Annotated in this window: 62 protein-coding genes (1 of these 62 only partly in view); 45 read left to right on the forward strand and 17 right to left on the reverse strand. The window is 40.2% G+C overall.

The window, feature by feature from the left end; translation table 11 throughout:
* Positions 1-164: 164 nt before the first annotated feature.
* From BCM40_RS02410 to BCM40_RS02425, 4 genes are all read left to right on the forward strand, one after another.
* On the forward strand, positions 165-1091 hold the full coding sequence (locus tag BCM40_RS02410) for a manganese-dependent inorganic pyrophosphatase (protein ID WP_065527310.1): 927 nt from the start codon (positions 165-167) through the stop codon (positions 1089-1091).
* Between the two features lie 180 nt (positions 1092-1271).
* Positions 1272-1979: a DsbA family oxidoreductase gene (locus tag BCM40_RS02415; protein ID WP_065527309.1), complete on the forward strand. Its 708-nt coding sequence runs from the start codon at positions 1272-1274 to the stop codon at positions 1977-1979.
* A gap of 110 nt (positions 1980-2089) precedes the next feature.
* Positions 2090-2728: an FMN-dependent NADH-azoreductase gene (locus BCM40_RS02420; RefSeq protein ID WP_065527308.1), complete on the forward strand. Its 639-nt coding sequence runs from the start codon at positions 2090-2092 to the stop codon at positions 2726-2728.
* 419 nt (positions 2729-3147) lie between these two features.
* Positions 3148-4698 carry an FAD-dependent oxidoreductase gene (locus tag BCM40_RS02425; RefSeq protein WP_065527307.1) on the forward strand — a complete coding sequence of 517 codons (1551 nt, stop codon included), beginning with the start codon at positions 3148-3150 and terminating at the stop codon, positions 4696-4698.
* 44 nt (positions 4699-4742) lie between these two features.
* Here the strand turns inward: BCM40_RS02425 and BCM40_RS02430 are convergent, their stop codons facing one another.
* Entirely contained in the window at positions 4743-5267 is a 525-nt protein-coding gene (locus BCM40_RS02430) for a YceI family protein (protein WP_065527306.1), read from the reverse strand.
* Positions 5268-5467: 200 nt separating this feature from the next.
* On the opposite strand from BCM40_RS02430, the gene murB reads away from it, so the two are divergent.
* The 4 genes from murB to BCM40_RS02450 all read left to right on the forward strand — a co-directional run bounded on the left by murB (position 5468) and on the right by BCM40_RS02450 (position 9606).
* Positions 5468-6379, forward strand: a complete 912-nt coding sequence (gene murB, locus BCM40_RS02435) for a UDP-N-acetylmuramate dehydrogenase (RefSeq protein WP_065527305.1) — start codon at positions 5468-5470, stop codon at positions 6377-6379.
* Positions 6380-6520: 141 nt separating this feature from the next.
* Positions 6521-8887: a penicillin acylase family protein gene (locus BCM40_RS02440; protein ID WP_065527304.1), complete on the forward strand. Its 2367-nt coding sequence runs from the start codon at positions 6521-6523 to the stop codon at positions 8885-8887.
* Positions 8888-8923: 36 nt separating this feature from the next.
* The gene (locus BCM40_RS02445) at positions 8924-9274 is read left to right on the forward strand and encodes a fluoride efflux transporter FluC (protein WP_065527303.1); all 351 of its coding nucleotides are present in this window, start codon (positions 8924-8926) and stop codon (positions 9272-9274) included.
* Positions 9274-9606: a fluoride efflux transporter FluC gene (locus tag BCM40_RS02450; RefSeq protein ID WP_065527302.1), complete on the forward strand. Its 333-nt coding sequence runs from the start codon at positions 9274-9276 to the stop codon at positions 9604-9606. Before BCM40_RS02445 ends, BCM40_RS02450 begins: the two co-directional genes overlap by 1 nt.
* Before the next feature lie 176 nt (positions 9607-9782).
* On the opposite strand, the gene BCM40_RS02455 is transcribed toward BCM40_RS02450, so the two are convergent.
* Together BCM40_RS02455 and BCM40_RS02460 are read right to left on the reverse strand one after the other, a co-directional pair.
* Positions 9783-10202 (reverse strand): universal stress protein, encoded by a 420-nt coding sequence (locus BCM40_RS02455; RefSeq protein WP_008432341.1) that lies wholly within the window; start codon positions 10200-10202, stop codon positions 9783-9785.
* Positions 10203-10214: 12 nt separating this feature from the next.
* The gene (locus BCM40_RS02460; protein ID WP_065527301.1) at positions 10215-11681 is read right to left on the reverse strand and encodes a SulP family inorganic anion transporter; all 1467 of its coding nucleotides are present in this window, start codon (positions 11679-11681) and stop codon (positions 10215-10217) included.
* 270 nt (positions 11682-11951) lie between these two features.
* Here BCM40_RS02460 and BCM40_RS02465 point away from each other — a divergent pair, with 270 nt between their 5' ends.
* Genes BCM40_RS02465 through BCM40_RS02475 form a run of 3 tightly spaced genes read left to right on the forward strand, consistent with a single transcriptional unit; the run spans position 11952 to position 15513 of the window.
* A complete protein-coding gene (locus BCM40_RS02465) occupies positions 11952-12308 on the forward strand; it encodes an ArsR/SmtB family transcription factor (protein WP_065527300.1) in 357 nt (118 codons plus the stop codon).
* Positions 12274-14370: a heavy metal translocating P-type ATPase gene (locus BCM40_RS02470; protein ID WP_065527299.1), complete on the forward strand. Its 2097-nt coding sequence runs from the start codon at positions 12274-12276 to the stop codon at positions 14368-14370. Before BCM40_RS02465 ends, BCM40_RS02470 begins: the two co-directional genes overlap by 35 nt.
* 21 nt (positions 14371-14391) lie before the next feature.
* Entirely contained in the window at positions 14392-15513 is a 1122-nt protein-coding gene (locus tag BCM40_RS02475) for a GNAT family N-acetyltransferase (RefSeq protein WP_065527298.1), read from the forward strand.
* A gap of 140 nt (positions 15514-15653) precedes the next feature.
* On the opposite strand, the gene BCM40_RS16365 is transcribed toward BCM40_RS02475, so the two are convergent.
* A complete protein-coding gene (locus tag BCM40_RS16365; protein WP_008498786.1) occupies positions 15654-15809 on the reverse strand; it encodes a lmo0937 family membrane protein in 156 nt (51 codons plus the stop codon).
* Between the two features lie 174 nt (positions 15810-15983).
* Here BCM40_RS16365 and mntR point away from each other — a divergent pair, with 174 nt between their 5' ends.
* The 6 genes from mntR (at position 15984) to BCM40_RS02505 (ending at position 20531) form a co-directional block, all read left to right on the forward strand.
* Complete coding sequence (mntR, locus tag BCM40_RS02480; RefSeq protein WP_065527297.1) at positions 15984-16406, forward strand: transcriptional regulator MntR; 423 nt, start codon at positions 15984-15986, stop codon at positions 16404-16406.
* A gap of 21 nt (positions 16407-16427) precedes the next feature.
* Positions 16428-17288, forward strand: coding sequence for a CvfB family protein (locus BCM40_RS02485; RefSeq protein WP_065527296.1), 861 nt, complete (start codon positions 16428-16430; stop codon positions 17286-17288).
* A 53-nt stretch (positions 17289-17341) separates the two neighbouring features.
* The gene (locus BCM40_RS02490) at positions 17342-18229 is read left to right on the forward strand and encodes a DUF1002 domain-containing protein (protein WP_008432356.1); all 888 of its coding nucleotides are present in this window, start codon (positions 17342-17344) and stop codon (positions 18227-18229) included.
* A 130-nt stretch (positions 18230-18359) separates the two neighbouring features.
* Positions 18360-19325 (forward strand): ring-cleaving dioxygenase, encoded by a 966-nt coding sequence (locus BCM40_RS02495; RefSeq protein WP_065527295.1) that lies wholly within the window; start codon positions 18360-18362, stop codon positions 19323-19325.
* A gap of 18 nt (positions 19326-19343) precedes the next feature.
* A complete protein-coding gene (locus BCM40_RS02500) occupies positions 19344-19625 on the forward strand; it encodes a GNAT family N-acetyltransferase (RefSeq protein ID WP_065527294.1) in 282 nt (93 codons plus the stop codon).
* A gap of 351 nt (positions 19626-19976) precedes the next feature.
* A complete protein-coding gene (locus BCM40_RS02505; protein ID WP_065527293.1) occupies positions 19977-20531 on the forward strand; it encodes a DUF4064 domain-containing protein in 555 nt (184 codons plus the stop codon).
* 23 nt (positions 20532-20554) lie between these two features.
* Here BCM40_RS02505 and BCM40_RS02510 read toward each other — a convergent pair whose 3' ends face one another.
* On the reverse strand, positions 20555-21046 hold the full coding sequence (locus tag BCM40_RS02510; protein WP_065527292.1) for a GNAT family N-acetyltransferase: 492 nt from the start codon (positions 21044-21046) through the stop codon (positions 20555-20557).
* Positions 21047-21140: 94 nt separating this feature from the next.
* Between BCM40_RS02510 and BCM40_RS02515 the strand changes: the two genes are divergently transcribed.
* Both BCM40_RS02515 and BCM40_RS02520 read left to right on the forward strand, forming a co-directional pair.
* Complete coding sequence (locus BCM40_RS02515; protein WP_065527291.1) at positions 21141-21593, forward strand: GNAT family N-acetyltransferase; 453 nt, start codon at positions 21141-21143, stop codon at positions 21591-21593.
* Between the two features lie 94 nt (positions 21594-21687).
* A complete protein-coding gene (locus BCM40_RS02520) occupies positions 21688-22080 on the forward strand; it encodes a hypothetical protein (protein ID WP_065527290.1) in 393 nt (130 codons plus the stop codon).
* 38 nt (positions 22081-22118) lie between these two features.
* On the opposite strand, the gene BCM40_RS02525 is transcribed toward BCM40_RS02520, so the two are convergent.
* On the reverse strand, positions 22119-23246 hold the full coding sequence (locus BCM40_RS02525) for an MFS transporter (protein ID WP_065527289.1): 1128 nt from the start codon (positions 23244-23246) through the stop codon (positions 22119-22121).
* A gap of 108 nt (positions 23247-23354) precedes the next feature.
* Here BCM40_RS02525 and BCM40_RS02530 point away from each other — a divergent pair, with 108 nt between their 5' ends.
* The 5 genes from BCM40_RS02530 (at position 23355) to BCM40_RS02550 (ending at position 28468) form a co-directional block, all read left to right on the forward strand.
* A complete protein-coding gene (locus tag BCM40_RS02530) occupies positions 23355-24251 on the forward strand; it encodes a diacylglycerol/lipid kinase family protein (protein WP_065527288.1) in 897 nt (298 codons plus the stop codon).
* Positions 24252-24570: 319 nt separating this feature from the next.
* A complete protein-coding gene (locus BCM40_RS02535; RefSeq protein WP_008432372.1) occupies positions 24571-25356 on the forward strand; it encodes an AraC family transcriptional regulator in 786 nt (261 codons plus the stop codon).
* 171 nt (positions 25357-25527) lie between these two features.
* Positions 25528-26310, forward strand: coding sequence for a membrane protein insertase YidC (yidC, locus tag BCM40_RS02540; protein WP_065527287.1), 783 nt, complete (start codon positions 25528-25530; stop codon positions 26308-26310).
* Between the two features lie 48 nt (positions 26311-26358).
* A complete protein-coding gene (locus BCM40_RS02545; protein ID WP_065527286.1) occupies positions 26359-26604 on the forward strand; it encodes a hypothetical protein in 246 nt (81 codons plus the stop codon).
* A gap of 1012 nt (positions 26605-27616) precedes the next feature.
* Positions 27617-28468, forward strand: coding sequence for a M15 family metallopeptidase (locus BCM40_RS02550; protein ID WP_065527285.1), 852 nt, complete (start codon positions 27617-27619; stop codon positions 28466-28468).
* A gap of 49 nt (positions 28469-28517) precedes the next feature.
* Here the strand turns inward: BCM40_RS02550 and cls are convergent, their stop codons facing one another.
* From cls to BCM40_RS02570, 4 genes are all read right to left on the reverse strand, one after another.
* Complete coding sequence (gene cls / locus BCM40_RS02555; protein WP_065527284.1) at positions 28518-29972, reverse strand: cardiolipin synthase; 1455 nt, start codon at positions 29970-29972, stop codon at positions 28518-28520.
* A 139-nt stretch (positions 29973-30111) separates the two neighbouring features.
* Positions 30112-30942, reverse strand: a complete 831-nt coding sequence (locus BCM40_RS02560) for a squalene/phytoene synthase family protein (protein ID WP_065527283.1) — start codon at positions 30940-30942, stop codon at positions 30112-30114.
* Positions 30943-31128: 186 nt separating this feature from the next.
* Positions 31129-31848 carry an HAD-IIB family hydrolase gene (locus BCM40_RS02565; protein ID WP_065527282.1) on the reverse strand — a complete coding sequence of 240 codons (720 nt, stop codon included), beginning with the start codon at positions 31846-31848 and terminating at the stop codon, positions 31129-31131.
* Positions 31790-33055, reverse strand: a complete 1266-nt coding sequence (locus tag BCM40_RS02570) for a glycosyltransferase (protein WP_065527281.1) — start codon at positions 33053-33055, stop codon at positions 31790-31792. The genes BCM40_RS02565 and BCM40_RS02570 overlap by 59 nt, the downstream gene beginning before the upstream one ends.
* A 261-nt stretch (positions 33056-33316) precedes the next feature.
* Here BCM40_RS02570 and BCM40_RS02575 point away from each other — a divergent pair, with 261 nt between their 5' ends.
* Together BCM40_RS02575 and BCM40_RS02580 are read left to right on the forward strand one after the other, a co-directional pair.
* Positions 33317-34432 (forward strand): NAD(P)/FAD-dependent oxidoreductase, encoded by a 1116-nt coding sequence (locus BCM40_RS02575; RefSeq protein WP_065527280.1) that lies wholly within the window; start codon positions 33317-33319, stop codon positions 34430-34432.
* 16 nt (positions 34433-34448) lie between these two features.
* Positions 34449-36005 (forward strand): GNAT family N-acetyltransferase, encoded by a 1557-nt coding sequence (locus tag BCM40_RS02580; protein WP_065527279.1) that lies wholly within the window; start codon positions 34449-34451, stop codon positions 36003-36005.
* 677 nt (positions 36006-36682) lie between these two features.
* On the opposite strand, the gene BCM40_RS02585 is transcribed toward BCM40_RS02580, so the two are convergent.
* Positions 36683-37213 carry a tetratricopeptide repeat protein gene (locus BCM40_RS02585; RefSeq protein WP_238323744.1) on the reverse strand — a complete coding sequence of 177 codons (531 nt, stop codon included), beginning with the start codon at positions 37211-37213 and terminating at the stop codon, positions 36683-36685.
* 18 nt (positions 37214-37231) lie between these two features.
* On the opposite strand from BCM40_RS02585, the gene BCM40_RS16555 reads away from it, so the two are divergent.
* A complete protein-coding gene (locus BCM40_RS16555) occupies positions 37232-37396 on the forward strand; it encodes a hypothetical protein (RefSeq protein ID WP_238323745.1) in 165 nt (54 codons plus the stop codon).
* A 325-nt stretch (positions 37397-37721) separates the two neighbouring features.
* Entirely contained in the window at positions 37722-38051 is a 330-nt protein-coding gene (locus BCM40_RS02590) for a DUF5658 family protein (protein WP_065527278.1), read from the forward strand.
* 51 nt (positions 38052-38102) lie between these two features.
* On the opposite strand, the gene BCM40_RS02595 is transcribed toward BCM40_RS02590, so the two are convergent.
* The 4 genes from BCM40_RS02595 to BCM40_RS02615 all read right to left on the reverse strand — a co-directional run bounded on the left by BCM40_RS02595 (position 38103) and on the right by BCM40_RS02615 (position 42875).
* Complete coding sequence (locus BCM40_RS02595) at positions 38103-39284, reverse strand: MFS transporter (protein ID WP_065527277.1); 1182 nt, start codon at positions 39282-39284, stop codon at positions 38103-38105.
* 563 nt (positions 39285-39847) lie between these two features.
* Positions 39848-42235, reverse strand: a complete 2388-nt coding sequence (locus tag BCM40_RS02605; RefSeq protein WP_065527275.1) for a heavy metal translocating P-type ATPase — start codon at positions 42233-42235, stop codon at positions 39848-39850.
* A gap of 78 nt (positions 42236-42313) precedes the next feature.
* The gene (copZ, locus tag BCM40_RS02610; protein ID WP_065527274.1) at positions 42314-42535 is read right to left on the reverse strand and encodes a copper chaperone CopZ; all 222 of its coding nucleotides are present in this window, start codon (positions 42533-42535) and stop codon (positions 42314-42316) included.
* 16 nt (positions 42536-42551) lie between these two features.
* Positions 42552-42875 carry a metal-sensitive transcriptional regulator gene (locus BCM40_RS02615; protein ID WP_065527273.1) on the reverse strand — a complete coding sequence of 108 codons (324 nt, stop codon included), beginning with the start codon at positions 42873-42875 and terminating at the stop codon, positions 42552-42554.
* A gap of 231 nt (positions 42876-43106) precedes the next feature.
* On the opposite strand from BCM40_RS02615, the gene BCM40_RS16430 reads away from it, so the two are divergent.
* On the forward strand, positions 43107-43247 hold the full coding sequence (locus BCM40_RS16430; protein WP_169818707.1) for an Lmo0850 family protein: 141 nt from the start codon (positions 43107-43109) through the stop codon (positions 43245-43247).
* A 29-nt stretch (positions 43248-43276) separates the two neighbouring features.
* On the opposite strand, the gene BCM40_RS02620 is transcribed toward BCM40_RS16430, so the two are convergent.
* The gene (locus tag BCM40_RS02620; protein WP_065527272.1) at positions 43277-44458 is read right to left on the reverse strand and encodes an FtsW/RodA/SpoVE family cell cycle protein; all 1182 of its coding nucleotides are present in this window, start codon (positions 44456-44458) and stop codon (positions 43277-43279) included.
* Positions 44459-44617: 159 nt separating this feature from the next.
* Here BCM40_RS02620 and BCM40_RS02625 point away from each other — a divergent pair, with 159 nt between their 5' ends.
* From BCM40_RS02625 to BCM40_RS02665, 9 genes are all read left to right on the forward strand, one after another.
* Complete coding sequence (locus BCM40_RS02625) at positions 44618-45388, forward strand: hypothetical protein (protein ID WP_065527271.1); 771 nt, start codon at positions 44618-44620, stop codon at positions 45386-45388.
* An 87-nt stretch (positions 45389-45475) separates the two neighbouring features.
* Positions 45476-45823, forward strand: coding sequence for a quaternary ammonium compound efflux SMR transporter SugE (sugE, locus tag BCM40_RS02630; RefSeq protein ID WP_065527270.1), 348 nt, complete (start codon positions 45476-45478; stop codon positions 45821-45823).
* Positions 45823-46140 carry a DMT family transporter gene (locus BCM40_RS02635; protein WP_065527760.1) on the forward strand — a complete coding sequence of 106 codons (318 nt, stop codon included), beginning with the start codon at positions 45823-45825 and terminating at the stop codon, positions 46138-46140. Before sugE ends, BCM40_RS02635 begins: the two co-directional genes overlap by 1 nt.
* A 73-nt stretch (positions 46141-46213) precedes the next feature.
* Positions 46214-47284, forward strand: a complete 1071-nt coding sequence (locus BCM40_RS02640; RefSeq protein ID WP_065527269.1) for a D-alanine--D-alanine ligase — start codon at positions 46214-46216, stop codon at positions 47282-47284.
* 13 nt (positions 47285-47297) lie between these two features.
* On the forward strand, positions 47298-48656 hold the full coding sequence (locus BCM40_RS02645; protein WP_065527268.1) for a UDP-N-acetylmuramoyl-tripeptide--D-alanyl-D-alanine ligase: 1359 nt from the start codon (positions 47298-47300) through the stop codon (positions 48654-48656).
* Between the two features lie 39 nt (positions 48657-48695).
* Entirely contained in the window at positions 48696-49394 is a 699-nt protein-coding gene (locus BCM40_RS02650; RefSeq protein WP_065527267.1) for an alpha/beta hydrolase, read from the forward strand.
* Positions 49395-49728: 334 nt separating this feature from the next.
* A complete protein-coding gene (cshA, locus tag BCM40_RS02655) occupies positions 49729-51249 on the forward strand; it encodes a degradosome RNA helicase CshA (protein ID WP_008432406.1) in 1521 nt (506 codons plus the stop codon).
* Between the two features lie 145 nt (positions 51250-51394).
* Entirely contained in the window at positions 51395-51874 is a 480-nt protein-coding gene (locus BCM40_RS02660) for a PH domain-containing protein (protein WP_065527266.1), read from the forward strand.
* Complete coding sequence (locus tag BCM40_RS02665) at positions 51867-53378, forward strand: PH domain-containing protein (protein WP_065527759.1); 1512 nt, start codon at positions 51867-51869, stop codon at positions 53376-53378. The genes BCM40_RS02660 and BCM40_RS02665 overlap by 8 nt, the downstream gene beginning before the upstream one ends.
* A 47-nt stretch (positions 53379-53425) precedes the next feature.
* Here BCM40_RS02665 and BCM40_RS02670 read toward each other — a convergent pair whose 3' ends face one another.
* Positions 53426-54034 carry a rhomboid family intramembrane serine protease gene (locus tag BCM40_RS02670; RefSeq protein ID WP_065527265.1) on the reverse strand — a complete coding sequence of 203 codons (609 nt, stop codon included), beginning with the start codon at positions 54032-54034 and terminating at the stop codon, positions 53426-53428.
* Positions 54035-54102: 68 nt separating this feature from the next.
* Between BCM40_RS02670 and acpS the strand changes: the two genes are divergently transcribed.
* From acpS to BCM40_RS02705, 7 genes are all read left to right on the forward strand, one after another.
* Positions 54103-54456: a holo-ACP synthase gene (acpS, locus tag BCM40_RS02675; RefSeq protein ID WP_065527264.1), complete on the forward strand. Its 354-nt coding sequence runs from the start codon at positions 54103-54105 to the stop codon at positions 54454-54456.
* 15 nt (positions 54457-54471) lie between these two features.
* Positions 54472-55629, forward strand: coding sequence for an alanine racemase (gene alr / locus BCM40_RS02680; RefSeq protein ID WP_065527263.1), 1158 nt, complete (start codon positions 54472-54474; stop codon positions 55627-55629).
* 43 nt (positions 55630-55672) lie between these two features.
* Entirely contained in the window at positions 55673-55957 is a 285-nt protein-coding gene (locus BCM40_RS02685; protein ID WP_008432414.1) for a hypothetical protein, read from the forward strand.
* Between the two features lie 4 nt (positions 55958-55961).
* Positions 55962-56312, forward strand: coding sequence for a type II toxin-antitoxin system PemK/MazF family toxin (locus tag BCM40_RS02690; RefSeq protein WP_008432415.1), 351 nt, complete (start codon positions 55962-55964; stop codon positions 56310-56312).
* A gap of 165 nt (positions 56313-56477) precedes the next feature.
* A complete protein-coding gene (locus tag BCM40_RS02695) occupies positions 56478-57305 on the forward strand; it encodes an RsbT co-antagonist protein RsbRA (RefSeq protein WP_065527262.1) in 828 nt (275 codons plus the stop codon).
* Entirely contained in the window at positions 57305-57667 is a 363-nt protein-coding gene (locus BCM40_RS02700; protein ID WP_008432419.1) for an STAS domain-containing protein, read from the forward strand. Before BCM40_RS02695 ends, BCM40_RS02700 begins: the two co-directional genes overlap by 1 nt.
* Before the next feature lie 2 nt (positions 57668-57669).
* Positions 57670-57671: a 2-nt sliver of an anti-sigma regulatory factor gene (locus tag BCM40_RS02705; RefSeq protein WP_008432420.1), read on the forward strand. Its footprint extends 400 nt past the window's final position; just 2 of its 402 coding nucleotides fall inside the window; its start codon straddles the right edge of the window (only 2 of its three bases are visible, at positions 57670-57671); the stop codon falls past the right edge of the window.

A 57671-nucleotide genomic window follows, 5' to 3' on the forward strand; every position in this document is an offset into this window, starting at 1 on the left:
ATTGAACTATGCTAAAGTACACAATAAATTTTAAATATACAGATAATTCTATAAACTTAGCCCTTTTTTATATTTGTTAACAATTTATAGGGTGTAATTTTTTCAAATGCTTATATTATGATAGAATAAGCACAGAAACTAAGTTTTTCAGGAGGCTATTATTCATGTCAAAAGTTTTAGTATTAGGTCATAAAAATCCGGACACCGATTCTATTTGTTCGGCTATTTCATACGCATATTTAAAAAATGAAATGGGCATGGTCGCGGAACCAATCCGTTTAGGGGAAGTTAATAACGAAACTTTATTTGCGTTAGATACTTTTAAATTCGATCAACCGAGACTTGTGACACAAGTTGCAAAAGAAGCGACTCAAGTAATTTTAGTAGATCACAACGAGCGCCAGCAAAGTGCTGACGATATTGAAGAAGTTCAAGTGATTGAAGTAGTAGACCACCACCGTATTGCAAATTTTGAAACGACCGATCCGTTGTATTTCCGTGCTGAGCCGGTGGGTTGCACGACGACAATCCTTCTTAAACTATTTAAAGAAAACGGTGTAGAAGTTCCCTCTAATATTGCCGGCTTAATGTTATCAGCAATTATTTCAGATTCACTTCTTTTTAAATCACCGACATGCACGCAGCAAGATATTGATGCTGCAGCTGAACTAGCAAAAATTGCGAATGTGGATGCAGATAGTTATGGTTTGGACTTATTAAAAGCTGGAGCTGATTTAAGCAACAAAACATTAGTAGACTTAATTTCATTAGATGCAAAAGAATTCGAAGCAGGCGATCATCGATTTGAAGTGGCGCAAGTAAATGCGATTGATGTCGAAGAAGTTATGGCTCGCCAAAAAGAACTTGAAGTTTTAATGGCTAATGCCATTTCAACTAAAGGATTAGGTCTCTTTATGTTTGTGGTTACAGATATACTTAATAACAATTCAGTGGCTATCGTGCTTGGGGAAAAAGCAAGCATTGTAGAAGCTGCCTTTAATTCAAGTGTGCTTGATAACCGTGTTTTGTTACCAGGCGTTGTATCACGGAAAAAACAAATCGTCCCTGTTATTACAGAAGCATTAAGCTGATTCCCTTTTGGGAGTCAGTTTTTTTTTTTTTGTGCAATAGAGCCGGAGGGTATAATATTCCCTTGTTGGAGTTTTGTAAACCCGCTGTATATAGGGATGTCGTTATAGGTTTCTTTTTTATAGGCAAAAAAATTGAGCGCTGTTGTTTTCGTTGCTATAGTTAATGGCGAGGTGGAATATATGAAAATTGAAGTTTGGTCAGATTACGTGTGCCCATTCTGTTATATAGGCAAGCGAACATTAGAAAAAGCATTAGTCCAAGCTGGATTTGCCAGTCAGGCAGAAGTGTCTTTCAAGGCATATCAGTTAAATCCGAATACGCCTGTCGATTCAGCTGTGCCAACATATGAAAGCTTAGCGAAAAAATTTGGGCAGACTGTTGAACAAGCAAAAGAAATGACCAGAGGCGTAGCAGATCATGCTCGCACGGTCGGTTTAGAATATAATTTTGATAATATGGTAGAAGCGAATACATTAGCAGCTCATCGTTTAGTAAAGTGGGCGGAAACGCATGGCAAAGACGGAGAACTTACAGAAAAGCTGATGGATGAATACTTTATCCAGGCGAAAAATATAGGCAATCATGAAGTCTTGGCTTTGATTGCGGAATCGGTTGGCTTATCAAAAGATGAAGCGATAAATGTACTTGAATCCGATCAGTTTATGGCTCAAGTTCAAGTAGACATTGCTGAAGCGGGTCAAATGGGTGTTCAAGGTGTACCATTTTTTGTGGTTAATCGAAAATACGCGATTTCAGGTGCTCAGCCGGTAGAGGCTTTTGTGGAAGCATTAGAGCAGATTGCCGAAGAAGAAGGCATTCGTCCGAAATTAAAACCGATGGGCAAGAAAACGAGCTTTTGCACAGGTGATTCATGTGATGGGATTTAAAGGTTCAAAGCAGAGTAATTGACTTTTACTCTGCTTTTTCTTATGATAAGGAAGTGCTTTTAATTCGAGATAAATAGTTTTAGTGCAAATTCGAAAGGGGTTTTATAATAATGACAAATGTTTTAGTAGTAAAAGCAAATAACCGTCCAGCGTCTGAAGGAGTTTCAAGTAAAATGTACGAAGTGTTCATGGATGCAATCGGGTCGGGAACAGAACTGAACGTCAATACGTTCGATGTTTTCAAAGAAGACATGCCGTATTTTGGTCAAGATTTCTTTGACGCTATGCAAAAATCAGCACAGGCTGAACCGTTGAATGAGCTTGAGCAACGCATTTTGACTGCAGCAAACAAAGCGATGGATGCATTTATGGAAGCGGATGTTGTGGTTTTTGCATTCCCATTATGGAATAAAACAATTCCAGCGCCATTGCAAACATTTATTGATTATGTTTACCGTGCAGGTGTAACATTCAAATACACAGCAGAAGGCCCAGTTGGTCTTGTGCCAGAGAAAAAAGTCATCATTTTAAATGCACGCGGTGGCGTCTATTCAACACCTGAAATGGCACCAGCTGAAATGAGCGTTAACTATATTCGGTTGATTATGGATTTCTTCGGAATTACCGATATGGAAGAAGTCATCATTGAAGGGCATAATATGTACCCAGATCGTGCTGAAGAAATTAAAGCTGAAGGCATGAAACGTGTAGAACAAGCAGCAAGCTCGTTAGTTAAAGTGTACGCTTAATGACTGCGTGGAAGGACAACCTTAATTGGTTGTCCTTTTTTCGTTTGGACAGTAAATGTGGTGAATTGGCTAGTATTTCGTGGATTTGGACAGTATTTGAGTCGAATCGGACAGTATTCAACTCAAACTGGACAGTATGTACAATTTTTTCCTATCTAATCAACCGCCCTTTAATGCCCAAGACCGGGAAAGCGCGAAGTCGCGCTTTCCGCTAAACCTATGTGAATTTTTGATTTGGACAGTATTTTGTGTGATTTGGACAGTAAACCATCTGAAACGGACAGTATTTCAGAAATTTGGACAGTATTCAGCCTCAACTCGACAGTAAGTCCAAATAACTGGAAAAATCACCGGCTTTGGATTAGGAAATCCCAATCGGGGTAGATAGGTGATAAAAGCAATTGAGGAGGAATGATGAGGTGCAAAAAGAACGCGAGAGCCAAATTCCACAGGAACAGAAATCGTATTGGAGAGAATATAAGGACATTCCGAGCTACCCTGCTCTACAGGCAAACGAGTCGACTGATATCGCCGTGGTTGGTGGAGGAATGGTCGGTGTCATTAGTGCTTACTTATTAGCGAAAGCTGGCAAAAAAGTAACCTTAATTGAAGCAGGAAAGTTAGTGGATGGGGTAACGGGACGAACCACTGCAAAAATAACGGCGCAGCATGGCTTGTATTATGATTCTTTAATTCAAATAGCAGGAGAAGAACAAGCGAAACTGTACTACCAAGCCAATATGGATGGGTTGAAATTTATTGAAGACACCGCTAAAGAACTGTCAATCGATTGTGATTTTTCTCATCACAATGCGTTTGTTTATGCCAATACAGCTGCTGGAGCTAAGCAAATTGAAAAAGAAGCTGAAGCTTATAGGAAGTTAGGCATTGACGGTGAATTGGCAAAAGATGAAGTAGAATTGCCGTTTGCTGTGGAAGAAGCCATTGTCATGCGCAATCAAGCGCAATTTCACCCAGTGAAGTTTTTAGCAGGCTTAGTAAAAGAAATTGAACGGCTCGGCGGGAAGATTTATGAACAAACGCGAGCGATGAAAATTTTAAGCAAAAATGATCCGGTCATTCAAACGGAAAACCTGTCTCATTTATCGTGCAATAAAGTTATTGTCGCCAGTCATTATCCTTTTAATGATTTTGATGGCATGTACTTTTCGCGTTTAACGGTCAATCGTTCGTATGCGATTGCGGCTAAAGTGAGTGGGAAAGTTCCAAATGACATGTACATTAGTGGAGACATGCCTTCTCGATCTTTGCGTTACGCACCAGGTGAAAATGGCGAAAAGTTATTGTTAATTGGTGGCGATGGTCACGCTACGGGTAAAAGTTCGAGCGAAACGATCGAGCATTATTACAATCTTGAAAAATTCGGCCACGAACATTTTGGAATTGAGGAAATTCCATATCGCTGGTCATCACAAGATATGACCACACTTGATACAATTCCTTATATCGGGACGATTACAGCTGGATACAACAATATTTTAGTGGCTACTGGATTTCACAAATGGGGAATGTCAAACGGTGCATTAGCTGGAATGCTGCTGAGTGATCAAGTGCTTGGCAATGAAAATCGATACGCACCGGTGTTTGATCCGACGCGCACAAAAGTGAAAACCAAAGATGCGATGAGTTTTGCAAAAGACAATGCTTCAGTTGCGAAGTCATTAGTTACAGGGAAGCTAAAAAGGCCATCCAAAACAGTGGAAGACTTGGCTAAAGACGAGGGCTCGCTCGTTAAAGTTGGTAAGAAAAAAGCAGGAGGTTACCGCGATGAATACGGGCAAGTTCATCTAGTGGATACGGCGTGTACGCATATGGGGTGTGACGTTAAGTGGAATGATGCCGAACGTTCGTGGGATTGTCCTTGCCACGGCTCGCGTTTTTCGTATACAGGAGATGTGTTAAATGGACCAGCTGTAAAACCTCTTAAAAAAATAGAAACAGAACTATAGAAAAAAGGCAGTGAGGAAAAATTTCCTCACTGCCTTTTTAAAATTTATTCAGCTGGGTTAGCTTGAATTTCTAAATGAATTTTAATGTCTTCGCCCACCATTACGCCGCCTGTTTCAAGCGCTTGGTTCCATGTAAGGCCGAAATCTTTGCGGTTTACTTTCCCATCTACATTGTATGCAACAACTTCAACGCCCCATGGGTTCGTGCCTTTCCCGTTATATTCTACATCGAAAGTTACTGGATGAGTTACACCTTTCATCGTAAGGTCGCCAGTCATTGTATATTCGTCGCCTTTTTTAACGATTTCATTTGCGTGAAACGTAATATACGGAAATTGCTCTGCATCAAAGAAATCTGCAGAACGCAAGTGAGCGTCACGATCTTTGTTTTTCGTGCTGATGCTTGCTACCTCGATTTTAAAATCGATCAATGCGCCTTGCAAATCTTCTGCGTCTGCTTCAATTGTTGCTTCGTAAGATGTAAAAGTACCTCTTACTTTTGAAATCATCATATGTTTTACTGAAAACCCAATTTCTGAGTGTGCTGTGTCTACTGTCCATTTTTTCATGTTGCATTCCTCCTAATTTTATTATCTAACGTAAATATAGCAAGTATATATCTTGAAGTCAATACTCTTTAATTAATAAATCTTTAATTTGAGATTAAATTAACTAGTCTTTTGTACTGAACTTTACTTTATTGCTTGTCAAATCAAGATGAAAATTAGATACTAATAGAAGCTATAAGTTAAGAAGGGATTTGCATTAAATGACGAAACAACAATGGTTGACGGATTTACGCAGTTTTTTAACAGACGATCACGTCAAAGTGGATGAGCCGCTACACCTTCATACACTAACTAAAATGGGTGGTCCTGCTGATATTTTTGTGGCACCAACAACTGAAGAAGAAACTGCTTTCACTGTAAAGTATGCATATAAAAATAACATACCTCTATTACTTCTTGGGAATGGCTCGAATATGGTCGTCCGAGATGGAGGGTTTCGTGGAATTGTTCTAACTTTAAAAGGGTTACAGACAATCCTTATAGAAGGTACGAAAGTGTACGCTCAAGGCGGAGCAAACATTAAAAAAGTATCAAAAGCCGCTGCAGCAAAACAATTAACGGGATTCGAGTTTGCTTGTGGAATTCCAGGTTCGATTGGTGGAGCGATGGCAATGAATGCCGGTGCTTACGGCGGAGAAATTAAAGACGTCATTAAACAAGCGACGGTGCTTTCCAAAGAAGGAGACTTGGTCGTTTTATCTAAGGAAGATTTAGGGCTTGGTTACCGGAAAAGTATTATTACTAAAAAAGGCTTTTATGTATTATCTGCCGAGTTCGACTTAGAAGTTGGCAATCCAATGGTCATTGATGCCAAAATGAGTGAATTGACGTATCAGCGAGAATCAAAACAACCATTGGAATTTCCTTCTGCAGGAAGTGTCTTTAAACGACCACCAGGTAATTTTGCTGGAAAGTTGATACAAGATAGTGGCTTGCAAGGAAAAGGATATGGCGGTGCAGAAGTTTCTACAAAACACGCTGGATTTATCGTGAATAAAAACAATGCGACAGCTAACGATTATATTAAGACGATTGAAATGGTCAAAGAAACGGTATTCAAAAATTTCGGTATTGATTTAGAGCTTGAAGTGAAGATCGTCGGAGAAGATTGAAATTGAGTGAAAAAGATGTCCTTTAATGGGGCATCTTTTTTTGTGGAAAAATAGGGGCTTTTGGGTGGGCTATCCTTTTTTATTAAAAGGGATTTATCCTTCGGTAGTCGAATAAAGCACTAAAGAAAAGGGGGAAGATTCATGAGGGGGAAAGTGAAAAACAAAAGATGGCTTAAATGGTTATTTGGCGCGTTAGGAGTACTTGTCATTATAATAGTAGCGCTACTAATTTTTATAAACGTCTTCCTAAACAAGTCGAAGCCACTTATTGAAGGAGAAGTAGCAGTGGAGATTTTAGATAAGGATGCAACAGTTATTCGCGATGATATAGGAGTTCCACATATTAAGGCGGACACGGATGCTGATTTATACCGTGCACAAGGATACGTACAAGCACAAGATCGCATGTTCCAAATGGATCTTTCCCGTAGACAAGCAAGCGGTCAATTAGCAGAAGTTATTGGAGCAGATGCGGTCGATACCGATAAGTTTTTTAGAACCTTTAGTTTACGTGATGCAGCTGAAAAATCTTGGGACGGATATGATGATGAAGCACAGGAAGTATTGGAATGGTATGCAGAAGGCGTTAATGCTTATATGGAGGAAGCAAAAGCAAACAACAGTTTAAGCTTTGAATTTTCTATTCTTGGATACGAACCAACTGAATGGACACCCGTTGACTCGCTGACAATTGGCAAGTTTATGGCTTATGACCTTGGCGGACATTGGAATACACTCGCCGTTCGTCATTGGGCGTTGAACGAGTTTCCAGAAGACAAGGCGCGTGAATTGTTTATAGAATATCCTGAAGATGCACCTGCAATTTTAGCGGCAAACAAACAGCAACAAGTTCAAGTAGCTGGTGAGTTTGATGCGTCGGTGATTCCGCCAGAATTTAACGGCAGCAATAACTGGGTGGTATCTGGTGATAAAACAGCAAGTGGCAAGCCTTTACTGGCGGACGATCCGCATCTTGGTCTGAGCACACCATCTATTTGGTACCAAATGCATTTAGAGTCGCCTGAACAAAACGTCAGTGGCGTTATTTTTGCTGGAATCCCGGGAATTATTTTAGGTCACAATGAAGAAATTGCTTGGGGAGTAACAAATGTTGGCCCCGATGTTCAAGACCTTTACATTGAAACGCCAAACCCCGAAGACCCTACACAATTCGAATACGAAGGACAGTGGGAGCAAGCAGAAGTACGAAAAGAACCTATTAAAATAAAAGACGGAGAAACAGAAGATTTCGAAGTGCTAGTCACAAGGCATGGACCTGTTGTTTCGAATATTCTTTATGATAAAGAACAACCAGGCGCGGTATTTTCAATGCAATGGACAGCATTAGAGCCGACGCTCGAACTGCAAGCAGTGTTGAATTTCAATAAAGCATCTAATTGGAAAGAGTTTGAACTAGCGCTCGAGGATTTTCAAGCGCCTGCGCAAAACTTTGTTTTTGCATCTACAGATGGCACCATTGCCTATAAAGCGAATGGACGCATTCCAATTCGCAAAACGGGAGATGGTCAATTGCCGGTTCCGGGAAATTCGGCAGACTATGGATGGGAAGGCTATGTGCCTTTTGATGAATTGCCGCGATCAGTAAATCCGGAAAATGGGTTTATTGCAACAGCAAACAATGAAGTCATTGATGATTCATATCCTTACCACATTACGGATTTTTGGGCACAACCTTATCGCTATGAACGAATTGCTGAGGTATTAGAAGCATCAGATAATCTGACGGCACAAGATATGATGAATTTGCAAATGGACCAAAAGAATTTATATGCAGCTGAATTTTTAGAAGATATGATCGCTGCTGTACGTGACAGTACAAAAGATTATGATGAAGTTCTGTCGATGCTAGAAGATTGGGATCAAATAGATAGCAAAGATCAAGGCGCGCCACTAATCTTCCATAAATGGATAAAGCAATTGCCTGAAACTTTACTAGCAGATGAATTTCCAAAAGACGTTTATAAAATGCTAGATGGAAAAAATCATATTACAGATGAAATGATGCGAGATGCTTTTGCTGGAAACGAAGGAGTATGGGTAAGTGAATACGGAGGCACAGCAAAATGGCTGGTGGATTCATTGGAAACAGTTGTCGCTGAAATTGAAGAAGAGCAAGGGAACGACTTGGCTGACTGGAGTTGGGGAGAACACCATCAATTAACCTTCCCGCATCCACTAGCAGGCGCATCTCCAATTTTCGCGGAGTTTCTAAATCCAGAGCCGGTACCAATCGGAGGTTCGAATATCACCGTTCAAGCAGCGGCTTTCACGCCAGATGGCGACGTCGACCACGGGGCATCTTGGCGATTTGTTGCAGACCTTTCTGATTTATCTAGCGCTTATCATATTGTAGGACCTGGATTAAGCGGTCATATGAAATCGGATTACTTCCATAACCAAGTAGACGATTGGGCGCAAGGTGATTTTCATAAAACAGAAATAGAAGACGACGTTAAAGGTTCGACATTAATATTAACTGCCGAATAAGTTATACTGGGGAAAAACGGATGTGAGGAATAACCAATGAAACAGATACTAGCGGTAGGACTTGGTGGAATGATCGGAGCGCTTTTGCGTTCTGGAATATACATGGTAGCTGCCGACGGTCTGGGGCTTTGGCTGGTGAACATGATCGGCAGTTTTTTAATCGGCGTGGCAGCCATTCGTTTGTCCCATAAATCGGGGGAACTGCGATTGTTGATTTCGACAGGTCTGCTAGGATCTTTCACAACGTTTTCAGCATTTTCTTCTGCGTGGTTCCATTACCTTGAATCTTCTATTTGGCTAGGTATCGCATTTGCTTTCAGCATGACACTGGCGTGCATTGCGGCAGCAGGTGCAGGGTTATGGGTAGATAGAAAAGAGGTGTCATGATGATTAGCATCGCACTCGGTGGATTTTTAGGAGCGATTACCCGTTATTTATTTTATGTATTTGTTGAAAGTCGTGCATGGCAACCAAAAGTTGCGACTTGGCTGGTGAACAGCTTGGGTTCGTTTGTGCTAGGTTTATTAATCGGAAGTGGAAGCTTATCGGTTTTCTGGATCACTGGATTTTTAGGTGCATTTACAACGTTCTCAACGATGGCTTTGGATGTTGTAAAAGATATTGAAGACAGCAAATGGCTAAAGGGTGGCTTCTATATTACGGCTACTTTAGTTTCCGGAATTGCGTTGTTCAGCTTAGGTTATATTTTATTGCAGTAAAAAACCTCATTATAATTGATGAGGGGCTAGGCAGACACTTCACTTAACTACTTAGTCAATTTGGATATTTATAATGAAGCGGAACGCGTCTGCCTGAAGCGAAATGGGAATTTGGATATTTCTTCGAAAACGTTAAAAGAGCCCTTTGCGAAAATCGCAAAGGGCTCTTCTTTAACTTATTTAACGATAATAACAGGCGATTGTACACGTTTCGCGACTTTATGGCTAACGCTACCAAGCACCATTTCTTGCAGTGAGTTTAATCCGCGGCTGCCGATTAGTACAACATCATAGCCAACTTCATTGGCATGCTTGACGATCGTAGGTCCTGGAATGCCGTGAAGTGTTTTGGTTTCAAAATTAATACCAGCTGAGCGGAAAATTTCTTCGAGCGGAACTAAATGCTTGCGACGTTCCAAATGAACTTCGTCGCTGCTTTGGCCATGAAGAATCTCAGTACGAGCTTTTTCATAATCAATCACATAAAGCAAAGTGACGAATGCTTGTGGATTGGCTTTTGCCATTCTTACTGCTTCATGAGCAGCGCGTTTAGAATGGTCAGAGCCATCTGCTGCAACTAAAATTTTCTCATACATAGAGCATCCTCCTTATGATGTACCTTTACCCGCATTGCTGTAAGTAGCTAACTTATCAACAAGCTTTTGGCTTGAAGAGTTCAACCCGACAATTGTAACAGTTTGCCCTTGAGCTTGTAGTTTGTTCATAACTCGGTCGATCGCACCGACACCAGAGTCGTCCCAAACAGTAGCATCTGTAAAGTCTAAAACAACTTCTTTCGAAACTTCTACGTTGTCGAATTCAGAGACAAAGTCTTGGGAAGAGGCGAAAAATAATTGTCCATGTATCGTATATCTATTCGACACATTGCTTTCCAATCCTTCTTTGCGCACTTCGACTTTGGAAATTTTAGCAGCAAACAGTACTGCACTTAAAATAACACCAGCGAATACACCTTTAGATAAATCATGTGTATAAACAACAACAACAACCGTTAACAACATAACAATTGCATCAGCTTTTGGAGCCGTCGCTAAATACTTGAAAGAACCCCAGTCAAAAGTACCGATACACACCATTACCATAATACCGGCTAAAACTGGCATTGGAATTTGAATAACCCAGTTGCCCAAAACAATAATTAAGAACATCAAAAACACACCTGCAACAAAACTCGACAATCGTCCACGGCCACCAGAACGAACATTAATGCCCGATTGTCCAATCATCGCACAACCTGCCATTCCGCCGAAGAATCCAGTGATGATGTTCGCGATCCCTTGTCCACGTGCTTCTTGGTTTTTATCTGATCCGGTTTCTGTTGCATCATCAATGATTGATGCTGTTAATAAAGACTCTAGTAAACCGATTACAGAAAGTGCCAATGCAGTCGGGAAAATGATTTGCAAAGTTTCAAAGTTAAACGGCACGCTTGGAATGAAGAAGCTTGGCAATGTTTGTGAAATCGTGCCAAGACTGCCGACATTTTGCATATCAATACCCGTGTAAATAACAACACCTGTTAATACGAGGATAGCAATTAATGGAGCCGGAATAGCAGTGAAAAAGCGAGGCAAAATATAAACAATCGCCAACGTAACACCGACAAAAACATAAGTAATCGTATTAATGCCGAAAATAAACGGCACTTGAGCCATGAAAATTAAAATCGCTAATGAGTTAACAAAACCAATCATAACTGCTCTAGGGATAAATTTCATAAAACGCGCAACCTTTAAAAGGCCGAAAATCAATTGCAGCACACCTGTTAAAACAGTAGCTGCGAGTAAATAATCCAATCCGTGATCGCGGACCAATAGCACCATTGCAAGTGCCATAGCACCTGTTGCGGCAGAAATCATACCCGGTCGACCACCGACAAAGGCGATAATCACAGAGATGGAAAACGATGCATACAAGCCAACCATCGGGTCAACCCCAGCGATGATAGAGAAAGCAATCGCTTCTGGTATAAGCGCAAGTGCGACAACAATTCCGGCTAAAATGTCTCCGCGAATGTTACCGAACCATTGCTCTTTGTAAGATAAAGTATTCAAAAATTCCCACTTCCTTCTATATTAATTTGTATTAATACCGTATCCAGTAAATCAGTATGCAGTTTGTTGAAAGTAGGCAATAAGAAAAATTTCTTCTTTTTTCCTTTTCCACAAGCGGAAAATGTTTTTTCAATTATAGGCTATAAAACTGTATCACCTTTTTTTTCAGATGTAAATACAATTCATTCAAACGCAGGTTTGACTGTGGAGGTTTGAGCGAATATACTGAAGAAAACAATCAAATTCTTATTTGAATGAAAGAGGTGTCCCATGAAAGAGTTATGTGAAGTGACCAACGTCAATTCTGAGCTTGTCGACCGAGTGAAAGAGAATATGGTTGATCTTGTGGATGTAGCAAATTTATTTAAGGCATTGGCGGATGAAACAAGACTAAAGATTGCTTATGCTTTAACAATAGAAGAAGAAATGTGTGTGTGTGACATTGCGGCCGTAATTGGCTCGTCCAATGCCACAGCTTCTCATCACCTGCGTTATTTACGTGACCGTGCATTAGCGAAATCAGAACGTAAAGGAAAGCAAATCTTTTACTCTTTATCAGATAACCATGTCCGCGAATTGGTAATGATTGCTCATGAACATACGAAAGAAGGTGTGGAAATTGGTTAAAACTTACCGGCTAGAAAATTTATCGTGTACAAGTTGTGCGGCCAAATTCGAAAAAAATGTTCGAGGGTTGCCTAATATAAAAAATGTCAATTTAAATTTTGGCGCTTCTAAACTAACAATTGATGGCGATGTATCAATTGAAGCACTTGAAAAGGCGGGGGCTTTTGATCATATTCGTGTTTATCCGGAAAAAGAAAAAATTAAGGTGGTTCCATTTTATCAACGAAGACAAACAGTAGAGACAGCTTTTTCTTTACTATTGTTAATCGCGGGGATTATTGTTTCGTTTCAAGCGAGTGAAACAAACCCTTGGGCCATCACATTATTTGCAGGTTCCATGGCAATTGGTGGGTACCATATGTTCTGGACTGGCTTAAAAAACTTACGTGAGTTTCAGTTTGATATGAAAACGTTAATGACTATCGCCATTATTGGTGCGGTCATTATTGGTGAATGGCGAGAAGGAGCAGTTGTTGTTTTTCTTTTTGCTGTTAGTGAAGCATTAGAGTCATTTTCGATGAACAAAGCGCGTCAGTCGATTCGCAGTTTAATGGATTTAGCACCAGCACGAGCGTTAATCCAACGTGCGGGTAAATTGATCGAGTTGGATACAGAAGATATTCGCATCGGAGACGTTTTAATCGTCAAGCCCGGACAGAAAATTGCGATGGACGGCACAGTTCTTCGCGGAGAGTCTGCTGTTAACCAAGCAGCGATTACTGGGGAATCGCTTCCCGCGGTTAAATCTGTGGGAGATGAAGTATTTGCCGGCACCATGAACGAAGAAGGTGCGTTAGAAGTCACTGTTACGAAACGAGTTGAAGATACGACAATTGCTAAAATTATTCATTTAGTCGAAGAAGCGCAAGCTGAAAAAGCACCAACTCAAAAGTTTATCGATCAATTTGCTAAATATTATACGCCTGCAATTATTGTCATTGCTTTTTTAGTAGCGCTAGTACCTGGCTTTATAACGGGTAACTGGGAGTTGTGGGTTTATCAAGGATTAGCAGTACTTGTTGTTGGCTGTCCATGTGCTTTAGTTGTTTCAACACCAGTAGCGATTGTAACGGCGATTGGTAATGCGGCACGACAAGGTGTCCTCATTAAAGGGGGCATCCATTTAGAAGAAACAGGGCAGATTAAGGCGATTGCTTTTGATAAAACTGGGACATTAACAAAAGGTTATCCCGAAGTAACAGACGTAATCGCACAAGGCACTATTCTAGAAGAAGAAGTGTTAAAGCTAGCAGCATCTGTAGAAACCATGTCACAGCATCCGTTAGCAAAAGCGATTTCTAAAAAAGCGGCAAGCACGTATCCTTCTGAGAACTTTAAGTCGGTTACAGGAAAAGGCGCCTATGCCACAGTCAATGATGAAAGCATTTACGTTGGCAGTTTAAATTGGGCAGAAGAAAAGGGCTTACGTATTCCTGAAAAAGCGCGTAAACTTCAAGAGAGTGGAAAATCTGTTACTGCCGTGTTTTCTGAAACCGTACTATTGGGCATTATCGCAATAGCAGATGCTATTCGCTTAGAAAGTCCATCTATTATTAAGCAGTTAAAAGCAATGGGAATCGAGCAAACCATCATGCTGACAGGAGATCATCCAACAACGGCAACCGCCATTGGTTCAGAAATCGGGGTCACAGATGTTCGAGCCGGTCTCATGCCAGAAGACAAATTAGCAGCGATAAAAGATCTTCAAAAACAATATGGGCGAGTCGCTATGGTTGGGGATGGCATTAATGACGCCCCTGCGTTAGCTGCTTCAAGTATTGGAATTGCAATGGGCGGAGCAGGGACAGATGCAGCGTTAGAAACAGCAGATATTGCGCTAATGGCGGATGATTTGGAAAAACTTCCATATACAATTCGACTCAGCCGAAAGACATTGCGTATAATAAAAGAAAACATCGTCTTTGCATTAGGGCTCAAGGTAATGGCATTGCTCTTAATCATTCCTGGCTGGTTAACTTTATGGATCGCAATCTTTGCGGATATGGGTGCCACGCTATTGGTGATTTTAAATGCGTTACGTCTTGTGAAAGTTCAGAAGTGAGGTACGTTTGGAGGTTATGTATTGAGATTAACAGAATGGACAATGGAAGAGCAGGAACAGCTAATTCATTTTATGACAACAAATTCTTGGCCTTTTCACGGGCATGAACACCCAGTCCGGGCTTTAATTGAGAAAACAATTGAAGAGGGCGGCTATAAATCAGACCAAGTCACAACGTTTTGGATTGAAAACGAAGATAAAAAACAAGTGGGCTTGGTACAAATATTTGATCTGCAAGACGACATTCCATTGTTTGACTTGAGAATTGCGGATCCTTATCGAAACAAAGGTTATGGACCTAAAGCTTTGAAAATGGTAGCGGATTATGTTTTTTCGCTACCAGAAAAGAAAATTCGTTTAGAAGGCAATACACGCCATGATAATTTTGCGATGCGTAAAGCGTTTGAACGAACGGGTTTTGTTAAAGAAGCTCATCTGCGACAAGCTTGGTTTTCGCCGCGAGAAAATCGGTATTACGATGCAGTAATTTATGGCATGACGCGTGAAGACTGGCAAGCAGGGATTACTACGCCGGTTCTATGGGATGATGCTGTACTTGAAACGAAAGCACCGCCATTCAATCCGGTCTTACTCGATTTTCCGGAAGAATTTGAATCAGAACGACTGCTGATTCGGGCACCAAAAAGAGAAGATGCAAAGGCTAATTATGAAGCAGTTATGCATTCACTAGAGTCGTTTCGACCTTGGTTACAGTTTGCGCAACAAAAGCCTGAACTTGCCAAAATTGAAGCAACATTAATTGAAGCAGAAGCAAATTTTAAATTGCGTAAAGATTTGCGTCTGCACTTTTTCTTAAAAGAAACCGGGCAATTTATCGGCTCTACGGGATTACATCGCATCGATTGGGAAGTGCGTAAATTTGAAATTGGTTATTGGGTAGACAGTCGCTTTGAAGGCAAAGGATTTGTTTCAGAAGCGGTCGACCGAATTACACGTTTTGCTTTTGAAGAGTTAGGGGCAAACCGTGTCGAAATTCGCTGCGACCCAGACAATGTCCGAAGCCGTGCAGTGGCGAACCGCCTGAATTTTGAATTGGAAGGTGTTTTACGTAACGATTCGATATCTCGAGTAGATAACAAACTTCGTGATACATGCGTATATGCCAAAATTCGAGAAGAATAGCATTTTGCAAACGCAAGATCGGGAAGTATGAAATTTCCTTTCCTGCCTTTGCTTAGAAACTGACTCAACAAAAAAGGTTGACCCTGAAGCCGTTTATCACGACTCTTGGGTCAACCTTTTATGTGTTTTTCATGCTATGGTTATAAACCTTTACGACCGGTAACCAAATTGATAACTAAAATGATTGCAGCAATAATTAATAAAATGTGTATTAGACCGCCTGCTACGTCCATTAAGAATCCGATAAGCCATACTACAATAACAACTGCAAGAATAATCCAAAGAATACGTGCCATGTTTTTCACCTAACCTTTCTGTAATCACTATTTTGATTATAGTAATACGTACCCCAGAGATAATTACCTTAAACCTTTCTGAAAAAGTGAATTGTTTTAGCTGAACTCAGTCCAGTTGTTTCAATGATGGTGGTATAGTAAACTGAACATAGCTAAGTGAGGGAGGAAAGAATTTTGCCTACTCCAAGTATGGAAGACCATATTGAAATCATCTATTCTTTAATTGAGCAAAAGGGCTATGCGCGTGTATCAGATATCGCGGAGGCCTTATCCGTGTTGCCTTCTTCTGTGACTAAAATGGTACAGAAGCTGGATAAAGACGGATACTTAATATACGAACGTTACAGAGGTCTCGTGTTGACGCCAAAAGGTCAAAAATTAGGCAAGCGGCTATTAGAACGACATGGCTTACTGGAACAGTTTCTACAGTTGATCGGTGTAGATGAAGAACGGATTTATGAAGATGTTGAAGGTATTGAACATCATTTGAGCTGGAATTCAATCGACCGGATTGCTGATTTGGTCCAACTACTGGAAGAAAGCCCGGATTTTACGGAAAAACTTAAGCAAATGAAAGCAACAGGAAAAGAAAGTTAAAGATAATAGGAGGAACTAATTATGGCTTTACACCCAGGGTTAAAAGCAACATTACAAGTAAAAGATCGTTCAACGTCACAATGGATCTTATCAGATGGTTCAGGCGATGAAGTAATGATGAATGCATCAGAAATAGAAGAAGGTCAGGAGATTGGAGAGGAAATTGAAGTTTTTCTTTACCGCAATCGCCAAGGGGGCGTTTCGGCAACACCAATGATTCCACATATTTTGCCAAGTGAATATGGCTGGGCAAAAGTCTTGAAAGTATCACAGCGTGAAGGAGCGGTAGTCGATATCGGTACAACACGCGAAGTTTATTTATTACCAGCAGATCTTCCGCAAATTTTGGAATTGTGGCCAAAACAAGGTGACCATATCTTTATGACGCTTCGTACAGATCGCCACGGTGATTTATATGGACGTTTAGCTACAGAAGAAAAGGTGTTGGAATTGATGGCGCCAGCTCCAGAAACTCTTTTCAACCAAAATGTACAAGCGCGTGCTTATCGTCTATTGCCGGTTGGGACATTTATGTTGTCAGTACCAGAGATGCACCGAATCTTTGTCCATGAAACAGAGCGGAGTGAAGAACCACGCTTAGGAGAAGAAAAAACAGTACGCATTATCGGCGTAAAAGATGATGGTACATTGAACGGTTCGTTACTTCCTAGAAAACAAGAACGGTTAGCAGACGATGCCGAAGAAATTATGCGTTATTTAGAAGAGTCAGGCGGAAAAATGCCATTTACGGATAAATCTTCACCAGACGAAATCCAAGAAATTTTCGGTATGAGTAAAGCTGCTTTTAAACGAGCACTCGGTAAGTTGTACAAAAACCGTCAAATCATCCAAGAAGAAGGATGGACAAAGTCGACGAAGTAAAGGAACCTTTTCAAGTTAATTTCGTATTAATTTGAAGAAAGGGGCAAGTTCAAATGAAAAAAATAATTACTGTTATAGCATTACTGTTTACACTATCAGTTGTACTACCTTCCTATAGTTCGGCAAATGTCGGCATCAATGAGAAGTTTGGTTTGCCAATCGTCGTTTACGGTGGCAATTTATCAGCTGATGAAAAAGCATCTGTAGCTGAGAGCTTAGATGTTGCAGGGGAAGTAGATGTAGAAGAAATTGAAGTAACGGGTCAAGATTTGATCAAGTACATTAAAGACGGTGATTCTCGTGCCAATATGTATTCATCAGCCAAAATCACACGTAAAGATGAAGGTGCGGGCTTGGTCATTGAAATCGTAACACCTGATAATATTACACAAGTAACAACAGAAATGTATGCCAATGCCATGTTGACTGCTGGCATTGAAAACGCAACAGTAGAAGTAGCGGCACCAAAAGCCGTTACAGGGCATTCAGCTCTGGTCGGAATTTATAAAGCTTACGAAGTAAATGGAGAAGCACTAGATCCAGAACGTACTGACGTAGCTAACGATGAATTGACAGTAGCTACGGAGCTTGTAGACGGTGGCGTTGGGGACGATGAAGTTAGCGAGTTGTTAACAGAAATTAAAAAGCAAATTGCTGAAAAAAATCCGGCTTCGCGTGAAGAAGTAGAACAAATTGTTGAAGAGCAATTAGATAAGCTTCAAATTGAGTTGAGTCCGGAGGATCGTCAGTTATTAGTGGATTTAATGGATCGCATTCGTCAACTAGATATCGATTTCTCAAAATGGTCTACACAACTGGAAGATTTGAGCAAAACCATTGAAGATAAAATCACTACGATCGTTAATGACGAAGGATTTTGGGCAAGTGTAAAAAAATTCTTTAAAAATATAGCGGATACAGTAAGTGGTTGGTTCAACTAAATGAAAACAGGCAAACCTTTAAAAAGGATTGCCTGTTTTTTTGTTAAAGCTCAATATCTTGAGGAGAACAAAAGTCAGTGATAGTATAAAGTTAATATCTTGAATTGGAGATAAATGGGGAGGGGTATGAATGAAGTTGGAAGGTATTCATCACGTTTCGGCGATAACAGCCAATGCTGTTGCCAACCATGATTTTTTTACTCGGATTCTTGGGTTGCGTTTAGTTAAAAAGACAGTCAATCAAGATAATCCTTCTTCTTATCACTTGTTTTATGCGGATGCTGTTGGGACGCCAGGTACGGATATGACGTATTTTGATATTCCTATGGCAGGACGTACTCATCCTGGTGTATCGAGTATTAGCAATACGGCATTTCGTGTGAAAAACGTTGAGGCATTAGATTATTGGGTAGACCGATTTGATCGATTTAACGTGCCTCACGGAAAAGTAGAGCAACGCTTCAATCGTTCGACTTTAACATTTCAAGATTTTGAAGGCTCTAGATTAATGTTAGTCGTTGACGATGGCAGTGGAATCGAATACGGCATTCCGTGGACAAAAAGTGGCGTGCCAGAAGAATTTGCGATTGTTGGATTAGGTCCTGTTCGATTAACGGTCCGAAAGGGCGATAAAACAGCAGCTGTCCTAACCACCATTATGGGATTTGAACAAATAGGAGAATATCCATCAACTGTAGAAGGTCAAAAAGATATTTTAGTCTTTTCAACAGGAGATGGCGGTCCTGCTGGCGAAATACATTTAGAAGAACGGTCGGACCTTCCGCCGGAACGTCCCGGAAGAGGAAGTGTCCATCATGTTGCGTTTCGCATCAAAACGGATGAAGACTATCACAAATGGAATGAGCATTTGCGGTCAAATGGTTTGATGACTTCAGGAGAAATTGACCGTTATTACTTTAAGGCTATATATTTTAGGGAACCTAATGGGATTCTCTTCGAATTATCGACAGATGGTCCAGGATTTGCAACTGATGAATCGATTGACAGTTTAGGAAATGGGCTTGCGTTACCGCCATTTCTAGAAGTTAAGCGGAGTCAAATCGAAGCGTCCTTAAAACCACTGGACACCGAGTAGAATAGGGGGAAAAAGGAAATGGATTTTAAATTAGTTGAATTAGGTAGTGATGAATTTGCTTATCGCCTTGAAGATGAAGGTGTAATGAAAGGTGAAATCGCTTGGACGCAATTGGCGGATGTGATGGTTATTGAGCATACGTTTGTTGACGAATCGCTTCGCCATCAAGGATTGGCTAAAAAACTTTTAGACCAAACCGCAAGCTTTGCTCGTGAACATGATTATAAGGTAGAACCTGTTTGTTCTTACGCAGTATCTGCTTTTGATCGTTACAACGACTATGACGATATTAAAATATAAAATAGACACACAAAAAGCAATCCGCTATCAATTGAGTGGATTGCTTTTGCTAATGCTCTACTATGTAGTTTTTCATTGGGTTCCTCCGTTTTAAATGCTTGTCATTAAGAAAACGATAGCTGTTAAAATTGAAGCTCCACCAACACCGTACATAAAATCAGCTTGACTAAAAATTAGATTTTTTTCCATTATTTAGCTCCCCTTTCAAATCTTTGTTATTCTTTGTTATTAGTAAACTACCCGTTTAAGAGCTCGTTAAACAGGTTTTATTAACTTTATTAAGGGAAAAGAAGACGAAAGGCATTAATTTTTGTTTTGTGAGTACAAAGCTAATTAGAAGGGGTGAAGAGAATGGTTCAGGAGACCGTAAATAGAGCAGGGGAAAAAGTTCTTGGTATTATCGGAATCGTATTTAATATTTTAGCAATGGCATTAATTGGGTTTGCGATGGCAAGTTACTCCAGTACACCAGAATTCCGACAATCTATCGAAGATGCAATGAGAGCAGATCCAACTATGACAAACCCTGAAGAAGTAGAAATGATGATGGACATGATGTCTTCAGGTTTTAATGTTATGGGGTGGGTTATGATCGCAGCGTTAGCACTCAGCACAGTACTAGCAATTATTGCTATTGTAAATCTTCGTAAAAAAGGGAACGCATCTGCAGCAGGTGTTTTATTTATCTTGGCAGGTTTGTTTGCAGGGTTGTTATCATTAACGTCTATTCTATTTTATATAGCAGCTATTATGTGCTTTGTTCGCAAACCGCGAGTGCAAAGTAAACAGAACTTGCGTGATGATGATTTCAAGTATCAAGAAGATGAGTTCCACCGTAAAGAAGATTCGTTTCATAACGAACATACAACGCATAAAGACGATGACACACCTTATCGTCCGTTATAAAGTTACGATTTAAAAGCCGCTACCTATAAGGTAGCGGCTTTTAAATCGTAAACATATTTAGCAGTTTGCAAAGGATGTCCTTCGAATAATTCTTCGAATTCTTCTAAAAACTGAAAGCCGTTTGCTTCATAGAAGTTACGGCCTTTCTTATTTTCGCTTTCAACATAAACGAATAGCTGGTTGCCATTAAGTAAATGGCTTAAGCCAGTCGTGAACAATTGTTTGCCATAACCAGAACGTTGAAATTCAGGTTTCATGTAAATAGCAATCAGTTCAGCATCGCCGTCTTCATCGACTTTCGTGAAATTGGCGAACCCGACAGGCTCTCCTTCGTGTTCTGCAAGTAATATAATGGTTCTCTTTAAACGCATCTCCATCATAGGAGTAGAATATGATTTATCTAGAAAACTTTCTTGGACTGTTGAGGGAATGATTCCAGCGTATGTGTCATTCCAACTAACTTTGGCAATTTCCTGAACAGATGTGATATCTGCGGATGTACCGGTGCGAATCATGCAATCACCTCTAAAATTCTTTATGCAATCATACCAAAAAAAGAGGGGAATAGCCACTAATGTAGAATAAGTAAAAACAAAGGGAGGGTGTTTTATGGAGTGGAAGATTTGTCAATTTGACGATTTAAGCGCAAGACAATTATACGACGTGCTTAAGTTGCGTGTTGATGTGTTTGTAGTGGAGCAAAACTGCCCCTACCCAGAGTTGGATGGTTTGGATCAGCAGTCGGTTCACCTTGTGTGTAGAGAAAAGGAAGATGTGTTAGCCTATGCTCGTTTAGTGCCAGCTGGTGCCAAATATGAAGTACCTTCTATAGGTCGCGTTATTGTACATAAAGATGCCAGAGGACGTGGTTTGGCAAAAGAGTTGCTAGAGCGCAGCATTGAATACATTTCAACTGAATGGCATGCTGAGGCGATTAAACTGCAAGGGCAAGTTTATTTGCAGGAGTTCTACGAATCTTTTGGATTCCAGCCAATATCAGAAAGCTATGACGAAGACGGCATTCCTCACGTAGACATGAAACGAACTCGTGTGGAAATGTAATGTTTTTGACATATAAAAAAGGGTTAACAGCATAAATATTAGGGTAAACATTGGTATTAGACAAATACGAAAAGAGAAAAAGGAGTGCTGCAAAATGGCAAGAGGAAGAGGTCTCCTAATGGCAGGTTTAGCTGCTGGAGCATATGCATATTTTAAAAATCCTGAAAACCGTGAAAAAGCCACAAAGGCTTTCAATGATGCGAAAGTGAAGGTGAACTCTTATATGGAATCACAAAACCTAGATAAGTCAGGAAACACAAATCCAAATCCCGATGAACCATCCGACACTTTAGAGGATCCACAAGAGGATATGGTTGCAGAAGGTGGAGCAACAACGACTATTCAGTATTATAATGAGCAACAACAAAAGAAAGAAGAAACAGATTCAGAAGATGTAAAGCTATCATCAAATGACGTAAGCGAAGAAAAGGCTGAAAATACAGATTCTGCTACTCCTGAAAACAAAGTAAATACGGATAACTTATAAAAAAAGGATGGTCTCTGACCATCCTTTTTTTATACTAATTATTTTTTGAAAGTCAGTCCATTTGTAATAGCGGCCATAAGCAATAAGGAACCACTAACAATAAATCCTTGATTTGGATTTAATGCTAGAGCGCCAGTGATACCAGAACCAACCACCACACCTGCAGAGAAAAACGCATAAAAATAACCGTAAGATCGTCCGCGGGAAGTGATATTAGTCGAATCAATCAAAATAGAATTGATAGAAGGGAATAATAAAGCAAAGCCTATGCCATAGGTACACATGCCGATATAGAGTAAAGGTTCAGTTGATACGGAGCTTATGTAAAACAAGGAAGTGCCCATGACCGTAAATCCTGCGATTAATGTGTAAATCGGTTTAACAAGGTCAAAAATTCGATTAACAGGAAGTAAGAATACCAATATAGCAGAAATTCCAAAGGCACTTAACAATAAACCACTGAGTTGAGAGTCTAAATCGAGCGCATTAACTTTAAGAGGAAGCATGTAAGCCAAAACCCCTTGTGAGAACATCAAGAAAAAAGCACCTGAAAAAGAACGGAGTAAGCCAGTATTTTTCAAAATATCTAATAGAGAAGAGGGATGTTTAGGTGTGTTTCCCTTTTTTATAAGCGTTTGACGCAATAATAAGAATGCAGCGATACCAATAGAGAAAAGTAGGATTCCGGTTAACAACATGGTATCTGGAACACTATTACGGCTTGTATAAATGGCGCCATACGCAGGACCGAGAATGGCTGCTAAACCAATAAATGCGCCGGATACTGCAGATTCTTTCCCACGCTTGTCCGAACTTGTTCGGTTAGCTAAGTAGGTGAAAGCGGCCGGAACTGTTAATCCAGCTGCAAGGCCGTGAAGAAATCGCACCGCTAACAAACTATAGGGATCATCGATTAACGAATAGCTAAATAGCGTAACACTTGTGGACAATAAGCCAATTACTAAAATGGCAAATGGTCCTTTGCGATCTGAGAAAATTCCAGAAATAATATTTCCGAAAGTATTAGATAACGAATACATGCCGACTGCTAATCCAGCGATAAAAGGACTTGCGCCTAACGATACCGCGTAAGGACTTATGATGGGAAGTTGAGCAAACAAGTCGAAGAAAGAAAAAAAGATAATAAGGTAAATAAAAATACGCAAGGCAGTTCCTACTTTCCTAAACAAATTGCAGTTATTTTGGTTTGTGCATCTTGATGTAAGGGGAAAGACAGCTATAGTTGCTTATATTATACCATCGGAGGTCATATGATGAAAAAAGCCATGTTTATATTAAATCCATCGTCGGGAAAAGAACGTGCTTCTGAGTACCGTGGACAAGTAGAAGAAACGCTTGCCTCAATGGGATACGAAGTAGATACAAGAGAAACAGAAAAAGAAAAAGATGCTACGAATTTCGCAAGAGAAGCTTGCGAAAAGGAATATGATTTCATCGTAGCAATGGGCGGCGATGGTACCATTAACGAAGCTGTCTCGGGAATAGCGGAACAGCCACATGAACCTTTGTTTTCATTAATCCCGCTGGGCACCGTTAATGATTTTGCGCGTGCTTTAGGAATTTCCTTAGATCCACCCGAAGCAATTGAAGCACTCAAAACAGGTCATGAGAAAAGAGTAGATATTGCTAAAGTTGGCGATCACTACTTTATGAATATATTAGCAATCGGAGATGTAGCAGAATCTACATACGACGTAGATCCTGAGAAAAAAACTAAATTAGGGGCGCTAGCTTACTTTATCGAAGGAGTAAAAGCAATCTCCGCTGATACGGAAACTTATTTTGAAGTCGAACATGATCATGGAACGTGGTCTGGTGAAGCAAAATTAATACTAGTTGCATTGACTAATTCAGTAGGCGGATTTGAAAAACTCGCACCAGAAGCTTTGACAGATGACGGGCTACTGCACCTTTATATCGTGAAAAATGCTGCGTTACCTGGATTTGTTCGTATTGCCACTTCTGTAATCAGGGGGAAATTGGAAGAGGACCCAGCTGTTGAAGTAGTTCAAACGACAAAGGTAGCTATTAAAACGAATGAACCGTTATCTAGTAACATTGATGGAGATGAAGGTTGTACAACTCCGTTTGTGATAGATATTTTACCCCGTCATATCCGTGCGCTCATTCCACCGGATAAAGACGAATAACTCTATTTCTTCACTATGTTTCTTTTAAAGCTTAATAAGAAGGCGTCACAAGCAAGCTATTTACTAGGGTTTGCTTTGTTTTCCTGTTAAAATTAAGTTTTGTAAAGTAATAATGAAACTTTTTTCCATTAAAAACGTTTTATATAGTATAAATTTTGTATTAAAACATTACTGAAGACATATGGTAAAAAATGATTGCATAGAGCAAATGACACAAAAAAAATACAAAAATAGCAGTTTTACTCTATTATTTTGACTTATTTCAGTATATAGTTGAGATAATGTCGGAAAAACTTGTACAAAGAAAGACGGGGAAACCATGAATATTATCACTGCACCAACTATTCAAGAAACTATTTCAAAAATTTTCATGAATGAAACAGAAAATTTAAACCAAATTGATGGGTTGGATAAATTTTTTGAAGTTGAGACACAATTAATGTATGAAATTCATCACTTGGAAAAAGAGCGTGCGAAAGAAACATTGAGAGAGTTAATCGATATGCTTTCACTTCGTTCAGAAAAAAACATTATCCGATCAATCCGTAACTATTACATCATCTTGTCTTCTGTTATGGCGAGAAAACTTTACGAAATGCGTGTGCCGCCTAAAAAAGCGTTTGCTTTTAATGCAGCCTGTGTAGAGTTAGTGGATAAGCATATGAATGATTCGGAATTCATGTTTGTTGCAGACGAGTTGATAGAGTTTTTCGTATCGATTATTTCCGAACGCAAGCAACCTTCTTTTGGTCACCAAACGGTCAATAAAGTTGTTATTTACATCAATGATGAAGTAGAGCGTGATTTGTCGGTCGAAGAAATTGCTAAACATTTCAATATCTCGACAAGTCATTTATCACGTATCTTTAGAGAACACGCTGGTATTACACTTGTTGAATACTTAAATGTTCGCCGCGTAGAAGAATCCCAATACTACCTTCGTCACTCAGACAAAGGGATTTCAGAAATTTCCAAGCAATTTCATTTCTGTAACCAAAGTTACTTTACGCGAATCTTTAAAAAATATACGGAAGTTACACCAAAGCAATTCCGTGATAGTCAGCATATTCCGTATTTCCGTTATACATTACCGAACGCTAAGTAAGGAGAAGAAATTCTCCTTTTTTTTTCGGCTTTTTTTAATACAGTCTCGTTTTGAAGTGCCGTAATTCTGTCACAAAAATGAAAAACTTTAATCGTGTTCTTTCCATGGATTGAATTTTGTTCGGCTTATCGTTATACTTCATAGTAGCTAAAAAAGGTGAAGGTGACTAAATTGAAAAAGAAAATTACATTATTAATGATGATGGCATTCGCTGTTGTTTTGTTGAGTGGCTGTTCGGCAGTAGAAAACAAAGAGGGTATGTTTTATACTGTTTTTGTTAAGCCGTTTGACGTGTCATTGAATTATTTGGGTGACTTGTTTGGCGGTAGTTATGGTTTGGCTATTGTAGTTATTACCATTATTATTCGTTTAGTATTAATGCCGTTTATGCTACGTACATATAAACGTCAACAAGGGATGAAAGTCAAAATGGATGCGATGCGTCCTGAAATGGAAGACATCCAAAAGCGTTTGAAAGAAACAAAAGACAAAGAAGAACAAATGAAATTGCAACAAGAGATGATGGGTCTTTACAAAAAACATGAAGTAAACCCATTGAACATGGGATGCTTGCCTGTTGTTATCCAAATGCCGATTATTATGGGTCTGTATTTTGCCATTCTGCATTCACCGGATGTTCAAGCACACGAATTCTTGTGGTTTAGCTTAGGTTCACCGGATATCATTATGACTTTGATTGCAGGTGCGGTTTATTTCTTCCAGGCAAAAGTATCGTTATGGACGATGCCAGAACAGCAGCAAAAGCAGATGAAGTTGTTTATTTACATTTCACCGATTATGATTATGTTCATTTCATTTACATCAATGGCGGCTTTACCAGTTTACTGGACAGTCGGAGGGATTTTGTTGATCATCCAAACCTTTATCGGTCGTAAATTCTATTCGAATCATCCAGAAAAAGCACTTGAGTCAGTAGAAGAGAAAAAAGAATAACAGGAAGCCGGCAATGATTGCCGGCTTTCTTTTATGGGGGATGCTTATATGAATATGAAATTAGTGCAAGGTGTAATAATCGCTCTTTTGAGCGTGACGTCACTTACTTTTTTAATATTTGGCTATTTAGAAGTGGCTGTACTGTTTATGACTGTGCTTTTCGCTATGACAAATAGCTTTCGTTATCGTCAGATGAAAGCGCAAGGAATGCATAGAGAAGCTAAATGGATGCTTGGGATGTCCGTCACTTTTGGCGTATTGTTTTTCGTTGTATTAGCAACTATTTTATTTTAAAAAGAACAAAAGCACGATCTCTTTTATAGAGATCGTGCTTTCAGGTCGCAGACAAAAGAATTGTTATGTTTGTTAACGAATAAATATTCATCTTATCCTATATACTGGATCCTTCGCTCCATGCGGACGCTTTCCGCGGACGAAGTGCTGAGCCTCCTCGTCGCAAGCTCCTGCGGGGTCTCATCACTCCGTTTTTCCGCAGGAAAGTCAGTGACCAAAGGGACTTCGGGCAATGGCTTTGCGACGAAGCTAGCGCAGCGATGCAGGAGCATATCTTTGCCCTTCGCCGCATTGCGCTTCGGATCCTTGTATGATTACTCATTAATTCTCTTGAAAAGTGGAATCACTGGTTACTCTCTCTAATTAGAGCTATATGCTAACAACCGTTCTGGCCACGAAGACTCCTATGGGACAGCGAAAGCTGAAGACCCCGCAGGAATAGCATTGGCCGAAGCCTGCGAGGACAAGCTTTTGCGACGAAGCTAGCGCAGCGATGCAGGAGCATGGGTTTTCAGTGACGAGGAGGCTGAAGCTGAGCCCATGGAAAGCGCAGTGGCCAGAACGGTTGTGGTTATACACAACTATACATTTTCAATAGACTTTGTCTACAGTCTGAAAGCACGATCTCTTTTATAGAGATCGTGCTTTTTGTGTATATTCATATTTTTCTTTCATGCGCTCTTCAAGTAAGGTATCCAATTGATTCATTAATGTTTGAATATCATTTTCTGATATTTGGTTCACTATCGACAGCTCCTTAGGTGTTTATACATAGTTATTCGTAGAAAAAATGCATTTATGGGGGTATATAGTTGAGGTAACGAAATTTTATTTTTGTGCAGTTTATAGGATTAAAAATCCATTTTAAATATATGTTTTCTAAGTTAAATGATTTTCTACAAATACTTAGATAGTTGTCGTAACTATTACAGGAAAATGCTATAGGTTAACAAAGAATTTCGTCGAAATAAATGGTAGAATAAGAAAGATATCGATAGAAGGAAGGCTTATTATGAAGTTTTTAGATCAATTAAAACAAAAGAATAAAAAGTTTTATATAAAATGGACGATGATTGGTGTATCAGCAATTATGGCGGCGTTAGCGGCAATGTGGTTATATATCCATAATTGGGATGCTCAACAAAGCATGAATGCATTAATGGATGTCGTAACAATTGAGGAGCCGGCTACACCAGCGACACAAGAGCAAATTGTAGAGGTTCCCGAAATAGAAGAACCAGTAGAAGAAGAACCTGTAGAAGAAAAACCAGTAATAGAAGAGCCTAAAGAAGAAACAGTGACGGATGCTACTGTCTATTCGGAAAACAATGCATTGCCAAAAGAGCCAACGATTATTAACGGTATATTGTTAGTGAACAAACAACATCCGCTACCCGAAAATTATGCTCCTGGAGAAGTACCGGAAGCGCGAGCAGCTTTTGAAACCATGAAAGCAGCAGCTGCTGAAGCAGGGATTAACTTGCATGCATTTAGTACGTATCGCAATTTCACGCGGCAAAAGCAATTATACGAACAGTATGTAGCGAAAGACGGTCAAAAAGCGGCTGATCGCTATAGCGCGCGACCTGGTTATTCTGAGCATCAAACAGGACTGACGTTTGATATTGGCGAAGCTGGAAAAGAGCAGCATTGGGCGGCTGCTTCATTTGGTGATACTGAAGGTGGTAAGTGGTTAGCGGCGAATGCTCATAAATATGGATTTATCCTTCGATATCTTGAGGGGAAAGAAAAAGTTACAGGGTATATGTACGAATCTTGGCATTTCCGTTATGTCGGAAATGATGTTGCGACCGAAATTTATGAAAAAGGGATTACCCTAGAAGAGTATTTAGAGGTAAATTAAAAAAGCGTCTTCGTGAATTTTACGAAGACGCTTTTTTTTTTAGAGAAAACTATAAAATCGGTGCCAATAAGCGAGCAATAGACTCTTTTGTTTTAATCATACTTGTACGATTCAAATACATTTCATATGTTAATTCAGTTGAAAGTTTCATGTCTTGATGGAAAAGTTCTGCAAGGTCAGTAGATACCTTCTCGTCGTAAATAAATGCATTTACTTCAAAGTTTAATTTGAAACTTCTTACATCGATATTAGCGGTACCAACAGTAGATGCTTTATTGTCTGTAACAATCATCTTTGTATGCAAAAAGCCGTTTTCGTAAGTAAATACACGTGCTCCCGCTCTTAACATTTGACCAATATAAGAATAAGTTGCCCAATAAACAAACGGGTGATCTGGTTTATTTGGGATCATAATTCGAACATCAATACCCGACAAAGCAGCGATGCGGATGGCATCATAAAAAGTGGCATCCGGAATAAAATAAGGTGTCTGAATATAAATATAATCTTTTGCTGAGTTGATGAGTTTTACATATCCGTCTTTGATTTGTTCCCAATCTTCATCAGGGCCGCTAGAAACGATTTGCATGGAAGTGTTTCCTTTAGCTTGTTTGGCTGGGAAGAAAAATTCATCATGTTCGATATCGTGGCGGGTGGACGCCTGATTCCAGTCACGGATAAAGCGAGTCTGCAAAGGGTGGAGAGCTCCCCCTTCAATGCGTAAGTGAGTATCTCGCCAATACCCAAACTTTCGACTTAACCCAATATATTCATCGCCGACATTAAAGCCGCCGATATAGCCAACATCTCCATCAATTACAACGATTTTACGGTGATTCCGATAATTTAGCCGGGGGTTGATAATCGGTAAAATAGAAGGGAAGAACGTTTCGACTTCTCCGCCTGCCGCTATTAACTCTTTAAAATGTCGCTTTCTCAAACTACGCGAACCCATATCATCATAAAGTAAACGGACTCTGACACCTTCTTTAGCTTTAGCAGTTAAAGCATCCACAATGCGAGTGCCGAGTTCATCCAAGCGGAAAATATAATATTGTACATGAATATGGTTGGTTGCATTTTCAATATCCGCAAGTAGAGCATCGAATTTCTTTCGCCCATCATTGAATATTTGAATACTATTATCTTCAGTGAGTAAAGCACCATTATTCCGCAAATGAAGATACACCAAATCGGCGTAGTCTTTCGTATTGGGATTCATAAATTCGAAGTTTTCATCATGCAATTCGTTCATTTGATGAGCAATCAAACTCTCAATCCCAACTCGTTTTGTCCCTTCCCATTTGAAAAGCGTTTTTTTACGCAATCTTCTACCTAGAAATAAGTAAATGAAGAAACCGAAAATAGGGATAAAGAATAACACCAATAGCCAAGCCCACGTGCTTGAAGCATCGCGTCTTTCAAGGAATACGAGAGCGGCAGCAAGAAGAACGTTTAAGATGAAAATCAATGCAGTAAAGACACTGAGAATAGTTACGGTCATTAGAATTCTCCTAACTTGAAATTCATGTATAAAAAAACTGGCTTTTGGTTTGTTTCGAACCAGTGGAAACTAGCTGTTCACGAATCATAATCAAACGATTCAAAAAAACCAGCCTTTCAAAAGATAAGGCTGGAGACAGTTAGCTTAATCGTTCTTCTTGTTTTAATTGCTCCACAATGCCTTCAACTTCTACACGACTCATCTTTTCTTTGCCTGATTTTAATGCTTTGAGCGTACTATGAGCCAATGCTAAAGGAACTTTACAAAACATTAAAATTCGCTTGTTTTTAATAGGTTGTACATAAAGATCCGCTTTTGCCAAATTATTTTTCGCGTAGTTGAACATGTCTTCACGTGTCCAACCTTCAGGTACAAAAGTGACGCCGCGCTCAAAATCTTCATCGTAATTGCGTAGCATATTGACTGCTTGCAATCCACGGCCAAAAGCAATCGCATGGTCGGGGTCTGTGACCGTTCCGTCATGCCAATGCCAAATGTCTGACAGCATGGTGCCAACAAGACCAGCTACGTAATACGTATATTCATCTAAATCATCTTGTGTTTGAATAACCCAATTCTTTTCTACCCACTTGGACATTCCGCCGGCCATAATTGCCGTGGATTCCATTACTTTCCCTCTAATTTCTTCAGGACAAACATGGAGCCAGTCCGCTAAACGCATAGTAACAGGTGGTAGAAACTCTTTATAAGGAGTAACGAGTTCCAAGTAAGCATGCTCATTAAAATCCGTTTCCAGCATTTGTTGAATCGTACTCAACAGTTTAATCTTAGCTTGGTCTTCCAGTTCTGGATGGTCTTCAATTTCATCAATCGCTCGCATACAAAGATAAGCCGAGCCGACAGTTTTCTTTAAAGTAGAGTCTAAAAAGCTGATTGGGATGAAAAAGGTCCGGCTAGTTTCTTTTAGCATGATTAAGGACTCTTTTTGTAGATTCGAAACTTTGCTCATCTCAATTTCCTCCTGTTAAGTGTATTGATAGTACATAAATTTATGTATGATAAAGCATCTGATTACAAAATGGCTTCCTACTAAATATAAACCATCTAGGTGAAAAAACAAACAAATACCCCGTAAGCTAGTACTTTATACAAGAAAAGCCCCTTTAAACAAACTTTATTGCTTAAAGGGGAAGGGTTATTTTGTATAAAAGTAGCGCCACGCTTCATGGATTCCACCGGCATAGCTATTTGTAGCTCGGTATATGGAAGGGTGCTTTTGTTGTTCTAGCAGTTCAGGTTGTGCATTTCCAACAATAACGGATGGAAAGCCCAACGTTAACATTTCTGTATCATTTCCAGAATCACCAGCTACCAGAAGTTTAGCTTCATCCAGCTGGTATTTATTTAATATATATTGAAGCGCTTGTCCTTTCCCGCTACCAGCTGGGAGTATATCGACATCACGTCCACCGCTATAAATCAATTTATACGAAATCTCCGCTTGATCAAGTGCTGTACGGAAAGCTTCTACAACAGTTTCATCAGTCGCATAATACGAACAGCGATTTGTAATCGGAAGCTCTTGAGAAACCAATCCTGGAATTTGACGAGCGACAGTATCTATTTTTTGAGGCAGCCACGATTGTTCCAAGTGCTGCGACCATGCTAAGTCTTGTTCCAATGAATCGCCAATATAAATAGCGGTTCCTACGTCTGTAATAAGGACGTCAGGAACCGGTAAATTTTCTTCGGTAATAAGTGACAAAGCAGATTGATAATGCCTTCCTGTAATATAAATCAGTGACACTTCGTATGTTTGGTTATCATAAAAATTGAACAGTGCCTGCAAACTATACTTATCCCCGACGAGCGTCCCGTCCAGGTCGGTTGCTAACAAATGCGTTGCTGCGTCCATGAATAATCACCTCATATAATGAATTGATGCGAGAAGAAATAGAATCCCAATTGAAATCTTTGCGAGCGATCTTATCAGCTTGACGACTTAATCGCTCTGTCAGTAATGCATTGGCAGATAAAATGTCCATTGCGATGGCTAGGTCGATATGGTTTTTCGTCTCAACTAACAATCCAGAAATGCCATCTTGAACGACATTTTTTAACCCTCCTACATTCGAAGCGATAACGGGACTTCCGCAAGCTTGGGCTTCTGCTGCAACCATTCCGAAAGATTCATAAAAACTTGGCACGATTGTAGCGGTAGCGGAATTGAATAATAGCGCCAATTCTTCCTGCGTTTGAGGACCTAAAAACGTTACTTGATTTTCAATGCCTTTAATGGCTTTACGAAGTTTTTTATCTTTCGGCAATCCAGTTTTCAAATCGAAATCTTCCGTATCTCCGCCTGCAATTACCAAGTGAGGAAGTTCTATGGATTTATTTTTTTCAACTAACAATTGAAAAGCTTTTAATAAAGTGAAGATTCCTTTTGTTACTTCTAATCTGCCGGCAAAAACAAAGAGTGGGCTGCTATAACCGAGTTTCTTCCGTAAGTGTGTGCGGTTACCTCGCACTTTAAATGCTTCATCAACTCCAATTGGTACAACTTGAATAGGTGAAGGTGAATTTATGTGAGATTTAATCAATTGTTTTTCATTTTGAGTAGTAGCTACTACTAAGTCTGTATTCTTTAAAATTGCTTTTTCCGCGTTCGTCCGACGCTGGTCGTGAATGCCTGTTGCCCGTTCTTTTGCCCAGGCAAGTGAATGTGTTGTGTGAACATAAGGTAAGCCGAATTCTTTTTTTAATTTTTTTCCGATCAATCCCGATAACCAATAGTGGGTATGGACAATATCGTAAGATGCTAAATTTAAGGTAGTTTTCAGCTCTTTATAAAATGCTGGGAGCATAGAATACATTTCGTTTTTTGAAACAAACCCTTTATGTCCAGCTTCTAATCTTATTACGCGGCACATCGCTCCGAATGTTTCTATTTGAGGTGCTGAAGCATCGCACCAATGAGTAACGACATCAACTTGCCACCCTTTATTTTCTAATGCGAGTGCTAATTGTTTAACATAATTGTTTTGGCCGCCCGATTGTTTACCACCGAGCTTAGCTAAAGGATCGCCATGATCCGAAATAAATAATGCTTTCTTGTTCATCAAAGCTCAGCTCCTTTTTACTTTTTAAAAGAGGTCATCACGAATATTTACCCGCATTTCAGAATTTTTAAGCGGATATTTCGAAATTGGTGCTTTTTTACTGCTGTGAAGTTTTAGTTGGAGAAAAAACAGTAATATAGCTTTACCCCATTTATATGAAAAATAATCCACAATTTTCCACTTTATGCAAAAGTGAATTTGTGTCTATTGGCGAGCTGGATTAGAATGTAAACACAAGACTTTTGGAAACTGGGTGTTAATATGAAATCATTAATAATTATTGGTTCAGGAATTTTAGGGGCTTCTGCTGCATATCATGCAGCGAAAGCTGGAGCTGCAGTCGTTTTAATAGACCGTAGCGATAAAGGGCAAGCAACAGGAGCTGCAGCTGGGATCGTCTGTCCGTGGATCTCTCAACGCCGAAACAAAGCTTGGTATAACTTGGCAAAAAATGGAGCGAAATATTATCCAGAGTTGATTGGCGAGCTTGAAGCTTTGGGTGAAGAGGATACGGGCTACAAACAAGTAGGGATTGTCAGCATTCATGAAGCTAGTAAATTAGATAAAATGGAACAGAAAGCCTATGAGCGAAGAGTAGAAGCACCCGAAATGGGAGATATTAAAAGACTGTCTTCAGAAGAGACAAGAGAAATTTTTCCTTATGCAACTGAAGAGTATGGGGCGCTTTGGGTAAGTGGAGCGGCTCGAGTTGATGGGAGAGCTATCCGCGATGCGTTAATTTCAGGTGCGATGAAACTTGGAGCAGAGCGCATCATTGGGGATGCCAAGTTATTGGTTGAAGAAGAGCAAGTAGCAGGAGTTACGATAGACGGAAAAGAACTTATCGCAGACGTCGTTATTTCAACAGGAGGCGCATGGGCAGCGGAGTTGTTCAAACCATTAGGATTAGACTTGGATATTGTGCCTCAAAAAGCTCAAATTCTTCACTTGCATGCGGAATCCCGGAAGACAGAAGACTGGCCAGTTGCGATGGTTCCATACGGTCAATACATTGTTCCGTTTGCAGATGGCAAAATTGTTGCCGGTGCCACGCATGAAAATGGAGTAGGTTTTGATGATAAGCTGACTGCGGCTGGAATACACCACATTTTGGATAAAACTTTGGAAGCGGCACCGGGTCTCGGAGAAACAGCAGTTTCAGGAGCTGCAACTGGTTTTCGTCCTGCTACAACCAGTGCTTTGCCATTTATCGGTCAAGTTCCAGGCTATCCGACCTTTTTTGCGGCTAACGGACTTGGTGCTTCAGGTTTGACTGCTGGCCCGTATTTGGGTGGCCAATTAGCCAAACTTGCACTCGGGGAACTTGTTGATATCGATTTGAGTCTTTATCAGGTAGAAGATGCATTTAGAAGTTGAGAGGAGGCGAGCAAGTATGTATTGGTGCAAAATCGCCCGGACACCAGCTGAGTTTGAAGCAATTGCCCGTTTAAATTATGACACGTTTGTAGAAGAAATCCCTCAACACCAAGCAGATGACAGTGGGATGCGCATCGATCCATTTCATGAACAAAATACGTATTTAATTGTATTATCAGGAATGGAAGTGGTTGGAATGATTGCGTTGCGTTCTGAACGTCCATTTTCCTTGGATTTAAAGATAGGGAAAATCGAAGCGTTGTTGCCGGATGCCGGTAAAGTGTGTGAAATTCGTTTGTTGGCGATTCGTAAAGCGCATCGCAACGGACGTGTATTTTTTCTTCTAGCACGTGCACTATCGGATTTTTGTTTAGAGCAAGGGTTTGATTCGGCGGTTATTTCTGGCACGACCCGTCAAATGAAGCTATATGGGCAGCTCGGGTTTCGTGCATTTGCAGAACCAATGGGCACAGGAGAAGCTGTTTTTGTTCCGATGGTTACGACGCGTCGCCAATACATGGACTCTGTTGCTGCGAGGTTACAAGCAAAACGCAAGCTGTTTGTCCCAGGACCGGTTGCTTTGACTGAACAACTCGCCGATCCTTTCAAAGAAGCACCTATTTCACATCGATCAGCGGCTTTTCGCGAAGTGCGGCAAGAAGTAGATCGCTTACTTGAGGATATGACAGACATGACGCCTCATCTATTAGCAGGAAGTGGAACTTTAGCGAACGAAGCCATGCTCGCACAAATAAAGCGGCTAAATTTAAAAGGATTAATTTTAGTGAATGGTGAATTTGGTAGACGTTTAGTCCGACAAGCAGAGCGTGTGAACTTGGATTATGAAGTGGTGGAAGAAGCCTGGGGGAAAGCTTTCGATTTTGAAAAAGTAGTAGAGTGCCTAGAAACAGAAGACTTTCATTGGGTTCTTATGGTTCATGGCGAAACATCTACGGGGCAACTAAATAACTTTTATGAACTAACGGATATTTGTAAGGAGCGAAATATTAAGCTTTGCCTGGATTGCATTAGTAGTTTTGGGGCTGTGCCATTTTCGCTCGAAGAGGTTTGGCTCGCTACAGCGACAAGTGGCAAGGCCATCGGAACTTTGAGTGGTGTCGCCATCGTCTTTGCAAATCATAAAATAGAGCCAGACAAAACCGTGCCTAGCTATTTAGACCTCGGCCTTTATGCAACAGACATTCCGTTTACATTTTCTGCGAGTCTACTGGAAAGCTTACATCGTGCATTAAAGGCATATCCAGCTCGCTATGAACTATTAAATCAGCGATTCCATATGTTGCAAGAAGATACACAAGATTGGTCAACCTTAGCCACTGGTTACCCAACCGCTCGAACTTTCCAAACAGTAGAAGATATTCGTTTCCTTGTTGAAGATGCTCATCTTTCAGGTTTTGAATTGCATTCAGCAAGTGGTTATTTAAAAACACGGGAATTGTTTCAAGTTTCCTGCATTCAACCAGAGTTTGAAAAAGACTGGGAGCACTTCTTAGAATTCTATGAAGTTTACCAGCGCTATCATGTAAAAGAAAAAGCCCGTCACTCAATGTGAAGAGTTAAGAGTATAAAACAAATTTATTTCCCTTTTTGAAAAAGAGTACTTCACACTATCGAAGGTGTATCCGCGGGAGCCATCCCCAAAGCGACCGGAGCGACTTGTTGCTAATGCAAAAGCCCGTCACTCAATGTCACGGGCTCAGACTGTAGACAAAGTCTATTGAAAATGTATAGTTGTGTATAACCACAACCGTTCTGGCCACTGCGCTTTCCATGGGCTCAGCTTCAGCCTCCTCGTCACTTGCGTTCCTGCGGGGTCTTCAGCTTTCGCTGTCCCATAGGAGTCTTCGTGGCCAGAACGGTTGTTAGCATATTGCCCCAATTAGAGAGAGTAACCAGCGAATTTATTTTCAAGAGGATTAATGAGTAATCACACAAGGATCCGAAGCGCAATGCGGCGAAGGGCAAAGATATGCTCCTGCATCGCTGCGCTAGCTTCGTCGCAAAGCCACTGCCCGAAGTCCCTTCGGTCACTGACTTTCCTGCGGAAAAACGGAGTGATGAGACCCCGCAGGAGCTTGCGACGAGGAGGCTCAGCGCTTCGTCCGCGGAAAGCGTCCGCATGGAGCGAAGGATCCAGTATAGAGGATGAGATGAATACTCATTCGTTAACTAACATAATAATTCTTTTGTCTACAAGCTGAGCCTGTCACTCAATGTGACGGGCTTTTATTATGCCATTACTTTTTTGTACACCGCTAATATAAATGTCTTATAAGGAAAGTCGGACATAGGTTTGATCAAGTCTTTCGCAATCGAAGCGTGTTTTATTGCGAGTTCTTTGTCACCAAGCTCTAAGTAAATGAGTGCCATATAGGCATCTTTTTCATAATGCAACGACAAATCGTAAGGGTGGTGGAGAAATTCCCAAAGCTCGTGCTTTTTCAGCCACACCAACGCTTCTTCAAATTGTCCGAGACCATATAAAGCTTTTCCTTTTTCCAAAGTAAACATAAAGACTTTGTCATCTGGATATTTTTCTAAGTTCTCCTCAATCAATGCAAGAGCCGCTTGGTAATCGTGAGCAAAAGAATTTAAATAATGCACTTCAATCGCATCAGCGAATGCACTCACTTTGTCGTCCTCGGTAAAATTCGCAAACAAGTGAAGTTTGGAAATGTAATAATCTTTTCTTGTTGTATCCTCTTCCAACATGGCTTGAAAACTGGCCAGGCGATAAAGGGCGTCAATTCGATAAAACACGTGGTGCTCTTTGGAGTATTGAATAGCTTCTTCTTTTTGCTTATGTTGATATTTGGTATTAGCAATGCCTTTGTTAATACGCCAATTGGGATCATGATGCAAAAAGACGTAGCAGAAGAATGTCGAGGTCGCGTCTTTGGAATTTTGGAATCGATGGCAATGGCCATGATGCCACTTGGGTAGCTTCTGTTTGGTCTACTTTATGATTTAATGCCTGCAGAATATGTGGTCGGGGCAAGCAGTATTTGCTTACTTGTGTTAACAAACTATTTAATGCGCTCATCTGTTATGAAAGAGGCGATGCCTGCGCTTCAAAAAATATAATGCTTATATTAACTACTGAATAACTCTAAGTTGAGGATGTTCAGTAGTTTTTTATAAATGTTTTCTTTATTTATTGAAAATTAAAATAATTTATGTATAAATACCCTGTTTTCGTGTCTAACTTCTATATTTTAAGGGTAACCCATTACTAAGGACTTATACTTAGCGAATGGGAGTGTAAATTATGAGCTCAGAAAAAGCTGCTGCACCATTAAAAAAATATGTTTGGAGTTTAGTTGTCTTAAATTTCCTAGATGGTTTGCTAACATACATAGGGCTTTCAACTGGAGCGATAAACGAAGGCAATCCGCTCTTGGCATCGCTTTCTCCTTTCGCCCTTTTAGCAACAAAGCTTTTCTTATCCCTATGTCTCTTCGGCTTTCTCTTCACACCTTTCATCAAGATTCAATCCCGCATCTGGCGTGTTACGCTTGTTATGGTTAATATCTTGTACTCGGTTACATTATTGCTTCATTTGTATTGGCTAGTTATTTTAGTTGCGATTACGTATTAAAAAAAGCACCGCTAAAAGCGATGCCTGGGCTAGAACTCCTGCTATTACCTATTACGCAGAAGCGCTGGCTTTTTTTGTTGTTGCTAAAGTTTTGTTAGAAGCTTTAAACAATACGATTAATAATATACTCGCAATTGCCAGTGCTGCAGATAAATAATAAATGCTACCGGATTGAATAGTAAGGAGCCAAGTGAAAGCTAAAGGACCAATAATGCGTCCAAGATTATCCATAGAATAAGTTAACCCAGCGGCTGTACCATATTTGCCGCCTGATTCTTTAGATGTTAAAGATACTAAAGCTGTACGAGACAAAGCGTTTCCGGCAGTAAAGATGCTAAGTGCCACTCCTGCAAAAATCAAACTGTTTGTAAAAGGGAGGAGGAACAACCCAAGGGCGGTAACAAGTTGTGCGCCAATAATCCACTTTGTTTCGGCACCATCTTTAATGCGACGAACAACCCCGCCTTGAATGGCAGCATCGACAAACCCGCTCGCGATAAACAAGTAGCCAAGTTGTAGTGGGGTCATGCTAATTTGTTTGATTTGAAACAGCTGAAAAGTCGACTCCAATCCTGCTAGTAAAATAGTCACCATAAATGACATTAAAAACAAATAACGAATGCGGAACTGCCAAAGCATACTCGAGCCTTTTGGCAAAAGGGCGCGTTTTACGGCTTCGCCTTTACGAACAGGTTCTTTTAACACAAGACTCGCATAACCCATCAATAACAAAACGAGTACTGCAGAAGTTGTAAATGGCAACGACAAGGAAATCGATCCTAGCAAGCCACCAATGGCTGGTCCAAAAATAAACCCTAATCCAATTGACATGCCAAGAAAGCCCATGTATTTATTGCGATCTTCATTCGAAGTGATATCCGCTACATATCCCGTAACAGCTGTGTAAAGGGCGCCGGAAAATAGACCACCTACAATGCGTGAAAAATACAGTAGCATTAAATTATCGAGAAACAACGAAAACAAGAAGAAACTTAAACTAAAGCCAGCTAACCCGACGAGTATGAGTTTCTTGCGACCGGTGTTATCGGATAATCTTCCCCAGAGCGGCGCGGTAAAAAATGAAGACAAAGCATAAATGGTGATTAATCCGCCAACATGGATTTCTGAGTATCCTTGTTGCACAATCACTTCAGGTAAAATCGGTATAATAATGCCGAATCCTAAATACACAAAAAACTGAACGGACATCAGCAGTAAGATCGTTTTTTTCATAATGAAGAATTCCTACTTTCTGAAAAGACTATGTCCTCATTTTACCTTTGTTTCTTAAGGAGAACAATGACCAGAAAAAAGAGGACCATTTCTGGTCCTCTCAGTTTGCATACAAAAGAATATTTACTCATTTTTTTATATGCAGATGCAGATGGGATTCTCCGCCCCCAGTGGACGCTTTCCGCGGACTCCGCGCTGAGCCTCCTCGTCGCAAGCTCCTGCGGGGTCTCATCACTTCGTTTTTCCGCTGGAGTCGCCACTGGCTGCTCCGAATCCTTTAGTGAGTAGAGAAAAATCTTTCCATAAGTTACTTTTAATATGAAGCGTATTAAAGGATCTCACTTTATTTGTAGCAAGAAGCCTTCAACTGGGCTGGTCCACGAAGACTCCTGTGGGACAGCGAAAGCTGAAGACCCCGCAGGAACGTCAGTGACGAGGAGGCTGAAGCTGAGCCCACGGAAAGCGAAGTGGCCAGCCCAGTTGGAAATTATGCATCACTATTCAGTTTAATAAGACTTTGTCTACACTCTAAGAGGACCATTTCTGGTCCTCTTAAAAAATAATTATTTATTTAATTTAACACGTTGTAAACGTAAGGCGTTCATGACAACTGATACGGAACTAAAGGCCATGGCAGCTCCTGCAAGCCAAGGGGCTAACAACCCAACTGCCGCAATCGGAATCCCGATTGTGTTATAAGCTAGTGCCCAGAACAAGTTTTGTTTGATATTTCGAACGGTTAATCGACTCATTTGAACTGCATCGACGACTCTCATTAAGTCACCTTGCATCAGCGTAATATCAGCAGCTTCCATGGCGATAGCTGTACCAGTACCCATCGCCATGCCGACATCGGCGCTCGCTAAAGCTGGCGCATCGTTTAAGCCATCTCCCGCCATAGCGACGTGTCTGCCTTGTCCTTGAAGCTTAACAACAACATCTGCCTTTTCTGCAGGTAAGACACCAGCAAAGACTTCGTCGATACCGACTTGTTTCGCAATGGCCATCGCTGTACGTTCTTGATCTCCTGTTAGCATGACCACATGCAATCCCATATCTTTCATTTCTTGAATGGCTTGTTTCGCCGTTTCTTTCACGGTATCAGCAACAGCCACAAGTCCACTGTAACGGCCGTCAACCGCAATGAACATAACCGTTTTGCCATCTTGTTCTAAAGCGGTAGCTTGCGCTTCATCGATGGCGAGGTCAGCCATTAAACGACGGTTGCCCATCACGACTTGACGATTATCCACTGTGGCACGAATACCATGACCGGGAACAGCTTCAAAAAGACTAACTGCTAAATTGGCTTCACCATAATCAGAGATGGCTTGTGCGACGGGATGTTCAGATTGATTTTCTGCGCTCGCCGCTAAGTTTTTTAATTCAGTTAAATCGACTTCGTCAGCCGGGATAAAGTCTGTAACGACAGGGCGACCATTTGTAATGGTGCCTGTTTTATCCAAAACAATCGTATCAATGTGTTTTGTGTTCTCAAGCGATTCAGCTGTTTTAAATAATACGCCTTGTTCAGCAGCGCGACCCGATCCTGCCATAATAGATGTCGGGGTTGCAAGTCCTAATGCACAAGGACATGCGATTACAAGAACGGCAATGGTACTTTCAAGTGCAGCCGGAAAGTTTCCGGGTGATACTAAAAAGTACCAGACGATAAACGTCACTATCGCAATTCCGACAACAACTGGAACGAAAATACTGGAAATTTGGTCAGCAAGTCGTTGAATCGGTGCTTTAGAGCCTTGTGCTTGTTCTACGACGCGGATGATGTTCGATAATACCGTATCTTTACCGATTTTGTCTGCGCGCACATGAAGCGACCCATTAGAATTGACGGTCGCTGCAAAAACAGCGTCGCCTGTCTTTTTATCTACTGGTAAACTCTCGCCCGTTAGCATCGATTCGTCTACTGCTGAATTACCCGAAAGAACTGCGGCGTCAACTGGGATAGAGGCACCGGGTTTAATAAGCAAAATGTCACCGGTTTTGACTTCTGAAATCGGCAAACTAATAAATTCATCTCCGCGTTCAACAAGTGCATGTTGAGGCTGTAATTTCATTAGCTTTTTAATGGCGTCAGAAGAACGGCCTTTTGCTCTAGCTTCAAATACTTTCCCTAAGATGATTAAGGTGATTAACACGGCACTTGTTTCGAAGTACAAGCCCATATTATGTCCTGAATTCCAATTAGAAAGAACTAAGTAAACACTGTAGAAATAGGCAGCTGATGTCCCGAGTGCTACTAACACGTCCATATTGGCTGATTTATTTTTTAAGGCAAAATAGGCACCTTTATAAAAAGAAGCACCAATAATAAATTGAACTGGGGTTGCTAATGTCCACTGAACAAGAGGGTTCATTAAAATCTCAGGCACATACATCCAAGATGTAAAAGAAAAGTGGCTGAACATGGTCCAAAGAAGCGGGAAGGATAACGCTGCGGAAATCCAGAACAAACGTGTTTTCTTTTTGATTTCTTGTTGTTTGTGATCCGTTGCTTCTTCGCTTTCTTGTTCTAAAATTGCGTCATAGCCAAGCGATTGAATGCGTTTCACAAAATCTTCAGGAGTAACAGTTCCGGGATTGTAAGAAACGTGTCCTGTTTCCATCGCCAAATTCACATTGGCTAGTTGAACACCATCCATTTTGTTTAATACTTTTTCAATACGTGCAGAACAATTGGCGCAAGTCATGCCTTGGATGGAAAAATCAACTTCTTCTTGCTGCACCCCATACCCTAATTGTTCGATTTTGTTTTGTACTTCTGTCATTGATGCTTGATCGCTATCAAAGACGACATTGGCCTTTTCTGTAGCAAAATTAACGGTTGCTTCTGAGACGCCAGGCAATTTTTGAAGCCCTTTTTCTACGCGATTTGCGCACGCCGCACAAGTCATTCCTGTAATTGCTACTTCAGCTTGTTTTGTGCTCATCGTAATCCCACCTTTTTAATGAAGATATATACCTATAGGGGGTATGGATTGTTGAAAAAAATAACCGCGTTTCCGCAGTTATTCACTTAAAGTCGCAACATCATATCCTTGATCTTCGATTGCTTCAGCAATTTGACCAACATCTACTGCGGAAGCGTCGTATGCCACGTCGACAGAATTAGTTGCTAAAGATACTTCTACTTTTTCGATTCCTGGTAAAGCCATAACGCTTTCTTCTACAGACTTCACACAATGTTGACAAGACATGCCGCTTACTTGTAAGTTGATTTGTTCTTTCATAAAAAATTCCTCCTCATTATTTACGCATCATTTTTTGGATAGTGACTAGCAGTTCGTCTAACACTTCTTCTTCGCCATTTTCAAGGCGGTCTTTGACGCAACCTTTTAAATGACCTTCTAACAACACCTTTGTTACGCTATTTAAAGCGGATTGGGTTGCTGCTAGTTGAGTGATAATATCATCACAGTAAACGTCTTTTTCCACCATACCTTTTATACCGCGGATTTGACCTTCGACACGGCTGAGTCGATTGGTTAAATCTCTTTTTACAGAGAGAGGGTGGTGGCTTTTACGGCAACTAGTATCGGTTACTAAGGTGTCTTCGATTAATTCGCTCATCTGAAGATTCTCCCCTCATGATTCTGACTATAATATACCTCTATAGGGTATGCAAATCAATTGATTAACCTTTTCTTCACAATTGTCATCAAAATGATAAGTTTAAAATTCTGAAATGATGGTATTATATACATAGACATAGAAAAGTCAACAATCAGCGTCTTACAAATGGAACATAGCAAGTTGAAATACGTTTATATATGTAACGAATAAGATAAAGAGGTGATCTGGATGGCGAAAAACGTAGATGTTCGCAAAATTGTTTCAAATTTATCGAAACTTGGAATCCAAGCAAAAATCACAAAATCTCGTGTCGAATTAATAAAAGCGCTAGCGTTACCACAACCGGTTCAAACACAATCGCAACAATAAAAGACTCTGGCGTAATCCGCCAGAGTCTTTTATTTTTTGTTTTTATCGAACATATAGGTCTTATGATGAAATTTCATACTAAAAACAATTCCGAGTGCCAGCATATTGCCGATTAATGAGCTCCCACCGTAACTAATAAAAGGTAACGGAATTCCGGTAATTGGCAACAGTTGAATGGTCATGCCGATATTTTGAAATACGTGGAATGTAACCATGGCAATAATACCTGCGCATACATACGTACTGAATGTATCTTTAAATTGCAATGTGATTTTAGTTAAATGGTATATCAACATGAAAAACAAGATGATTACAGCGCTAGCACCGATAAAACCAAAGTCTTCCGATATAACGGTGAAGATAAAGTCGGTGTGATTTTCAGGGACGTAAACTTGACGTCCTTGGTACCCTTTACCAAAAACTTCTCCAGAACCGATTGCGTTCATAGCAGCAATTAAATTATATCCGCCAGATTCTGCATAGGAGTAAGGGTCCAACCATGTGTAAATACGTTCGAACATATAAGGTTTTAATCCGAAAGCGCTAGAAAGAAAATCCTGTGCGTTAATCGTCATCCATAATAACGTTGCTCCAATTACAGCGACCCCTCCGAAACTTGGAACAATAATTTTCCACGTGATCCCTGAAACTACCACAACTGCTAAAGTAATTGCGATAAAAACAAGTGCAGTTCCTAAGTCGGGTTGCAATAAGATAAAACCAAGAGGAATGGCAATACACACACCAATTTTACCGAGCAAGTAAAAATCGGATTTCAGTGTCTTTATTAAATAATGTTCATGGTGAGAAGAAATCATTTTGGCCAATGCTAATATATAGAAGGTTTTCATAAATTCGGCTGGCTGAATGTTAACAAATGGCGTGTGAAACCAAGCTTTAGCACCGTTAACGGGTTCAGCTATTTGACCGACCCCATCGGGTGCAATCATTAATAGAATGAGTAAAAGAATACCGAATCCATATAGATAATAAGCCATCTTTTTATATTGTTCAGGATCAAAATACATAAGAACAGCAATCATCATAACAGAAATGATGTAAAATAGAGCTTGTCTCGGAACAAAATTCGTTAAATACTGACCGGAAGTTTGAGCAGAAGAAATAGCGACCAAACTGACGATAAAAAACAGAAATAAGATGAAAGCTAGCGACCAATCAATTCGGTCGGTAAAGCTTTTATTAGTTTGCATGTGATTCCACCTGTACTTTTTATTATTATGAGTCGGAATATATTATAACGTATATATCTGTAATATGCGCATGACAAAAGTAATGACGCTTTTGGAGTATGGATGTTTCATATTTCTCCTTTTTGGTCGTATAATAAGAAGTGGAATGGAGTGGGGGAAATGGAAAGAAAACCGTTGCACACAGATGCATACATACAGCATTTATATATATATTTAAACGAGTCTGATCAATTTGCTTTATTTAGTGGCCTGACCTTTGCCCATTTTTTGGATGCGATGAAATTACCTAAAAATTTGTTGTTATTAAAGCATCCATATGAAGAGGCTTCTTTTAATATGCATACTCATATGGAGTTTGCGACCCAAGAAGATTTTGGGCAATTGAGAAAAGCTCGCGCCAATAAAAAAAGCGAATTTTGTTGGGTTGATTTTAAAAGTGAAAAGCAATTAAACTCCTTGACGCCTCAGGAACAAGCAGAATTACTATACATTGGTCATAAGAAAGAACCAGTTAAGACGCCGTTTTTTTCTACGCTACAAAATGAGTTTGTTTATTTATCTAGCGAAGAGGAAGAAACAACAAAAATATATTTCCGTAAATTAGATCGTCTAAATGAGCTTGTCGGGAATTACTTTACGTATTTGATCCGCCGAGAGGGGAATGGGCAAAATTTTTGGAGACGGAAATCGAAAGACTTAATCCCGGAACTGCCTGCTGAAATTCTTCAGTCGTTAAAAAAGAATTACCGTGAAGGGGTTCTAATCTCATTAGCAGACCCAGAAAAAACAAAAAACACGATCGAATTACATGTTCGTTTAGTAGAAGAAATTTCTTTTTTAGATGAATTTTGGTCTGATATTGAAGAGTACACAAAACAAGGGATTTCCCGAAAGATAATTTACGATAGAAAACAAAAAGTGTGGAAATGATACCTGGTAGCGGGTATCATTTTTTTCGGACTAGCTTTTAATTTGGTTAACGAACGAGGTAAATTTAGTAAGGAAGAAGGAGATTGCATGGCATGGATTCTTCTAGTGATTGCAGGGATGACAGAAATTGTATGGGCAATCGGTCTGAAACTTGCAGATGGCTTTACGAATTTTGTTCCTTCACTTGTAACATTAATTTTTATCGTTATTAGCTTTATGTTGTTTGCTTTCGCAATGAAGACAATTCCGATCGGCACAGCTTATGCAGTATTTACAGGGATTGGTGCAGCAGGTACGGCGATTCTTGGAATCTTATTATTTAATGAAACGGCCAGTTTAGAAAAAATATTCTTTTTGAGTTTATTGCTAGTTGGCATTATTGGGTTAAAAGTCTTGGATGGAAAAGAACCTTCTCGTAAAGAAGTGAGCTCATGATGGCGTGGTTGATTTTAATCGTTGCGGGGATATTTGAAGTAGTATTTGTTACGACGATGAAATTATCCGAAGGCTTCAAAAAGAAACGTTATGCAGTTTTGACGATTGTTTCCGGAGCGCTTAGTTTTTATTTATTATCGCTAGCGTTAACAACCATTGCGCTAGGAACAGGATATGCGGTATGGACGGGCATTGGTGCAGCAGGTAGTGTGTTGGTCGGCATGATTTTCTTTAAGGAAAGTAGACAGCTGGCCAAATTGTTTTTCCTATCCTGCATTATTGTTGGAGTGTCTGGATTGAAAATATTTGGTGGCTGATATGAAAAAATTATTAGTCAATGCAGGTTCGTGATAAACTAAGCAATAAGGATAATGAAATGAGGTTTCTTAAATGAAAAAAAAGATTGGTTTATTATATGGAGGCAAATCAGCCGAGCATGAAGTTTCTTTGTCTACAGCCTTAGCGGTGACAAAGGCAATTGATTTTAGTGTGTATGAAGTTTATCCAATTTACATCACGCAAGATGGCGAGTGGAGAAAAGGGCAGCGTCTCGAAGAATCTGCGAAAACAATCGAACAGCTTCAACTAACAGCAGGATCTGGAAAGTCGAATGATATTTCTAGCTTTCTTCCTGCACAACCGAGTGATGCGTTAGATGTGATCATTCCGCTACTTCACGGACCGAACGGAGAAGACGGAACAGTTCAAGGTTTGCTTGAAGTGATGAACATACCGTATGTAGGAAATGGAGTATTAGCTTCATCAGCAGGGATGGACAAAGTAGTAATGAAACAATTGTTCCAGCAAGCAGGTTTAGAACAAACGCCATATGTGTATTTTATAAGAAGAGACTGGGATAAAAATCAGGGCTTCTGGTTAAATAAAATAGAAGCAGAACTTGTATGGCCGGTTTTTGTTAAACCTGCCAATTTAGGGTCGAGCGTAGGCATTAGCAAAGCAGATAATCGCGAAGAACTGATTGCTGCTGTAAAAGAAGCGTTGAAATTTGATCGCAAAATTGTTATTGAACAAGGGGTCGTTGCACGAGAAATCGAAGTGGGTGTTCTCGGGAATGATGAGCCGGAATGTTCAGTAGCAGGAGAAATCAAGCCACTAAAGGCATTTTATGATTATCAAGCGAAATACAAAGATGGTAATACCGCAATGATTATTCCAGCAGAATTAGATGAAGCAGTTTATGCGAAATTACAAGCAGACGCTAAAAAAGCATTTAAAATTTTGGATTGTTCAGGACTTGTGCGAGCAGACTTTTTTGTCACAGCAACCAACGAAATCTTGATCAATGAAGTGAATACATTGCCTGGATTTACACCTTTTAGCATGTTCCCGTTATTGTGGGAGCATACAGGCTTGCCGTACCCAGAACTAATTGAACGGCTTATTACGTTAGCAATCGAACGACACGAAGAAAAGCAGTTACTGCAAGTTAAAATAGATTGAGTGGAGAAGCCAAATGAAAAAACAGATTGAACAAGTAGCCAAATGGCTGGATATCAAAACTAATTTAAAAGGCATTGACATCACGGGAGTCTCAATTAATACGAGAACGCTCAAGCCAGGTGATTTGTTTATCCCTTTTCGTGGTGAAAATGTAAATGGACACAAGTATGTCCGTTCAGCGATCGAGTTAGGTGCGTCTGCTTCTTTATGGCAGCGCGATGAACCGGGAGCACCAGAAGATTTGCCATTACTTTTTGTAGATGATTGCGAAGTGGCTTTGCAAGAAATGGCTCGTGCTTATCGCGATGAACTATCAGCAATGGTGATTGGGATCACGGGATCTAACGGCAAGACATCAACTAAAGACTTAGTGGCGAGTGTGTTGAAACCTTATTTCAAAGTGCAAAAAACACCAGGTAATTTTAATAACCAATTGGGTTTACCTTTGACGATTTTGTCTTTAGAAGAAGATACAAAAGTTGCTGTTTTAGAAATGGGCATGAGTGGTAGAGGGCAGATTGAATTTTTGTCCGAGCTAGCACGTCCGGATTATGCGATTATTACGAATATCGGAGAAGCACATTTGCAAGACTTAGGCTCGCGCGAAGCAATTGCTGAAGCGAAGTTTGAAATTACTGCAGGTCTCCAACAACACGGCAAACTTTTTTACGATGGAGACGAACCGTTGTTACAACCGTTTATGGAAACTTTTCCTCAAGGTGTTTCTTTCGGGTTCGATGACAATAACGAACTAACAGTAACAGACATTAAAGCTACTGAAAGTGGCAGTAGCTTTATGGTGAGTGGCATTATAGATGCCGCATTTACCATTCCGGTATTAGGTGAACACCAAGTGAAAAACACATTGGCTGCTATATTGGTAGCTCTTGAAGCAGGATTGTCTGAAGAGCAAATTCGTAGATCTTTAAAAGATGCGGCATTAACCGATATGCGTATGCAAATGATTCAATCAGACAATGGCGCGATTTTCATCAACGATGCTTACAATGCAGCTCCTTCATCGATGAATGCAGCACTGAATTTTATTCGTGAAACAACGATGAAAGATAAAAAGTGGGTTGTATTGGGCGACATGCTTGAACTCGGAGACGACGAGCAAAGTTATCACGAAGCGTTAAGCAAATGCATTTCTGACAATTTGGTAGGTGTTTGTTTATATGGGCCGCGTATGAAGTGGCTTTACGATAAATTGCAACCAACATACGGTGGCAAGTTGTTGTGGAGTGAAGCGGATTATGGTCCAATTATCGATTTGTTGAAAAAGCACACAAACAAAGACTCGGTTATTTTAGTGAAGGGCTCTCGTGGCATGGCATTGGAAAATGTTATCGCTCCGTTTGTTAATGAATAGAAGTTTTAAAGCAGTTGCTAGCAGAAAGAAGGAACCGATTTGAAAACCGGCGTACTATGTATTCATGGTTTTACTGGAGGTCCATTTGAAGTAGAGCCATTTGCCGATTTTTTAATCGAGCAAACTGATTGGATTGTGGAAATTCCGACACTGCCCGGACATGGTGAAAAGCTTGCCTTAAAAAACATTACTGCTGAAAGTTGGATGATGGAAGCCGAGTTAGCTTTAAAAAGGTTAAAAAAGTCGACAGACCGCATCATCATCGTGGGCTTTTCAATGGGTGGCTTAATTGCCATGTATTTAGCGATGCGCTATAAAATTGATCGCTTAGTTTTGTTGAGCGCGGCTGCTAAATACATTAGCCCGGTGCAAATGTTTAAAGAAGTGCAAGAGGCGGTAAAAGACGCGGTGTCGGGAAAAATAACAGAAAATGCGCTTTACCACCTTTATGAATACAAGCTAACCAATACGCCCGTCAGCTCGACAGTTGAATTTTTGCGAGTCGTAAAAATGGTCGAACCTTATTACGATAAGATCAAAGTTCCGGTATGTATTGTGCAAGGAGAAAAAGACGGCATTGTGCCCGTTTCTGCAGCAGACTTTATTTATAATCAAATTGGCTCGGAAGAAAAACGCTTGATTCGTTCAGAAAAAGGCAAGCATTTAATCTGTTATAGTGAAGACAGTGAAGAATGGTTTAGGGAAGTTTTTACGTTTATGAATAAAGGCATAGAGTAAACTGATTATTAGAACCTTTGCGTATTGATTGCAAATGGAAAAAAAACATGTTATTCTTTTGAGAGCAATGGATACATTTTTGAAACACTCTTCCCTGTGAAGAGTATTTTTTTGAGCAAAACGGTTTGTTCTATAGATAGGGCATCAAACACCCGCCGATCAGACCGCTCGGCAAAGCCCGAGCTTTTCCTGTTCACACATCCCCTCTGACTTAAAACTACAGAGTATGATTTTCGACGTGAAACTTCCTCATAAAGGCTCGACCTTGTCACTAATTCATCTAAAATGTACACCATTTGTAAATCAGATGAAGACAAAAGGAGATTGAAAAAATTTGGTAAAATTTTCAGAGTTAAATATTAGCGAAACAACTTTAAAGTCCGTAAAACGCATGGGGTTTGAAGAAGCAACACCGATTCAAGAGGGTACAATCCGTCTTGGTATGGAAGGTAAAGACATCATTGGACAAGCGCAAACTGGTACTGGTAAAACTACAGCTTTCGGTATTCCTTTGATTGAAAAAATTGACACTAAAGATGGTAATGTTCAAGGATTAATCATCGCACCAACACGCGAATTGGCAATCCAAGTTTCAGAAGAACTTTACAGACTGGGTCAAGATAAAAACGTACGTATTCTTTCAGTATACGGCGGCCAAGAAATTAGCCGACAAATCCGTGCACTTAAAAACCGTCCGCAAATTATCGTTGGTACTCCAGGACGTCTATTAGACCATATCAACCGTCGTACGCTTAAATTGGACAATGTAAACACATTAATCCTTGATGAAGCAGACGAAATGTTGAACATGGGCTTTATCGAAGACATTCAAACAATTATGGCAAGTGTTCCTGATACTCGTCAAACATTGTTATTCTCAGCAACTATGCCGGATGCAATCCGCCGTATTGCAGAGAAATTCATGAAAACTCCAGAAATCGTTAAAATCAAATCAAAAGAAATGACTGTTGAAAACATTGAGCAGTTCTACGTGAAATCTGTAGAGCGCGAGAAATTTGATTTCCTTTCACGTCTTTTGAATGTTCAACAACCGGAACTTGCGATCGTTTTCGGACGTACAAAGCGCCGTGTTGACGAATTAGCAAAAGCTTTAAATATCCGCGGTTACCTTGCTGAAGGTATTCACGGTGATTTAAGCCAAGCAAAACGTATGTCAGTTTTAAAACAATTTAAAGCAGGCAAAATCGATATTTTAGTTGCAACAGACGTAGCAGCTCGCGGACTTGATATCTCAGGCGTATCACACGTATACAACTTTGATATTCCACAAGATCCTGAAAGCTATGTTCACCGTATCGGCCGTACTGGTCGTGCAGGTAAAAAAGGAGTCGCAGTAACGTTTGTAACACCACGTGAAATGGGCTACTTGAGCATCGTTGAACGCACAACTAAGAAAAAAATGGAAGCATTGGTACCTCCAACTGCGAACGAAGCTGTACTTGGCCAAAAACGCGTTGCTATGGAACAATTGCTTGAAATGACAGAGAAAAACAATCTTGGCGATTACCGCGACTTCGCGACGCAAATGCTTGAAAAGCATGATGCGGTCGACTTGATTGCAGCAGCTCTTAAAACAATGACTAAAGAGCCGGAAGATATTCCAGTTTCTATTTCCGAAGAACGTCCTTTGCCATCACGCGGAGGCGGCGGATATAAAGGTAAAGGCGGCGGCGGACGCAGTGGCGGAGGCGGCGGTTACAAAGGTAACCGTTCATCAGGTTCATCTCGTCCATCATCATCTAGCCGTGGAGCAAGCTCAGGCGCAAGCCGACGTCGTGAAGGCGGAAGCGGTGGCGGACGTCCAGGACGTACGACTCGTCGTAGCGAATCTTAATACCGATTAATTGAAAGGGCGTACGCAAAACAGGAAACTGTTTAGCGTACGTCCTTTTTTGCTGTGTGAATATCAGTTACAATGAAGTGAAACATTGTGATGAGTAAATCGTATAATGTGTAAGTAGACGATTGGAGAGAAGTAAATGGATAACCAACCGAAAAATCAAATTTCACGTAAAGGCTTAACCGTCTGGCGTGTTTACGGCAGTATGGAAACAGCGGTTATTGCGTTACTAGCGATAGGAGCAGGGGTTTTAACTTATTTTTTTGACTGGCCACAATGGCTTTATGCGATTTATGGAGCGGTTGTTTTGCTATTCGGCATCGTGCTGATTTTTTGGTTTCCGAAAATTCGGTGGCAACGTTGGCGTTATGAAGTAAGAGAACACGAAATCGAACTGCAACATGGCTTGTTTATCGTTACCCGTACATTGGTGCCGATGGTACGAGTTCAACACGTTGACACGGAACAAGGACCCATTTTAAGAAAGTATGACTTAGCGGAAATTTCTATTTCAACCGCTGCGACCACTCATACAATTCCGGCTTTGGTTACAGCAGAAGCAGATGAGTTAAGAGCGAGAATTTCTGTATTGGCAAGGGTGGCGGAAGATGATGTATGAGGGACGTTATAAACTGCATCCAATTTCGGCGTTTTTGAACTTTATTAAAGGGATGAAGGAATTGCTTCTCCCATTTATTATTATTTTTGGCGTCAACATCTTTAGAGGTGATGGCATCAGTTCGATGTTTGATCAAGGCTGGCAAGGGATGATTCCATTAATTGTCGGTGGAGCGGTGTTGTTATTCTTGTTGATTGCGGGAATTATCAAATGGAAACGGTTTGTTTACTGGTTTGAAGATGGAGAACTGCGTATTGAATACGGTTTGTTTGTAAAGAAAAAAAGGTACATACCATTCGAGCGAATTCAAAGTTTAAATTATGCAGAAGGCATTTTTCATCGACCGCTTGGGTTAGTGAAAGTGAAAGTTGAAACAGCAGGTTCTGGAAAAATTGGCCAAGCAGAAGCTGAATTGACGGCCATTTCAAGAGAAGATGCAGATCGTATTGAAAAAGAAATGGAAAAGGCCAAACATCAACTTTCACGAGAAGCAGCCCCGGTTATGGGGCCGATAGAGTTTGTTGAAACACCCGTTAAAAAAGCGGCCAAAACGCTTTATCGTATGTCTATGAAAGAACTACTTATTCTTGCGACAACTTCTAGCGGAATTGGCGTTGTCATTTCAGCTGTAGCAATTTTTCTTTCTCAGTTTTCTGAGTTTATCCCGTACGATGCGGTTTACGAAGAAATTCTCTTATTTTTACGTTTTGGTGCACTGATTGTTGCGCTAACCATCTTTGTTGTTTTAGTAGTGGCATGGGTTATTTCGGTTATAATGACGATTGTGGCGAATTACCAATTTACGATTCAATACGATGAAGATCGAATTTATATTACTAGAGGCTTATTAGAGAAAAAGAAAGTTTCCATCCCGTTAAAACGTGTGCAAGGAATTAAAATAAGTCAAAATCCATTGCGAGAGCTATTTGGCTATGCGACAGTTGTAGTTGAAAGTGCAGGGGGATCAGTGGGAGACAAGGATGAAAAAATCCGTCTATTTCCTTTAGTGAAAAAAACTCGGATGTTGCCCATACTAGAAGAATTGTTTCCTGAGTTAGAATGGAATCCTGCATTAATTAAAGCGCCAAAGCGCAGCATTCATTTTTTCTATCGCTTAGACTTAGTTTGGCTTGCCCCTGTATTTGCGGCAGTAGGGTATTTCTTTTACCCGTATGGTTTGTTGGCGCTAATAATTGTGCCAATTGTAGTTTTGATTGGCGTTTGGCAACATCGAACTGTAGGTTATGCACTTAACGAAAGACAATTAACTGCTCAATTTAGAGGGGTTAGCAAACATCGCTATTTTATATTAAAAAAACGAATTCAAGTTGTTCAAGTGACCCAAAGTTATTTTCAACGGCGCAAAGAAATTTCTTCAATTCACGCGACGATTAAATCAGGCATGATGGGTGCCACAGCAACAATTCTTCATATGGAGAAAGAAGACGCTAGTCAGATTTTAGCTTGGTACAAACCACTTGGGACAAAGGACCGGTCGAGTTAAAAAATCAGGTATAAAAAAAGACGGCCGGATATGAAATCCGGCTGTCTTTATTTTTTAGCTCGCCAGCTAACAATGCGTTTGGGATGAAAATAACTAAGCCCGATTAAGAACCCAGTAATCATTCCGGCGATATGTGCAGTCACGTTGACGTTTGGTGTTAAGAAAGTCATAACTATACTAATAACGATAATTGGGAGTATAATTTGTTTAAGTTGGGGTAAAGCGCGTCCCCCATAATACACCAATGCGCCAAATGCACCAAAAACACCAAAAATGGCACCACTTGCTCCGACGTGAGAATAATCGAGTGGCTGAAGAAAATAAGTAGCTGCTGAAGCAAAAAAGCCCGCTAACAAGTAAATCGTAGTAAAACGAACTTTGCCGGTTAACCGCTCTAACTCAGGTCCAAAAAGGAACAAGGAGAACATATTAAACAGCAAGTGCATCACTCCGCTATGCAAGAACATGGGGGTGAAAAAGCGCCACCATTGACCTTCTGCAATGTAAAAATTAGAACCTACGCCATAAAAGTAAATCCATTGACCAAGAAAAGGTAACCATATCAGTACATAGACCAACAGATTAAGAGCGATCAAAGTGGAGACAACTGGATACATACGCAGGTATTGTTTAAAGCTTTCTGTTCGAATAAACATTTTGTCACCTCTATTTCATACGTTTTATTATACCTGTTACCTGTTTGCGATTGAAAGGAGAAACATTTATGATTACAGGAATTGGGCTGGATATTGTTGAAATTTCAAGAATCCGCCGGTTGGATACCAAATCACCAAAATTTCGAGCTCGTGTATTAACCATAAACGAGCAAGCTGAATACGATCGATTAACAGAAGGAAGAAAAATTGAATTCCTTGCGGGGCGCTTTGCGGCGAAAGAAGCATTTTCCAAAGCAAAAGGCACTGGCATTGGCAGTGAATGTTCTTTTCAAGATATCGAAGTTAGAAAAGATGCCAAAGGCAAACCCACTATTTACTTTTGTGGAGCTGAAATAGGGTTAGTATCGATTACACATTCAAAAGAATTTGCAGCAGCACAAGTTCTTTTGCAAACAATATAATTGGGTGGTGTTGGGATGACGGAAAATTATCGGCCGACTAAAGCGGTCATCAATTTAACGGCGATCAAAAATAATTTAACTTATTTTCAAGAAAAGAGCGGCGATGCGGAAGTCATTGCAGTAGTAAAAGCAGATGCTTACGGGCATGGTGTTCTAGAAGTTGTGGAAACAGTCATTGAAAATGGTGTCCGTATGCTGGCAGTAGCAACTCCGGACGAGGCTCTTTTTCTCCGTAAGCACGGTATAGATATAGAATTATTAGTGCTAGGGGCCACTCCTTCGCAGTTTATTCCAATCGCCCAGAAGCATAACATTACGGTGACAGCGATTTCTCTTGACTGGCTTTCGATGGCAGCAATGCACGTAGAGCAAGAGTTAGCTACATTAAAGATTCATTTAAAAGTGGATACGGGAATGAGGCGGATTGGCGTCCAAGTAGATGAGGTAGATGAGGCGTTTGGTTTTATTGCAGATCACGACTTTGACTTTAAAGGCATCTTCACTCATTTTGCAACTGCAGATGAAAAAGATTCCCCACTTTTTAATCAACAAGTAAACGCAATGAATACGATTCTTGATAAGTTAAATAATTCTACCGTAATGGTTCATGTATCAAATAGTGCAGCCGCTATTATGCATCCAAACTTAGTATGTGATGCAGTGCGTATTGGAATTTCATTATACGGAATTGCCCCTTCTCCTTATGTAGGAGAAGAGATGGACTTTAACCTACAACCAGCACTTAGTCTTGAAACTGAAATGATTCATGTGAAAAAGCTAAAGGCTGGAGAAGCTTTAAGTTACGGAGCTACCTATCGTGCTGAACAAGACGAATGGATTGCGACAATCCCAATTGGTTATGCGGACGGGATGTTACGTGGTTTGCAAGGTCAAGATGTTTTGGTGAAAGGACAGCGCGTTCCAATCGTCGGGCGGATTTGTATGGACCAGTGCATGATCCGGTTAGCCGAGAGGTTACCAATTGGAGAAAAAGTTCAGTTGATCGGACGCCAAGGCGACCAACAGATTCTAATCGATGAATGGGCTAAAAAGCTCGACACGATTCCCTATGAAATTCCTTGTGTTTTAACGAAAAGAGTGCCGCGCATTTACTTAAGGGGAGCGGAGTTTTCGGATTTGTCTTTTCAGAAGTCTGATAAGATGTTAAGATAGGGTAGACTAAGACAGAAGAACGGGATTTTCGGAGGTGTCGGCTGTGTACGGTAAGTCAAAGACAAAAGAAGTGGTTGTGAAAATGCCAAAGCAATTTATTTCGGAGTTGACAACTCATTCAAATGAGCATGTTCAGGAAAGTGGAGATTATATTTACGTTTCCACAAACCGGGTGACCAAAAATCTATACGACTCATATCATATTCGGGAAGCGATGATCAAGGGCTACGTGGAGATGTCACAAATCAATCTATCGATTGCTTGTGAATGTTCTCACGCTGAGTACGAAGCGGAGCATACGACCGTGCGACTCGTAAGCGGAGGGTGACAACTTGATTGTAAAACGCGGAGATGTTTTTTTTGCGGAATTATCGCCAGTCGTCGGGTCTGAGCAAGGTGGGACCCGCCCGGTTCTGGTGATTCAAAACGATATAGGGAATCGGTTTAGTCCCACCGTCATTATTGCTGCAATAACGGCGCAAATTCAAAAAGCTAAATTACCGACTCATGTAGAAATCAATGCTAAGAAATATGGTTTTGAGCGTGATTCTGTTATTTTACTGGAACAACTACGAACAATTGACAAGTCAAGATTGACCGACAAAATTACTCAGCTTGACGACACCTTGATGGAAAAAGTGGATGAAGCATTGGAAATCAGCGTGGGCCTAGTGAAATTTTAAGCATACATACTTTTGTGGAGGCATCTTGAGAATTTTCTCGAGGTGTCTTTTTTATAGTTTGTTATGCTGACAAAAAAGATGTGAAAAAAACGAATTTCCGCTACAATAAAGAGTAGTAAACGAAAAAAGGGATACATAGTGCGACAGGGAGGGTTTTTAGTTAATATGAATAAACAGATGGCTCAATATATACAGGGCAATTTAACCGAGATTGTATCACGGTGGCAAGAAAAAATGAAAAATGAAAAAGAGGAACTTTCTTTTCGGATTATGCCTGAAGAGCTAATGAATCAAACAAGCTACGAATTTGCGGAATTGATGATTTCTAATTTGCTAGAAAGTCACCAAGCGTATGAAAGTCGGATAAATGATTTTGCTGAAAAAGTTGTTCGCCTCGGATGGTCGATTACATTTGTGACGAAGGCGATCGATTACTTTGCTGAAATCGTTTATGAAGATATGAGAAAAGAAGAAATTATTTATGATGGAAATCTTGCTGATTATATAGAAGAATTTTCAAAATGGATTATGCCTATTCGAGAAAGCACAATTCAAGCTTACTCTAAAACATGGGAACGTACGGTAAGTTTGCAAAAGATTGCGCTACAGGAATTGTCAGCATCCTTGATTCCTGTATTTGAAAAAGTATCCGTTATGCCGTTAGTTGGGACAATTGATACTGAACGTGCAAAACTGATTATGGAAAATTTGCTTGAAGGTGTCGTTAAACATAGAGCAGAAGTTGTTTTACTTGATATAACTGGCGTTCCTGTAGTAGATACAATGGTGGCTCATCACATTATCCAGGCGGCAGATGCTGTACGGTTAGTAGGAGCAAAATGTATGCTTGTCGGAATTCGACCGGAAATTGCTCAAACCATTGTTACGCTTGGCATAAACTTGAATGATTTTACAACAACAAGCACACTGCAACGCGGTGTAGAACAGGCATTAGCTTGGACGAATCGAAAAATTGTGGAGGTTGAAGACTGATGAATTTTAGAATTCCGATTTTAAAGTTAAGAGATACATTAATTGTTTCCATTCAGTGGGAACTTGACGATCAGACAGCTCTTCAATTCCAGGAAGATTTACTGACGAAGCTTCATGAAACAAGCGCGCGAGGTGTCGTAATTGATTTGACATCGATTGATTTTATCGATTCATTTATTGCAAAAGTTCTGGGAGACGTCATCAGCATGTCAAGCTTGATGGGGGCCAGAGTAGTTATTACCGGTATTCAGCCAGCAGTTGCTATCACTTTAATCGAGTTAGGAATTCGACTTGAAGATGTTATGACAGCGCTAGATTTAGAAAATGGTCTGGATAAACTTCAATTGGAATTGGAGGCTTAACCAT

Source organism: Planococcus donghaensis (assembly GCF_001687665.2).
Taxonomy (GTDB): Bacteria; Bacillota; Bacilli; order Bacillales_A; family Planococcaceae; genus Planococcus; species Planococcus donghaensis.

What these genes read in the sequence shown, in the direction of transcription:
- BCM40_RS02520 (WP_065527290.1), top strand. Translation starts at nt 21,688, where the DNA reads ATGGCAAGAGGAAGAGGTCTCCTAATGGCAGGTTTAGCTGCTGGAGCA.
- BCM40_RS02665 (WP_065527759.1), top strand. Translation starts at nt 51,867, where the DNA reads ATGTATGAGGGACGTTATAAACTGCATCCAATTTCGGCGTTTTTGAAC.
- BCM40_RS02515 (WP_065527291.1), top strand. Translation starts at nt 21,141, where the DNA reads ATGGAGTGGAAGATTTGTCAATTTGACGATTTAAGCGCAAGACAATTA.
- BCM40_RS02530 (WP_065527288.1), top strand. Translation starts at nt 23,355, where the DNA reads ATGAAAAAAGCCATGTTTATATTAAATCCATCGTCGGGAAAAGAACGT.
- BCM40_RS02450 (WP_065527302.1), top strand. Translation starts at nt 9,274, where the DNA reads ATGATTAGCATCGCACTCGGTGGATTTTTAGGAGCGATTACCCGTTAT.
- BCM40_RS02605 (WP_065527275.1), bottom strand. Translation starts at nt 42,235, where the DNA reads ATGAGCACAAAACAAGCTGAAGTAGCAATTACAGGAATGACTTGTGCG.
- cls (WP_065527284.1), bottom strand. Translation starts at nt 29,972, where the DNA reads ATGACCGTAACTATTCTCAGTGTCTTTACTGCATTGATTTTCATCTTA.
- BCM40_RS02640 (WP_065527269.1), top strand. Translation starts at nt 46,214, where the DNA reads ATGAAAAAAAAGATTGGTTTATTATATGGAGGCAAATCAGCCGAGCAT.
- BCM40_RS02645 (WP_065527268.1), top strand. Translation starts at nt 47,298, where the DNA reads ATGAAAAAACAGATTGAACAAGTAGCCAAATGGCTGGATATCAAAACT.
- sugE (WP_065527270.1), top strand. Translation starts at nt 45,476, where the DNA reads ATGGCATGGATTCTTCTAGTGATTGCAGGGATGACAGAAATTGTATGG.
- BCM40_RS16365 (WP_008498786.1), bottom strand. Translation starts at nt 15,809, where the DNA reads ATGGCACGTATTCTTTGGATTATTCTTGCAGTTGTTATTGTAGTATGG.
- BCM40_RS02500 (WP_065527294.1), top strand. Translation starts at nt 19,344, where the DNA reads ATGGATTTTAAATTAGTTGAATTAGGTAGTGATGAATTTGCTTATCGC.
- BCM40_RS02565 (WP_065527282.1), bottom strand. Translation starts at nt 31,848, where the DNA reads ATGGACGCAGCAACGCATTTGTTAGCAACCGACCTGGACGGGACGCTC.
- BCM40_RS02560 (WP_065527283.1), bottom strand. Translation starts at nt 30,942, where the DNA reads ATGAGCAAAGTTTCGAATCTACAAAAAGAGTCCTTAATCATGCTAAAA.
- BCM40_RS02570 (WP_065527281.1), bottom strand. Translation starts at nt 33,055, where the DNA reads ATGAACAAGAAAGCATTATTTATTTCGGATCATGGCGATCCTTTAGCT.
- BCM40_RS02415 (WP_065527309.1), top strand. Translation starts at nt 1,272, where the DNA reads ATGAAAATTGAAGTTTGGTCAGATTACGTGTGCCCATTCTGTTATATA.
- BCM40_RS02440 (WP_065527304.1), top strand. Translation starts at nt 6,521, where the DNA reads ATGAGGGGGAAAGTGAAAAACAAAAGATGGCTTAAATGGTTATTTGGC.
- BCM40_RS02700 (WP_008432419.1), top strand. Translation starts at nt 57,305, where the DNA reads ATGAATTTTAGAATTCCGATTTTAAAGTTAAGAGATACATTAATTGTT.
- BCM40_RS02420 (WP_065527308.1), top strand. Translation starts at nt 2,090, where the DNA reads ATGACAAATGTTTTAGTAGTAAAAGCAAATAACCGTCCAGCGTCTGAA.
- BCM40_RS02505 (WP_065527293.1), top strand. Translation starts at nt 19,977, where the DNA reads ATGGTTCAGGAGACCGTAAATAGAGCAGGGGAAAAAGTTCTTGGTATT.
- BCM40_RS02580 (WP_065527279.1), top strand. Translation starts at nt 34,449, where the DNA reads ATGTATTGGTGCAAAATCGCCCGGACACCAGCTGAGTTTGAAGCAATT.
- BCM40_RS02470 (WP_065527299.1), top strand. Translation starts at nt 12,274, where the DNA reads ATGAACATACGAAAGAAGGTGTGGAAATTGGTTAAAACTTACCGGCTA.
- BCM40_RS02455 (WP_008432341.1), bottom strand. Translation starts at nt 10,202, where the DNA reads ATGTATGAGAAAATTTTAGTTGCAGCAGATGGCTCTGACCATTCTAAA.
- BCM40_RS02430 (WP_065527306.1), bottom strand. Translation starts at nt 5,267, where the DNA reads ATGAAAAAATGGACAGTAGACACAGCACACTCAGAAATTGGGTTTTCA.
- BCM40_RS02545 (WP_065527286.1), top strand. Translation starts at nt 26,359, where the DNA reads ATGAATATGAAATTAGTGCAAGGTGTAATAATCGCTCTTTTGAGCGTG.
- BCM40_RS02465 (WP_065527300.1), top strand. Translation starts at nt 11,952, where the DNA reads ATGAAAGAGTTATGTGAAGTGACCAACGTCAATTCTGAGCTTGTCGAC.
- BCM40_RS02595 (WP_065527277.1), bottom strand. Translation starts at nt 39,284, where the DNA reads ATGAAAAAAACGATCTTACTGCTGATGTCCGTTCAGTTTTTTGTGTAT.
- BCM40_RS02635 (WP_065527760.1), top strand. Translation starts at nt 45,823, where the DNA reads ATGGCGTGGTTGATTTTAATCGTTGCGGGGATATTTGAAGTAGTATTT.
- BCM40_RS02575 (WP_065527280.1), top strand. Translation starts at nt 33,317, where the DNA reads ATGAAATCATTAATAATTATTGGTTCAGGAATTTTAGGGGCTTCTGCT.
- alr (WP_065527263.1), top strand. Translation starts at nt 54,472, where the DNA reads ATGACGGAAAATTATCGGCCGACTAAAGCGGTCATCAATTTAACGGCG.
- BCM40_RS02660 (WP_065527266.1), top strand. Translation starts at nt 51,395, where the DNA reads ATGGATAACCAACCGAAAAATCAAATTTCACGTAAAGGCTTAACCGTC.
- copZ (WP_065527274.1), bottom strand. Translation starts at nt 42,535, where the DNA reads ATGAAAGAACAAATCAACTTACAAGTAAGCGGCATGTCTTGTCAACAT.
- acpS (WP_065527264.1), top strand. Translation starts at nt 54,103, where the DNA reads ATGATTACAGGAATTGGGCTGGATATTGTTGAAATTTCAAGAATCCGC.
- BCM40_RS02620 (WP_065527272.1), bottom strand. Translation starts at nt 44,458, where the DNA reads ATGCAAACTAATAAAAGCTTTACCGACCGAATTGATTGGTCGCTAGCT.
- BCM40_RS02550 (WP_065527285.1), top strand. Translation starts at nt 27,617, where the DNA reads ATGAAGTTTTTAGATCAATTAAAACAAAAGAATAAAAAGTTTTATATA.
- BCM40_RS02625 (WP_065527271.1), top strand. Translation starts at nt 44,618, where the DNA reads ATGGAAAGAAAACCGTTGCACACAGATGCATACATACAGCATTTATAT.
- BCM40_RS02670 (WP_065527265.1), bottom strand. Translation starts at nt 54,034, where the DNA reads ATGTTTATTCGAACAGAAAGCTTTAAACAATACCTGCGTATGTATCCA.
- BCM40_RS02695 (WP_065527262.1), top strand. Translation starts at nt 56,478, where the DNA reads ATGAATAAACAGATGGCTCAATATATACAGGGCAATTTAACCGAGATT.
- BCM40_RS02490 (WP_008432356.1), top strand. Translation starts at nt 17,342, where the DNA reads ATGAAAAAAATAATTACTGTTATAGCATTACTGTTTACACTATCAGTT.
- BCM40_RS02510 (WP_065527292.1), bottom strand. Translation starts at nt 21,046, where the DNA reads ATGATTCGCACCGGTACATCCGCAGATATCACATCTGTTCAGGAAATT.
- murB (WP_065527305.1), top strand. Translation starts at nt 5,468, where the DNA reads ATGACGAAACAACAATGGTTGACGGATTTACGCAGTTTTTTAACAGAC.
- BCM40_RS02410 (WP_065527310.1), top strand. Translation starts at nt 165, where the DNA reads ATGTCAAAAGTTTTAGTATTAGGTCATAAAAATCCGGACACCGATTCT.
- BCM40_RS02615 (WP_065527273.1), bottom strand. Translation starts at nt 42,875, where the DNA reads ATGAGCGAATTAATCGAAGACACCTTAGTAACCGATACTAGTTGCCGT.
- BCM40_RS02445 (WP_065527303.1), top strand. Translation starts at nt 8,924, where the DNA reads ATGAAACAGATACTAGCGGTAGGACTTGGTGGAATGATCGGAGCGCTT.
- BCM40_RS02495 (WP_065527295.1), top strand. Translation starts at nt 18,360, where the DNA reads ATGAAGTTGGAAGGTATTCATCACGTTTCGGCGATAACAGCCAATGCT.
- BCM40_RS02485 (WP_065527296.1), top strand. Translation starts at nt 16,428, where the DNA reads ATGGCTTTACACCCAGGGTTAAAAGCAACATTACAAGTAAAAGATCGT.
- BCM40_RS02535 (WP_008432372.1), top strand. Translation starts at nt 24,571, where the DNA reads ATGAATATTATCACTGCACCAACTATTCAAGAAACTATTTCAAAAATT.
- BCM40_RS02590 (WP_065527278.1), top strand. Translation starts at nt 37,722, where the DNA reads ATGAGCTCAGAAAAAGCTGCTGCACCATTAAAAAAATATGTTTGGAGT.
- BCM40_RS16430 (WP_169818707.1), top strand. Translation starts at nt 43,107, where the DNA reads ATGGCGAAAAACGTAGATGTTCGCAAAATTGTTTCAAATTTATCGAAA.